54 protein-coding genes, 1 pseudogene and 1 riboswitch (2 of these 56 only partly in view) are annotated in these 56,325 nt (G+C 65.1%); of the genes and pseudogenes, 26 read left to right on the top strand and 29 right to left on the bottom strand.

Going from position 1 to position 56,325, the window contains the following annotated elements:
- Positions 1–590, top strand: partial view of a uracil phosphoribosyltransferase gene (gene upp, locus ACOOGG_RS11860; protein WP_420435307.1) — the 3' portion only. 34 nt of this gene lie to the left of the window's left edge; only the last 590 of its 624 coding nucleotides appear in the window; its start codon lies off the left edge, out of view; its stop codon occupies positions 588–590.
- A 22-nt stretch (positions 591–612) separates the two neighbouring features.
- Here upp and ACOOGG_RS11855 read toward each other — a convergent pair whose 3' ends face one another.
- The 3 genes from ACOOGG_RS11855 to ACOOGG_RS11845 form a co-directional block, all read right to left on the bottom strand.
- On the bottom strand, positions 613–1,032 hold the full coding sequence (locus tag ACOOGG_RS11855; RefSeq protein WP_420435306.1) for a hypothetical protein: 420 nt from the start codon (positions 1,030–1,032) through the stop codon (positions 613–615).
- Positions 1,033–1,159: 127 nt separating this feature from the next.
- Positions 1,160–2,827, bottom strand: a complete 1,668-nt coding sequence (locus tag ACOOGG_RS11850) for an N-acyl-D-amino-acid deacylase family protein (RefSeq protein WP_420435305.1) — start codon at positions 2,825–2,827, stop codon at positions 1,160–1,162.
- Complete coding sequence (locus ACOOGG_RS11845; protein ID WP_420435304.1) at positions 2,824–3,846, bottom strand: NAD(+)/NADH kinase; 1,023 nt, start codon at positions 3,844–3,846, stop codon at positions 2,824–2,826. Before ACOOGG_RS11845 ends, ACOOGG_RS11850 begins: the two co-directional genes overlap by 4 nt.
- A gap of 144 nt (positions 3,847–3,990) precedes the next feature.
- Here ACOOGG_RS11845 and ACOOGG_RS11840 point away from each other — a divergent pair, with 144 nt between their 5' ends.
- The 14 genes from ACOOGG_RS11840 to thiD all read left to right on the top strand — a co-directional run bounded on the left by ACOOGG_RS11840 (position 3,991) and on the right by thiD (position 20,408).
- The gene (locus ACOOGG_RS11840; protein ID WP_420435303.1) at positions 3,991–4,536 is read left to right on the top strand and encodes a LysM peptidoglycan-binding domain-containing protein; all 546 of its coding nucleotides are present in this window, start codon (positions 3,991–3,993) and stop codon (positions 4,534–4,536) included.
- Between the two features lie 282 nt (positions 4,537–4,818).
- Positions 4,819–5,766: a hypothetical protein gene (locus tag ACOOGG_RS11835; RefSeq protein ID WP_420435302.1), complete on the top strand. Its 948-nt coding sequence runs from the start codon at positions 4,819–4,821 to the stop codon at positions 5,764–5,766.
- Between the two features lie 116 nt (positions 5,767–5,882).
- Complete coding sequence (locus tag ACOOGG_RS11830; protein ID WP_420435301.1) at positions 5,883–6,512, top strand: peroxiredoxin; 630 nt, start codon at positions 5,883–5,885, stop codon at positions 6,510–6,512.
- Between the two features lie 55 nt (positions 6,513–6,567).
- Complete coding sequence (locus ACOOGG_RS11825) at positions 6,568–7,398, top strand: ABC transporter ATP-binding protein (RefSeq protein WP_420435300.1); 831 nt, start codon at positions 6,568–6,570, stop codon at positions 7,396–7,398.
- Positions 7,399–7,454: 56 nt separating this feature from the next.
- The gene (locus ACOOGG_RS11820) at positions 7,455–10,049 is read left to right on the top strand and encodes an ABC transporter permease (RefSeq protein ID WP_420435299.1); all 2,595 of its coding nucleotides are present in this window, start codon (positions 7,455–7,457) and stop codon (positions 10,047–10,049) included.
- A 33-nt stretch (positions 10,050–10,082) separates the two neighbouring features.
- A complete protein-coding gene (locus tag ACOOGG_RS11815; RefSeq protein ID WP_420435298.1) occupies positions 10,083–12,803 on the top strand; it encodes an ABC transporter permease in 2,721 nt (906 codons plus the stop codon).
- An 88-nt stretch (positions 12,804–12,891) separates the two neighbouring features.
- Positions 12,892–14,415 (top strand): glucose-6-phosphate isomerase, encoded by a 1,524-nt coding sequence (gene pgi, locus ACOOGG_RS11810; RefSeq protein WP_420435297.1) that lies wholly within the window; start codon positions 12,892–12,894, stop codon positions 14,413–14,415.
- Positions 14,416–14,473: 58 nt separating this feature from the next.
- Positions 14,474–14,584, top strand: a riboswitch (TPP riboswitch).
- Positions 14,575–16,329, top strand: a complete 1,755-nt coding sequence (gene thiC / locus ACOOGG_RS11805; RefSeq protein WP_420435296.1) for a phosphomethylpyrimidine synthase ThiC — start codon at positions 14,575–14,577, stop codon at positions 16,327–16,329. Its footprint overlaps the riboswitch before it by 10 nt.
- 2 nt (positions 16,330–16,331) lie before the next feature.
- The gene (thiE, locus tag ACOOGG_RS11800; RefSeq protein WP_420437597.1) at positions 16,332–16,928 is read left to right on the top strand and encodes a thiamine phosphate synthase; all 597 of its coding nucleotides are present in this window, start codon (positions 16,332–16,334) and stop codon (positions 16,926–16,928) included.
- A complete protein-coding gene (gene thiO / locus ACOOGG_RS11795; protein WP_420435295.1) occupies positions 16,921–18,057 on the top strand; it encodes a glycine oxidase ThiO in 1,137 nt (378 codons plus the stop codon). Before thiE ends, thiO begins: the two co-directional genes overlap by 8 nt.
- A complete protein-coding gene (thiS, locus tag ACOOGG_RS11790; protein WP_420435294.1) occupies positions 18,054–18,242 on the top strand; it encodes a sulfur carrier protein ThiS in 189 nt (62 codons plus the stop codon). The genes thiO and thiS overlap by 4 nt, the downstream gene beginning before the upstream one ends.
- A complete protein-coding gene (locus tag ACOOGG_RS11785) occupies positions 18,243–19,013 on the top strand; it encodes a thiazole synthase (RefSeq protein ID WP_420435293.1) in 771 nt (256 codons plus the stop codon).
- A gap of 31 nt (positions 19,014–19,044) precedes the next feature.
- Entirely contained in the window at positions 19,045–19,638 is a 594-nt protein-coding gene (locus ACOOGG_RS11780; RefSeq protein WP_420435292.1) for a thiamine phosphate synthase, read from the top strand.
- Complete coding sequence (gene thiD / locus ACOOGG_RS11775; RefSeq protein WP_420437595.1) at positions 19,638–20,408, top strand: bifunctional hydroxymethylpyrimidine kinase/phosphomethylpyrimidine kinase; 771 nt, start codon at positions 19,638–19,640, stop codon at positions 20,406–20,408. Before ACOOGG_RS11780 ends, thiD begins: the two co-directional genes overlap by 1 nt.
- On the opposite strand, the gene ACOOGG_RS11770 is transcribed toward thiD, so the two are convergent.
- From ACOOGG_RS11770 to ACOOGG_RS11755, 4 genes are all read right to left on the bottom strand, one after another.
- Positions 20,393–21,064, bottom strand: a complete 672-nt coding sequence (locus ACOOGG_RS11770; RefSeq protein ID WP_420435291.1) for an O-methyltransferase — start codon at positions 21,062–21,064, stop codon at positions 20,393–20,395. The genes thiD and ACOOGG_RS11770 overlap by 16 nt on opposite strands.
- A gap of 2 nt (positions 21,065–21,066) precedes the next feature.
- Positions 21,067–21,465, bottom strand: coding sequence for a pyridoxamine 5'-phosphate oxidase family protein (locus ACOOGG_RS11765; RefSeq protein ID WP_420435290.1), 399 nt, complete (start codon positions 21,463–21,465; stop codon positions 21,067–21,069).
- A 4-nt stretch (positions 21,466–21,469) separates the two neighbouring features.
- Positions 21,470–23,500 (bottom strand): HelD family protein, encoded by a 2,031-nt coding sequence (locus tag ACOOGG_RS11760; RefSeq protein WP_420437593.1) that lies wholly within the window; start codon positions 23,498–23,500, stop codon positions 21,470–21,472.
- A 163-nt stretch (positions 23,501–23,663) separates the two neighbouring features.
- Positions 23,664–23,924 (bottom strand): hypothetical protein, encoded by a 261-nt coding sequence (locus tag ACOOGG_RS11755; RefSeq protein ID WP_420435289.1) that lies wholly within the window; start codon positions 23,922–23,924, stop codon positions 23,664–23,666.
- A gap of 45 nt (positions 23,925–23,969) precedes the next feature.
- Between ACOOGG_RS11755 and hemE the strand changes: the two genes are divergently transcribed.
- From hemE to lnt, 3 genes are read left to right on the top strand one after another with little or no spacing between them, the layout of a single operon-like run.
- Complete coding sequence (gene hemE / locus ACOOGG_RS11750) at positions 23,970–25,022, top strand: uroporphyrinogen decarboxylase (RefSeq protein ID WP_420435288.1); 1,053 nt, start codon at positions 23,970–23,972, stop codon at positions 25,020–25,022.
- A gap of 10 nt (positions 25,023–25,032) precedes the next feature.
- Entirely contained in the window at positions 25,033–26,367 is a 1,335-nt protein-coding gene (hemG, locus tag ACOOGG_RS11745; protein ID WP_420435287.1) for a protoporphyrinogen oxidase, read from the top strand.
- Positions 26,364–27,851, top strand: a complete 1,488-nt coding sequence (gene lnt / locus ACOOGG_RS11740; RefSeq protein ID WP_420435286.1) for an apolipoprotein N-acyltransferase — start codon at positions 26,364–26,366, stop codon at positions 27,849–27,851. Before hemG ends, lnt begins: the two co-directional genes overlap by 4 nt.
- Here the strand turns inward: lnt and dtd are convergent, their stop codons facing one another.
- Positions 27,852–28,289 (bottom strand): D-aminoacyl-tRNA deacylase, encoded by a 438-nt coding sequence (gene dtd, locus ACOOGG_RS11735; protein ID WP_420435285.1) that lies wholly within the window; start codon positions 28,287–28,289, stop codon positions 27,852–27,854. It abuts the gene before it with no gap.
- Positions 28,290–28,364: 75 nt separating this feature from the next.
- Here dtd and ACOOGG_RS11730 point away from each other — a divergent pair, with 75 nt between their 5' ends.
- The 5 genes from ACOOGG_RS11730 (at position 28,365) to ACOOGG_RS11710 (ending at position 33,391) form a co-directional block, all read left to right on the top strand.
- Positions 28,365–29,630, top strand: a complete 1,266-nt coding sequence (locus ACOOGG_RS11730) for a glycosyltransferase family 4 protein (protein ID WP_420435284.1) — start codon at positions 28,365–28,367, stop codon at positions 29,628–29,630.
- Positions 29,631–29,663: 33 nt separating this feature from the next.
- Positions 29,664–30,416, top strand: a complete 753-nt coding sequence (locus tag ACOOGG_RS11725) for a class I SAM-dependent methyltransferase (protein ID WP_420435283.1) — start codon at positions 29,664–29,666, stop codon at positions 30,414–30,416.
- Entirely contained in the window at positions 30,403–31,482 is a 1,080-nt protein-coding gene (locus tag ACOOGG_RS11720) for a prenyltransferase (protein ID WP_420435282.1), read from the top strand. Before ACOOGG_RS11725 ends, ACOOGG_RS11720 begins: the two co-directional genes overlap by 14 nt.
- Positions 31,483–31,714: 232 nt before the next feature.
- Entirely contained in the window at positions 31,715–32,884 is a 1,170-nt protein-coding gene (locus tag ACOOGG_RS11715) for an ATP-binding protein (RefSeq protein WP_420435281.1), read from the top strand.
- Positions 32,885–32,953: 69 nt separating this feature from the next.
- Complete coding sequence (locus tag ACOOGG_RS11710; RefSeq protein ID WP_420435280.1) at positions 32,954–33,391, top strand: very short patch repair endonuclease; 438 nt, start codon at positions 32,954–32,956, stop codon at positions 33,389–33,391.
- On the opposite strand, the gene ACOOGG_RS11705 is transcribed toward ACOOGG_RS11710, so the two are convergent.
- Genes ACOOGG_RS11705 through ACOOGG_RS11685 form a run of 5 tightly spaced genes read right to left on the bottom strand, consistent with a single transcriptional unit; the run spans position 33,388 to position 36,212 of the window.
- Positions 33,388–34,587: a DUF1214 domain-containing protein gene (locus ACOOGG_RS11705; protein ID WP_420435279.1), complete on the bottom strand. Its 1,200-nt coding sequence runs from the start codon at positions 34,585–34,587 to the stop codon at positions 33,388–33,390. The genes ACOOGG_RS11710 and ACOOGG_RS11705 overlap by 4 nt on opposite strands.
- Positions 34,588–34,600: 13 nt before the next feature.
- Positions 34,601–34,864: a hypothetical protein gene (locus ACOOGG_RS11700; protein ID WP_420435278.1), complete on the bottom strand. Its 264-nt coding sequence runs from the start codon at positions 34,862–34,864 to the stop codon at positions 34,601–34,603.
- Positions 34,865–34,869: 5 nt separating this feature from the next.
- Positions 34,870–35,067: a hypothetical protein gene (locus ACOOGG_RS11695; RefSeq protein ID WP_420435277.1), complete on the bottom strand. Its 198-nt coding sequence runs from the start codon at positions 35,065–35,067 to the stop codon at positions 34,870–34,872.
- A gap of 46 nt (positions 35,068–35,113) precedes the next feature.
- Positions 35,114–35,743 (bottom strand): class I SAM-dependent methyltransferase, encoded by a 630-nt coding sequence (locus tag ACOOGG_RS11690; RefSeq protein ID WP_420435276.1) that lies wholly within the window; start codon positions 35,741–35,743, stop codon positions 35,114–35,116.
- A complete protein-coding gene (locus ACOOGG_RS11685) occupies positions 35,715–36,212 on the bottom strand; it encodes a GtrA family protein (protein ID WP_420435275.1) in 498 nt (165 codons plus the stop codon). Before ACOOGG_RS11685 ends, ACOOGG_RS11690 begins: the two co-directional genes overlap by 29 nt.
- 107 nt (positions 36,213–36,319) lie before the next feature.
- On the opposite strand from ACOOGG_RS11685, the gene ACOOGG_RS11680 reads away from it, so the two are divergent.
- Positions 36,320–37,165 (top strand): acyl-CoA thioesterase, encoded by an 846-nt coding sequence (locus ACOOGG_RS11680; RefSeq protein WP_420435274.1) that lies wholly within the window; start codon positions 36,320–36,322, stop codon positions 37,163–37,165.
- Positions 37,162–38,475 (top strand): PQQ-dependent sugar dehydrogenase, encoded by a 1,314-nt coding sequence (locus ACOOGG_RS11675; protein WP_420435273.1) that lies wholly within the window; start codon positions 37,162–37,164, stop codon positions 38,473–38,475. The genes ACOOGG_RS11680 and ACOOGG_RS11675 overlap by 4 nt, the downstream gene beginning before the upstream one ends.
- A 3-nt stretch (positions 38,476–38,478) precedes the next feature.
- Here the strand turns inward: ACOOGG_RS11675 and ACOOGG_RS11670 are convergent, their stop codons facing one another.
- Positions 38,479–39,408, bottom strand: coding sequence for a cache domain-containing protein (locus tag ACOOGG_RS11670; RefSeq protein ID WP_420435272.1), 930 nt, complete (start codon positions 39,406–39,408; stop codon positions 38,479–38,481).
- A gap of 6 nt (positions 39,409–39,414) precedes the next feature.
- Between ACOOGG_RS11670 and ACOOGG_RS11665 the strand changes: the two genes are divergently transcribed.
- Positions 39,415–41,085 (top strand): thiamine pyrophosphate-binding protein, encoded by a 1,671-nt coding sequence (locus ACOOGG_RS11665; protein ID WP_420435271.1) that lies wholly within the window; start codon positions 39,415–39,417, stop codon positions 41,083–41,085.
- A 15-nt stretch (positions 41,086–41,100) separates the two neighbouring features.
- Here ACOOGG_RS11665 and ACOOGG_RS11660 read toward each other — a convergent pair whose 3' ends face one another.
- The 15 genes and pseudogenes from ACOOGG_RS11660 to ACOOGG_RS11590 all read right to left on the bottom strand — a co-directional run.
- Positions 41,101–42,669: an NADH-quinone oxidoreductase subunit N gene (locus tag ACOOGG_RS11660; RefSeq protein ID WP_420435270.1), complete on the bottom strand. Its 1,569-nt coding sequence runs from the start codon at positions 42,667–42,669 to the stop codon at positions 41,101–41,103.
- Positions 42,669–44,258, bottom strand: a complete 1,590-nt coding sequence (locus ACOOGG_RS11655; RefSeq protein ID WP_420435269.1) for an NADH-quinone oxidoreductase subunit M — start codon at positions 44,256–44,258, stop codon at positions 42,669–42,671. Before ACOOGG_RS11655 ends, ACOOGG_RS11660 begins: the two co-directional genes overlap by 1 nt.
- Entirely contained in the window at positions 44,258–46,180 is a 1,923-nt protein-coding gene (gene nuoL / locus ACOOGG_RS11650; protein WP_420435268.1) for an NADH-quinone oxidoreductase subunit L, read from the bottom strand. Before nuoL ends, ACOOGG_RS11655 begins: the two co-directional genes overlap by 1 nt.
- A gap of 7 nt (positions 46,181–46,187) precedes the next feature.
- Entirely contained in the window at positions 46,188–46,490 is a 303-nt protein-coding gene (nuoK, locus tag ACOOGG_RS11645; protein ID WP_420435267.1) for an NADH-quinone oxidoreductase subunit NuoK, read from the bottom strand.
- Complete coding sequence (locus tag ACOOGG_RS11640; protein WP_420435266.1) at positions 46,490–47,041, bottom strand: NADH-quinone oxidoreductase subunit J; 552 nt, start codon at positions 47,039–47,041, stop codon at positions 46,490–46,492. The genes nuoK and ACOOGG_RS11640 overlap by 1 nt, the downstream gene beginning before the upstream one ends.
- Positions 47,041–47,736 (bottom strand): NADH-quinone oxidoreductase subunit NuoI, encoded by a 696-nt coding sequence (nuoI, locus tag ACOOGG_RS11635; RefSeq protein ID WP_420435265.1) that lies wholly within the window; start codon positions 47,734–47,736, stop codon positions 47,041–47,043. Before nuoI ends, ACOOGG_RS11640 begins: the two co-directional genes overlap by 1 nt.
- Positions 47,736–48,953 (bottom strand): NADH-quinone oxidoreductase subunit NuoH, encoded by a 1,218-nt coding sequence (gene nuoH / locus ACOOGG_RS11630; RefSeq protein WP_420435264.1) that lies wholly within the window; start codon positions 48,951–48,953, stop codon positions 47,736–47,738. The genes nuoI and nuoH overlap by 1 nt, the downstream gene beginning before the upstream one ends.
- Before the next feature lie 34 nt (positions 48,954–48,987).
- Positions 48,988–51,531, bottom strand: coding sequence for a molybdopterin-dependent oxidoreductase (locus ACOOGG_RS11625; RefSeq protein ID WP_420435263.1), 2,544 nt, complete (start codon positions 51,529–51,531; stop codon positions 48,988–48,990).
- Entirely contained in the window at positions 51,531–52,865 is a 1,335-nt protein-coding gene (gene nuoF / locus ACOOGG_RS11620; RefSeq protein WP_420435262.1) for an NADH-quinone oxidoreductase subunit NuoF, read from the bottom strand. Before nuoF ends, ACOOGG_RS11625 begins: the two co-directional genes overlap by 1 nt.
- Complete coding sequence (gene nuoE, locus ACOOGG_RS11615; protein ID WP_420435261.1) at positions 52,862–53,482, bottom strand: NADH-quinone oxidoreductase subunit NuoE; 621 nt, start codon at positions 53,480–53,482, stop codon at positions 52,862–52,864. Before nuoE ends, nuoF begins: the two co-directional genes overlap by 4 nt.
- Positions 53,483–53,484: 2 nt before the next feature.
- Positions 53,485–54,774: an NADH-quinone oxidoreductase subunit D gene (locus ACOOGG_RS11610; protein WP_420435260.1), complete on the bottom strand. Its 1,290-nt coding sequence runs from the start codon at positions 54,772–54,774 to the stop codon at positions 53,485–53,487.
- The gene (locus ACOOGG_RS11605; RefSeq protein ID WP_420435259.1) at positions 54,771–55,205 is read right to left on the bottom strand and encodes an NADH-quinone oxidoreductase subunit C; all 435 of its coding nucleotides are present in this window, start codon (positions 55,203–55,205) and stop codon (positions 54,771–54,773) included. The genes ACOOGG_RS11610 and ACOOGG_RS11605 overlap by 4 nt, the downstream gene beginning before the upstream one ends.
- 56 nt (positions 55,206–55,261) lie before the next feature.
- A pseudogene (locus tag ACOOGG_RS11600) lies at positions 55,262–55,798 on the bottom strand (NADH-quinone oxidoreductase subunit B); the annotation flags it as partial.
- The gene (locus tag ACOOGG_RS11595; protein ID WP_420435258.1) at positions 55,795–56,262 is read right to left on the bottom strand and encodes an NADH-quinone oxidoreductase subunit A; all 468 of its coding nucleotides are present in this window, start codon (positions 56,260–56,262) and stop codon (positions 55,795–55,797) included. The gene ACOOGG_RS11595 and the pseudogene ACOOGG_RS11600, both read right to left, overlap by 4 nt.
- A 20-nt stretch (positions 56,263–56,282) precedes the next feature.
- Positions 56,283–56,325 carry the 3' portion of a hypothetical protein gene (locus ACOOGG_RS11590; protein WP_420435257.1) on the bottom strand. It continues 1,100 nt past the right edge of the window, so 43 of the gene's 1,143 nt are visible here — the last part of the coding sequence; its start codon lies beyond the right edge, outside the window; it ends in the stop codon at positions 56,283–56,285.

Genomic DNA, 56,325 nt, shown 5'->3' with positions numbered 1-56,325 from the left:
AGGCCCGCCTGACCGAGTTGCGCCGAGCCGACACCCCTTCTCCGGACTTCCGGCGGGCACTTAATAGCCTGAGCCTGATGCTGGTCTACGAAGCCTTGCGAGACCTTCCCCCTACATCTGTGGGAGTCGATACACCGCTGGCGCCGACCTCCGGGGTGCGCATCGACAATCCCCCGCTGCTTGTGCCGGTACTGCGGGCCGGACTGGGGATGCTGGACGCGGCCCGCAAGCTGTTGCCGGAGGCCGCGGTGGGATTTCTAGGGGCGCGCCGCAACGAAGAGACGTTTCAGCCCGAGCCCTATCTCAATACCGTGCCCGACGATCTCGGAGGTCAGTCGGTGCTGGTATTGGAGCCGATGCTGGCCACCGGCGGATCACTGGCCTATGTCTGCGGGCGGATTGCCGCAGCCGGGGCCGGGCAGATCACCGCAGTGTGCGTGCTGGCCGCCCCCGAAGGCGTGGCGGCGCTCGATGCCGCTGCCCCCGGCGTGCGCCTGTTCACCGCTGCGGTCGACGAAGGCCTCAACGAGCGGGCCTACATCGTGCCTGGACTAGGCGATGCGGGCGATCGCCAGTTCGGACAGCTCTGAAGACTTAGCCACTCGCTAGTGATCAGCCCGGTCCGCCCAGATCGGTGTCGTAGGCGCTGTACACCAGGTCGACGGCGTGATGGTTGAGCTGGTCCACCTTGTGGACTATGGCGGCCATTGATTGTTGCAAGCCGGGGTCGGGTTGTTGCGTGTGGAGCCGCTGGATCTGCTGTTGCACCGAGGCCTGGAGTTGAACCTGCTCGGAGCGGATCTTGTTCACCTGGGGCACCAGGCGAGGGGCCAACTCGATGCAGTCGTCGTACAGTCCGAGGTCGCAATCCGAGCAGAATCCAGTCAATGCTCGGCTGAGTTGTCCGAGCTTGTCCTCGAGTCGGTGCACCCAGTCATCGGGATTCTCGGTGGGCATTCCCTCCGACAGCAGCTCTTGCAGGCCAGCTCCTGCCTTGCTCAACTCTTTACGCCAGTCTGTCTGTTCCCCCATGGCGATCTCCTCGTCATAATGTGGGAACGACCACACTGTCGCTCTTGCCTTCGGCCTCAGCTTAGACCCGCCCCATCGAGGCGCGCCAGAGGCCTTTGGCGAATATTGAGTAAACGGCCAGAAACGCCTAGCGGGCCGAGGGGCGCAGGATGTCGCCAGGGTGGGCGTCTACGCCACCCTGATCCATTTCACCGTCGCGGCGAATGGGGGTGCCGTTCACCAGGACATGGGTTATGCCCACGGAGGCGTCGGCGGTGAGCCGCTCGGCGTTGGCCGGGAAGTCTCGGATCCGGCGCAGCGGTCCCGGCGCCACGGTGTCGGGGTCGAACACCACCACGTCGGCATAGGCCCCCTCCCGGAGGTATCCCCGGTCGACCAGGTTGAATAGATCGGCCTGTACGGCGGAGAGCTTGCGCACCGCCTTTTCCATGGGCATGAGCTCGCGATCTCGGACCCAGTTGCCCAAGAAATCGGTGGCCTGGGGCGCGTCGCAAAGCTGCCCCACGTGGGCGCCAGCGTCGGACAGTCCCAGCGTGCAGCCATCTTGCTGCAACAGCATGGCCACTCCCTCGGAGTCGTCGTTGGCGATGATGCAGCTGATCCGAGTGTTTAGGTCGTCGGCCACCGCGGTGTCGAGCAGCACGTCGAGGGGTCGCACCCCCTGCTCGTCAGCCACATCGGTCAGCCGCCGCCCGATCAGCTCCGGCCGAGCAGACGACTCGGCGATCTGGAACGTCTCCCACCGGGGCCGCATGGCCTTTTGGTGCTCGAATGCCACCGCCGTGCGGTTGCGCCAGTCTTCGTCGTCGTAGGCCTTAAGCCTGGCGTCGGAGTCCTCGCTCATCAGTGCGGCGAACTCGGGGTTCACATTGAGAGTGAACGGATCGGTCATTACCATTTGGAAGGTGAGCGGGCGGGGGGTGACCTGGGGCCACACCTGGATGCCCTCTTCCCATGCCTCTCGGTTGCGGGCCGCGCTCTTCACATGGTTGCCGTTGGGGAAGGTCAACAGTGCGCCGTAGGTGAACGGCACGCCCACCTGAGGCTGCAAGGTGTAGAGGTCGTCGATGCCCACCTGCTCGCCCGGAGCTACCGACACCACGCCTCGGCGCTTTTGTCCAAGCACCCCGATGAGCGACTCAAACTCATCCCGAGTGGCGAATCGGCTGGGAATGGGCAGGCCATCGGCTCCCCTGTGGGTCATGGCAAAGCTGGTGGCCAGCCCGGCCGCGCCGGCGTCAATGGCCTCGGCCACCACTTCCACCATGCGGGCCACCTCTTCGTCGGTGGCGGCCCGCTCGTATGCCTCATCGCCGATCACAAACAGCCGCAGGGCAGTGTGGCCGATGTAGGCCCCGAAATTGAGGGCGATGCCCCGGCGGGAGATGGAGTCGAGATACTGGGGGAACGTTTCGAAGTCCCAAGGGATGCCCTCGGCCAGACTGTCCACATTCATGTCCTCGACGTTCTCCAGCGTGCGAGCGATGAGGTCTTGGTGGCTGGGCCGAGTGGGCGCGATGGAAAAGCCGCAGTTGCCGGCGATGACCGAGGTCACCCCGTGGTAGCACGAGGGTGTCAGCGCCGGGTCCCAGAACACCTGGGCGTCATAGTGGGTGTGTATGTCGATGAACCCAGGGGCCACCACCTGGCCGCTGGCGTCCAACTCCACCTTGCCCGTCAGCCCCGAACCGATCTCGCTAACACGGTCCCCGGTAATGGCGACATCAGCCTCCCGTCCTGGCTCACCCGAGCCGTCCACCACGATTCCCCCACGGATGACAACGTCTGCACTCATGGGCCTAATTCTCCCACGCCAATCTCAAACTTGCCTGTTCGTGCTCCGGAATGCACCACTGAGCCCACATCTATGACCTGAGGGCCACCGCGCACCACCCGCAGCAAGGCAGTCTGGCCGGAGTGCAGGCGACGGCTGCGCTCGCCGTCGAAGGCCAGCAGGCACGGACCGGCCACCTCAACTGGGACATCGAGCTCCAGATATTCGCTTCGGGCCAATCCGACGGTGGCAAACCACCCCGGTGCCAGGGCTGCCCTCACCAACCGGGGCGGGTTCCGGCTCGGGGGTGTGAACTCCAATGCCACCCCACGCTCCTCGCCAGGGGCACAGGGCAGCACCGTCCCGGCCAGACCGCTGAACCCAATGGCAGACGGTTCGGCCCGGGTGAGCACGCCAATCATCATCGTCTCGGGGTCGAACAACTCCAGGGAGCCAACATAAGGATCGTCCACCGCAATTGCGTCGATCAGTGCAATGTCGGCGTCGCCTTCACCGTCAACGCCGCGTACTTCAACGGCTACAACTTTGGCCTGTTGTGAGTGAGAGAAGAGATCTACCGCGCCAGTGGCGATCAATCCGGCGGCGACACCGGCGACGGTGGGCTCTACGTGGAAGGGAAAGGCGTTGTTGGTGCCGGTGGACAGGGGAATCAGTGGTACATCGGGCCACCCCAACGCCAGGGCCCGATTAGTGCCATCTCCGCCCAGGCTGACCACAACACCGCATCCCGCGTCTCGCATCGCCCAGGCTGCGTCCACCGAATCGCGCTCGGTGTGATGCAGCGGCAGATCCAGCATGTCCACCTTTATCGACAGCTGGAGGTTCTCAGTAGCCCGCCGAGTGATGGAAAACGGGTCGCGGGTCAAAACCAAATGCTCGGCCCCCGCTTCGGCTGCTCCGTGGATGAGACGGCGCAGGATGCTGATCTTGTCCTCAATAGTAGATGAGCCCGCGCTGGTGAGCAGGCGGCGCACATCACTGCCCGAGCGTGGGTTTACCAGAATGCCGACCGCTGACACTTCTCCATGTTGCCAGCATCGGTTCACCGCGTGGTTAGTCGCAGTTACAAGCCCTCACCTGCGACCCACGAAGGAGTGCCTTTTAGGTTTTTGGGGTTGGTTTGCGTAATGTTGACTGGCACTGGCAGTTGAGGAGGTGTCGCCATGCGCCAGACACGGATGTTATGGGTAGTACTGCTGCTGGCTGTGGTGGGGGCAGCCTGCGGCGGTGGAGGGGGGACTTCCACCGAGGACCGCCCTTTGGGATTGGACTCCGACGAGGTAGCCGTCCCCACCATCGAGGCCCTGACCCCCAGGCCGCCCCCGACCCCCACACCTACCTCCACACCGGAGGCGTTCATCTACGTAGTCAAGGGGGGCGACACCCTGGGCAGCATCGCCTCCGAGTTCGGCACCAGCCTCAATGCGATCATCGCCGTCAACGATCTGGAGAATCCCAACATCTTGAGCATCGGCCAGCAGATTGAGATCCCTCAGGACGTACCGGTCGTGCTCAACAGCGACGGCACCGTGCGGCCTGGTGATCGCACCCACATCGTGGCGGCGGGCGAAACCCTTCTGGGGATTGCCAATCAGTACGGCCAGACCCTGGAGGACGTGAAAGCGGCCAACGACATCATCGTTGCCGATTTGCTCCAGATCGGCCAAGAGCTGATCATCCCCGCAGACGAGGAAGAACCCGCCCCCTAATCCTGGTTCGGGCAACACAGCCCGACGGGCCAGAGTCACATCTCGGATATCCACAATTCCGGCTGACCGCGCTCCTAGTGTGGGCAACATGGCCGTTCTGGCACGTACCCGGCTACTCGCGCCAAAGGCGCGTCGGAAGGCCACCATGTGGTGTCCTCGCTGCGACGTCACTTGGTGGGGGACGGCTCGAGACACCTGCTGGGCGTGCCGTCAGCACACGGCCACAACACCGGCTCCGACCGCCCATGTACGCGTACTGGCTACCAGCGCGGTCGGCGAGCAGTGAGCGCCGGGCTTGCGATTCCGGCACTGATCATCCTGGGTTGCGGTCTGCTTGCGGCCGTGGTCGCCTTCGCCACCCGCAAGAAGCGAGCAGTGTGGGACATCTTCCCTGGCCCGATTCCCGAGGAGAATGAGGAGGACAACAGCAACGGGCCTAATCGGCTAGACAGCGAGGCGAAGCCCCCGATCGCCAAGGATGATCTCAATGACAGCGACCGTGCGGACGACAGCAAGCCGAGGCTTGAGCTGGTCAAAGATCCCGCGGACAACCCCCCCCCTGTGGCGGACATCTCTGGGCCCTCCCACGAAAGCCTGGCTATATGGCATCGGCTATATGAGCTGACGGTGTCGGCCTGGATCGAAAACCACCAGAGGGCGCTCGGCGCCATCAACGCCTCGGGCCTCCAGATCGACTTGGGCAGCCGTGACGAGCTAATGGCCGGGCACGAAGAATTAGCGCCCAAGATGCGAGAGGCCATCGCCAGCCACCCCTCGCCAGTGATGCGGGCTGAGCTGAGCGCCATGCACGTGGCCGGAGAGGCGACCGTCTTTGCGGTCTTCAAGAGCGACTACGAGACCGCCCGCCGCCAGCACCTCGTTTACGTGCAGTACCGGGACGAGTGGATTGAACGGCTACGGCAGTTCTCTGAGGATCCAATGGGCAATCTGCGCTCGGTCTTGACCACCACCGAATTCGAGTTGGAGGAGATCCGGGCCACATTGGAAACCGCTCTGACAGAAACCGAGGATCCTTCCGAAGACGAGGCCGACTTCGAGGCCCCGCTGGTGGTCAAAGAAGACTCGGCATCGGTTTTCGACCTCGAAGACCAGCCCAAAGAAGCCCTTCAAGTCGCCGTCGGCACCCCCGAAGACACCACTGTTGACCTAGACGGCGGCCGCATCCGCCGCCTCTTTCGCCGCAAGAGCTCCCCTGAAAACGAAGCGTAGAGACAGGCAGCCAAACGGGGGAGGCAATAATCCAGACCAATTAAGTCAGGTATTGCTCCAGCCAGGTAGGCTGAGAAAAATTCTCCGGCCAATCGCAGAACAAAAAGGAGCCGAAAATGGCTATTCGACTGGGCGACGTCGCCCCCGATTTCACCGCCGAGACCACTGAGGGAAACATCTCCTTCCACGACTGGAAGGGCGACTCCTGGGCGGTTCTGTTCTCCCACCCCAAGGACTTCACCCCGGTGTGCACCACCGAGTTGGGCTACACGGCCCGGCTGGCCGAGCAGTTCGCGGCCCGCAACGTGAAGGTCATCGGCCTATCGTGCGACTCAGTGGAAGATCACGTTGCCTGGTCGCAGGATATCGAGGACACCCAGGGCATCCGCCCGAACTTTCCGATGATCGGCGACCCCGACCGCACCGTGGCCGACCTCTACGACATGATCCACCCCAATGCCAGCGACACCATGACGGTGCGCTCGGTCTTCGTGATCGCCCCCGACAACACGGTCAAACTCACCATCACCTACCCGGCCAGCACTGGTCGGAACTTCGACGAGGTTCTGCGGGTGATCGACTCGCTCCAGCTAACCGCGGCCAAGAAGGTAGCCACCCCGGTGAACTGGCGGAACGGCGATGACGTCATCATCGTGCCCGCCCTTTCTGACGAAGAGGCCGCCGAGCTCTTCCCCAATGGTTGGGACGAGCAAAAGCCCTACCTTCGTGTAGTCTCCCAGCCATAATCTCCGCTGTTTCCGCCAAGGTAGAACAGGCTTACGCCAAAGGGGTGCAATTTCCATGAGCGACGCGTCCACGCTGACCACCGACATCATGGCCGCCGCCCGAGCAGTGGGGGCGGTGAAGATCTACGGGGAGGGGGAGACCGAAGTCAGAGCCCTCGACGGCGTGGACATCACCTTCGAACAAGGCAAGTTCACTGCCATCATGGGTCCGTCGGGTTCGGGCAAGTCCACGCTCATGCACTGCATGGCCGCCCTTGACAACCTCACCGAGGGCCAAGCCTTCATCGGCGGCACCGACCTGAGCACCCTCTCCGACAAAGAGCTCACTATGTTGCGCCGCGATCGGGTGGGGTTCATCTTCCAGGCGTTCAACCTGGTGCCCACGCTGAACGCCATCGAGAACATCACCCTGCCGATGGACCTGGCCAAACGCCAACCCGACCAGGAGTGGGTGGACAGCGTGATATCCACCGTGGGGCTGAGCGACCGACTGACGCATCGGCCCAATGAGCTGTCGGGGGGCCAGCAGCAGCGGGTGGCGGTTTCGAGAGCCCTGGCCAGCCAGCCGGAGATCATCTTTGCCGACGAGCCCACCGGAAACCTCGACTCCCGGTCTGGCAACGACGTTCTCAAGTTCATGCGTGATGCAGTTGACGACTTGGGCCAGACCATCGTGATGGTCACCCACGACGCCAAAGCGGCATCCTTTGCCGACCGGACGGTGTTCTTGGCCGACGGCCTTCTCCAGGGCGAGATGCACAACCCCACCGCCGATCAGATCCTCGACTACATGAAGATCCTGCAAGTGGGCCAGTTCGTCAAGGGCATACCAGAGGGGGCCACCGTGGAGGAAGTGCTCCAATACATGAAAGACTTGGACGACTGAACTTGGACGCAGCCAGGCCACCCTCGCTTCGGCACTCATGATCCGGTAGTCGGCCGTTGACACTCCTGCGTTACAGCCTCCGAAGCATCGCTGGCGTCAAGATCCGGTTCGCCCTCACCACGCTGGCGGTGGTCGTCGGCGTTGCCCTCACCGTCGGTGTGCTGATCTCCACCGACGGGCTTCGCGCCTCACTCAACGACCTGTCGGGCAAGATCTACGAGAAGTACGACTTCACCGTTCGGTCGGCATCTGAAGTGGGTGATCGCAACGAGGGCGTACCCCTGCTCCCCGTCTCGCTGAGCGGTGAGCTCGCCGCGATCGACGGGGTGCAAGCGGTCACGGGGTTGGCCCAAGAATTCAACGTCGTTGCCATCGACGGCAACGGCAACGCTGTGGACCCCGGCCGCGGCCGCCAGATCGGGTTCGGCTGGCCGGAAGTAGAGTCGCTGAGCACAATCCACGTCTACGACGACGGCATAAGCCGCCGGCCGGTGGGACCCGACCAATTCGCAATCGACCATTTCACCGGTCGGGACAACGACTTCACCATCGGCCAGCGCTACCAGGTGGCCACTCCCAGTGGCACCGAAGAGTTCGAGCTGGTCGGCTACTTGTACTTCATCGATCCCGAAACACGGGTCGCCCTTCAGACCGTCGCCTGGGACATGCCCAGGGCCCGGGAGCTCATGCATGGCGGCGGCGGCTACGACCTCATCCATGGACAACTTGCACCTGGGGCGTCATACGAAGAGGTGGCCGCGGCCATTGCAGCCCATGTGGGACCCGACATCGAAGTGGTCTCCCAGCAGGACAACATCGACGAGAGCAACCAGGAGTTCGCCCGCAACATCGACTTGACCAGGAACCTGTTACTGGCCTTCGCCGTCATCGTGTTGATCATCGCGTCGTTCATCACCTACAACACGTTCACCCTGGTCACGGGACAGCGCATCAGGGAGTTGGGGCTGCTGCGGGTTCTGGGTGCCGGACAGCGCCAAGTGGCCCAAGTCGTGGCGGTCGAAGCCTTCATCGTCGGCATTGTGGCCACCATCGCGGGCTTCGGCCTGGGCATTCTGGTAGCTCTTGGCATTCGGAGCGCGCTAGAGAGCTCTGGTGCCCGCCTTCCCGAGTCGGGTGTGATCATCGGCGGGTGGACCGTAGTTGCCGCCTTGGTCATCGGCATCGGCGTGACCATGGTCACCGCAATCTGGCCGGCCATGCGGGCCCGGCGGGTGACGCCCATGGTGGCGCTGGCCGACGACTCCGAGATCGATCCCTTCAACCGACGCCGCTCTCTGCTGACCGGGTCGGCCGCCGGCGGAGCGGGACTGCTGCTGATGCTCATCGGCCTGTTTTTGGGCCTCTCCACCTCCCATCTCGTCCTTCCCCTCGGCTTGGGGGCGCTGCTGATGCTGCTCGGCATCAACATCCTTGCGCCCGCTCTGGCCCGTTCGATGTCTCTGTTCTTGGGATGGCCCGCCGACCGGCTGTTCAACATCAATGGGCGACTGGCCCGGCTCAACGCGGCCCGCAATCCCCGCCGCACCGCCACCACCGCCTCAGCGCTCATGATCGGGCTGGCCATGGTGGCGCTGGTCACCGTGCTGGGGACATCTTTCAAGCAAACCCTGAACAGCCAGCTCGAAGACTCGGTGCAGGCCGATTGGCTGGTCTGCACCAGCGATTGCAGCAACGACCAGGGGTCGTTCAGTGCACAGATTGGCGCGTTCAGCCCTGAGGTCATCCAGATCGTCACTGAATTACCCGAATTGGAGTCGGTGATGGCCTTCCAATTCCGGCCCGACGGCGTGAGCACCACCGACGGCGAACAGCACCGGATCACCGCCACCGATCTCAACTCGTTCACCCCCCATATCGACCCGGGCATCGGTGACGGCGACCTAGAGGCAGCCGGCCCCGGTGATGTGCTCGTACACAAGGACTTGGCTGGCGATCTAGACGTCGGAGTCGGAGACAATCTGTCTCTAGAGTTCCCCGGAGACCAGGTGTCGAATTTCAGGGTCGTCGCGCTCCACACCGACGATTCTGTGGTCAGCACCTTGGTGATCGACTCCGCCGACTGGATCCGCTTCGAGCTCAGCAATCAAGTCAATCTGGTGACGGCAATCACCGCTTCGGGCTACACGTCGGAGCAGGCCCGAACCACTATGGAATCCCACATCACCGGCTTTCCCCAGATCAACGTGAAGGACCAGGCCGAATACCGGGAGACCAGGGCCGCTGAGGTCAACAACTTCCTAGTCATCATCAACGTGTTCTTGGTTATCGCGCTGCTAATCGCGGTGGTGGGCATCTCCAACACCATGGCCCTGTCTATATTCGAGCGAACCCGGGAAGTGGGTCTGCTGCGAGCCATAGGCATGGCCAAGCGGCAGATCTGGGGAGCAATCTTGTTGGAGAGCATCATCGTGGCCGTCTTCGGCGGGCTGCTCGGCATTGCCACCGGCGTGGTTGCCGGCTCTATCGCGGCGGGCGCCTTCCCCGGCGACTTCATCTCCACCCCGACCGTGCCATGGGGGACGCTGGTGATCTACGTAGTGGTGTCGGGTTTGGCTGGAATGCTGGCCGCCTTCTTCCCCGCCCGACGGGCCAACCGCCTCAATGTGCTTAAGGCCATCGCGCACCAGTAACACTCGCTCTAGACCCTAGAAAAGACCTGCATCATGTCTCTCATCCGCTACGCCCTGAAGAGCATCGCCGGTAATCGCGTCCGGTTCTTCATGACCACGCTTGCCGTGGTGGTAGGCGTTGGCTTCACCGTGGGCGTGCTGGTTACCACCTCGGGGCTCCGCTCCACCTTTAGCGACCTATCCGAGGACATCTACGAGGGAGTTGACCTGTCGGTGCGCCCCGAGCTGGCTTTCGGCGATCGGGGCGAGAGTGGGGCGATGGTCGACGCGAGGCTTCTCGATGAAGTGCGCTCGGTCGAGGGAGTGGCGGCTGCTGTTGGAACGGTTTTCGAATTCAACGTGATCCCCATCACCGCCGAGGGCGAGGCGGTAGAACTCTTCGGGGCACCCCAGATCGGTACCGGCTGGTCTTCAGACCAATCCCTAGGGGCCCTCGAAGTCTGGCCCGATGGCATTAGCCGACCGCCATCGGGGCCTGACGAGTTCGCCATGGACGCCGATACCGCCGAAGAGCACGGCTTCGAGATCGGCAAGCGCTACCGGGTCTCCACCCCGGCGGGCACCGAGTCTTTCGCCCTAGTCGGCCTCTTCCGCTACGGCTCCAGCGAAGACGCCACCGCCGGGGCGCAGATGATGGCCTGGGACGTCGAGACTGCTCGGCAGCTCCTCCACAACGGAGAGGGCTTCGACAGCATCGACATCCGGCTGGAACCCAATACCTCGCCAGAGGCAGCTTCGGCCGCAGTCGCCGCAGTGATCGACGACGGCCTGGAGGTCGTGGCCAACGAGCAGCTAGTGGAAGAACAAGCCGACGTATTCAACGAGTTCATCGGGTTCTTCGAATACTTCTTGCTGGGATTCGCAGTGGTGATTCTGGTGGTGTCGGCATTCATCATCTACAACACGTTCACCATCCTCGTGGGCCAGCGCATTCGGGAACTGGGGCTGCTCAGGGCAGTGGGGGCAAGCGGTCGCCAAGTCACCGCCATTGTGGTGGGAGAGGCAATGGCGGTCGGTGTGGTGGCCAGCGCCGCCGGACTCGGATTGGGTGTGCTCATCTCTCTTGGCATCCGCGCGTTGCTCGACAGCTTCGGCGCCGGCCTGGCCGATGCGCCCATCGTGGTCGGGGGCAACTCGATCTTGGCGGCGATCTTGGTGGGGGTGGGGGTAACTGGCGTGTCGGCCGTCTGGCCCGCTCTTCGAGCCCGCCGGGTGACCCCCATGGCTGCGCTCACCGGCAACATGCCACGTCGCACCGCCGAGGCGCGCCGCTCGACCGGGATCGAGAAACTGCTCACCGCGCTCAGCGTGATCCTCATTGCCTTCGGAATCGTCTCAGAGTCGGCATTTCTCATCATCGTCACTGCGCTGATCAGCGCGGTGCTGGCCTTTATCGGAGGACGCAACCTCCCCCAACCGGTGGGGCAAGCCCGAGTGCTGATTCTGGGGCTGGCCATGCTGGTTGTGGCCGTGGTGGGGGATTTTCCAACCAGGCCGCTCCTGGCTCTGCTGGGAATGAGCGCCTTGCTGGTGTTTGTGGGAATGAACCTGGTCAGCCCCACATTTGCTGTTCCAGTAGCCAGAGCCCTGGGATGGCTACCGGCCAAGTTCTCCGAGGTGAGCGGACGGCTGGCCCGTCAAAATGCCGAGCGGAGCCCCCGGCGCACTGCCAATACTGCCTCGGCTCTCATGATCAGCCTGGCCTTGGTGTCCATGGTGTCGGTGCTGGGCCAGTCGTTCAAACAGACCTTGGAAGACACTCTGGACCGCTCGGTCAAATCCGACTGGCTTATCTGCCCAGGCACCTGCGGTGACCCCACTGCTACCTTCAGCCCTCAGGCAGCCCAGAGCATCAGCGGGTACGACGAGGTGTCCTCGGTACTGTCTGCACGATTCCAGTTCGACGCTATCCGGTCCCCAATCGACGGCGATGTCGACGACGTCGGAGCCGTCGACCTAGACCTCGTTCCCTTGCACTTCGACCTCGATGTGGTGGAGGGCAGTTTTGCCGGCGCCGGACCCGGCGATGTAGCACTCCACACCTCCCAGGCCGAGGACTTGTTTGCAGAGGTTGGCGACTCGTTGGTGTTGGAGTTCTCCGACGGCCAGTCTGCGACCCTTGAGGTAGCTGCCATCTTCGCTGACGACGCCATATTCGGATCTTGGCTGATCGATACCGCCGACTGGGACCGCTACCTCTTCGCCCAAGAGGACTCCATCATCTCCGCCCTCACCGCCCCGGGCTACACCGCAGACCAGGCTCGGGAGGCGCTCGAACAGGTCACGTTGGCTTATCCGCAGCTCAATGTGCGGGACCAGGTCGAGTTTCAGGAAACCCAGGAAAGCCAGATCGACACCTTCTTAGCTGTGGTCAACGCATTCTTGGCCATCTCGCTTTTGGTCGCTCTCATGGGGGTGGCCAACACTTTGGCCCTTTCGGTGTTCGAGCGGACCAGGGAGCTGGGCCTCCTACGGGCAGTGGGAATGACCCGGCGACAGGCCCGGCGCATGATCCGCTGGGAAGGGGGCATAGTGGCCGTATTCGGGGGGCTCATGGGCATCACGATCGGAGTTCTGCTCGGCTGGGCCACAGTCGAGATCATTCCCGACAGCTTCGTCTCGTCATTCTCCATCCCGTGGGGAACGCTCTGGGTCTACTTGGTGATCGTGGCCGTTGCCGGCCTAGTGGCCGCTTCGATTCCAGCCCGTCGGGCCAGCCGTCTCAACGTCTTGGACGCCATCGCCTACGAATAGCCGGACTAGTGGTGTGTCGGTCGCAATCCACGGCGCTAGACCTGCGACACACCACTAGGCCAGCCGGCGCCCCGGTTACGCTGCGGGCATGCAAGACACCGGCGAGTGGCAGGCGCTGATCGCCCACCGAGAGGAACTCGATGGGGTTCACCTGCGAGGCCTGTTCGCCGCAGACCCCAGCCGGGGCGAGAGGCTGACCGCTGAGGCCGACGGGCTGCTGCTGGACTACTCCAAGAACCGCCTCACCGATGAGACGGTGGCGCTGTTGGCCGCTTTGGCCGATGCGGCCGGGCTGCGGGGTTGGATCGAAGCGATGCTCGATGGCGAGCCGGTGAACAGCACCGAGAACCGCCCCGCCTGGCACGCCGCCCTGCGACGGCCCGACCCGGTGCCCGAAGTCCGAGAGGAGCTCGACCACATGGCCGCCTTTGCCGCCCAAGCCCGCGGCGGACGGTGGCAGTCGGTGGTGAACATCGGCATCGGCGGATCGGATCTGGGTCCGGCCATGGCTGCGGCGGCCCTGGATTCTTATGCCCACACCGATCTTGACGTGCGCTTCTTGTCCAACGTGGACGGCGCCCACTTCCGTTCCGTCACCAAAGACCTGGACCCGGCCCGGACGCTGTTCATCGTGGTGTCCAAGACATTCACCACTGTCGAGACGCTGACCAATGCCCGTACTGCTCGGGCCTGGGTCGCCGACGCAGTGGGCCCCGAACGGGCCGGCAGTCACTTTGCCGCGGTCACGGCCAACCCCGAGAAGGCCCAGGACTTCGGCGTCGACGCCGACTCCATCTTCGCCATGTGGGACTGGGTGGGCGGCCGCTACTCGCTGGGCTCCGCGGTGGGGCTCAGCCTGATGATCGCCGTCGGACCCGACGCCTTTGCCGAAATGCTGGCCGGGATGCACCACGTCGATGAGCACTTCCGCACTGCCCCCTGGGCCGAGAACCTGCCCGCACTACTCGGGCTCATCGGCATCTGGAACCGCAACTTCTGGGGGTGGCCCACCTACGCGGTGCTCCCCTACGCCCAAGAACTGTCCCTGTTCCCCGCCTACGTCCAACAACTCGACATGGAGAGCAGCGGCAAGTCAGTGCGAGCCGACGGCACCCCGGCGGGCACCGCCACCGGACCGGTGGTATGGGGCCAGCCGGGTACCAACGGCCAGCATGCCTTCCACCAGCTGCTGCACCAGGGCGCCGACATCGTGCCGGTGGACTTCATCGGCTTCTGCCGCCTCAACCACAACCGTCTCGGCCACCACGACCTGCTCATGGCCAACCTGTTCGCCCAAGCCGAGGCGCTGGCCTTCGGTGCGCCCAGAACCGACGACCCCCACCGGAGTTTCGAAGGCAACCGGCCCAGCACCGTCATCCTCGTCGACCAGCTCACTCCCCGCTCACTGGGTCAACTGGTGGCCCTCTACGAGCATAAGGTGTTCACCCAGGCCGCCATCTGGGGCATCAACCCCTTCGACCAGTGGGGAGTCGAGCTAGGCAAAACCCTCGCCACCGCCATCGCCGCCGAACTCACCGGCACCGCCACCCCCGACCCATCCCGCGACTCCTCCACCCAATCCCTCATCAACCGCTATGTAGTGAATCGGTAGGTCCGGTCCAACAATTAACCGCTACGTCACGCTTGGGCGGGCTGTGGCAAGATAGGGACGACAACCACGCGGGAGCTCGAGGATCGTCGGGCTGAGAGGGTGTCCGCTGGCGCCGACCGCTGAACCTGATCCGGATAACGCCGGCGAAGGGAGATGATGATGAGCCAGAGCACCAACGGCGACGCGCATTCCCCAGTGGAATCCCCGCCAAGCAAAAAGCCCCCTCGGGAAAAGGTGTACGTCAACGGGGCCCGGCCCGATGTGCGAGTGCCGTTCAACCAGGTGAACCTCACCGAACCCGAGCCTCCGTTTCTGCTGTACGACACCAGCGGCCCCGGCTCCAACCCCAGCGTGGGACTGCCACCGCTGCGGCTGGCGTGGATCACCGAGCGGGATGACACCACCCAGATCACGGGCCGAATGGCCGATCCCCGCGACGATGGCCGCCGGGCTGTGCGCACCGGCCAAGCCTCCGACCCATTCCTAGGCGAGCCCCTTCCGGTACGTCGGGCCAAAGACCGGGCAGTGACCCAGATGGCCTATGCCCGCCGAGGCGAGATCACCCCGGAGATGGAGTTCATCGCCACCCGCGAGCGGCTCGACTCCGAATTGGTGCGCTCTGAGGTGGCCCGGGGCCGGGCCATCATCCCGGCCAACGTGAACCACCCCGAATCCGAGCCCATGATCATCGGCCGCAAGTTCTTGACCAAGGTCAACGCCAACATCGGCAACTCAGCGGTCACCTCGTCGATAGCCGAGGAAGTGGAGAAGATGACCTGGGCCACCAAATGGGGTGCCGACACGGTGATGGACCTGTCCACCGGTTCCGACATCCACACCACCCGGGAGTGGATCATCCGCAACTCGCCGGTGCCCATCGGCACCGTGCCCATTTACCAGGCCCTGGAGAAGACCAACGGGCAGCCGGAAGAACTCACCTGGGAGATGTACCGCGACACGGTGATCGAACAGGCCGAACAAGGGGTGGACTACATGACCGTCCACGCCGGGGTTCTTCTGCGCTACGTGCCGCTGACCGCCCATCGCACTACCGGGATCGTCAGCCGAGGTGGCTCGATTCTGGCCGCCTGGTGCCTGGCTCACCATCAGGAGAACTTCCTCTATACCCACTTCGAGGAGCTGTGCGAGATCTTCGCGGCCTACGACGTGGCCTTCTCGCTGGGCGACGGGCTGCGGCCGGGATCGATCGCCGATGCCAACGACACCGCCCAGATGGCCGAGTTGGAGACCCTGGGCGAGCTCACCGGAAGGGCCTGGGCCCACGATGTGCAGGTGATGATCGAGGGGCCGGGCCACGTGCCGCTGGACAAGATAAAAGAGAACGTGACCCTGGAGCGGGAGTGGTGCCGAGACGCACCCTTCTACACGCTAGGCCCGCTCACCACCGACATTGCGCCGGGCTACGACCACATCACCTCGGCCATCGGGGCAGCCAACATCGGCTGGTACGGCACCGCCATGCTCTGCTACGTGACCCCCAAGGAGCACCTGGGTTTGCCCAACCGGGCCGACGTGAAAGACGGGGTGATGGCCTACAAGATCGCCGCCCATGCCGCTGATGTGGCCAAAGGGCACCCGGGGGCTCAGGCATGGGACGACGCTTTGTCGAAGGCCCGGTTTGAATTCCGCTGGGCTGACCAGTTCAACCTGTCGCTCGACCCCGAAACGGCGTTGAAGTACCACGACGAGACCCTGCCTGCCGAACCGGCTAAAACGGCCCACTTCTGCTCGATGTGCGGCCCCAAGTTCTGCTCCATGAAGATCACCCAGGACGTGCGGGACTATGCCGCCCGCCAGGGAGTGGACGAATCGGTGGCCATCGAGTTGGGGCTGAAATCCAAGTCGGTCGAGTTCCGGGACAAGGGCGCCGAGATCTACTCGGCCGGGTCTTGAGATTGGTCGTGCCCCGGCTGCACGTCATCGCCGATCGCTCCTGGTTGGCCGATGCCGCATTGCGGGGCGGAGCGCCCGCGGTGCAGGCGCGGATCAAGGGGGTCGACGACAGCGCAATTCTGGCTGAGTGCGAGCACATGGTGGCTGCGGCCCAAGCCGCCAACGCCACGGTGATCGTGAACGACCGAGCCGACATCGCCTTGGCCGCCGGAGCCGACGGGGTCCACGGCGGCGCCGAAGACCTGCCAGTGGCGGTGCTGCGTCGCTTGGTCGGCCCCGACCTGCTGGTGGGGGGCACCGCCCGAGATCCCGACACCGCCCGTCGCCACCAAGCCGATGGCGCCTCCTACGTAGGAGTGGGCCCGGTGTACCCCTCCGCCTCCAAAGCCGGACTGCCCGATCCTCTCGGACCGGCCGGGGTGGAGAGAGTTGCCGCTGCAGTTGACATTCCGGTGATCGCCATCTCCGGCGTCACCTCGGCCCGAGTGCCGGAGCTTCTGGACGCCGGAGCGCATGGCGTGGCGGTGATCGGCGCTGTTGCCCACGCCGCCGACCCAGCCGCTGCCACCGCCGAGCTCGTGGAGGCCCTCGGTGCCTGACGTTCCCGAGTCGCCGGATGTCATCGTTGTGGGTGGCGGCATCATCGGGCTATCGGCCGCCTGGCAGCTTCATCGAGACGGCGCCGAAGTAGTGGTGCTCGACCCCGCACCCGGTACCGGGGCGAGCCACGCGGCGGCCGGGATGCTGGCCCCCATCCACGAGGCCTACTGGGGGGAGAGCTACATCCTGAGCCTGAACCTGGCCGCCAGCCATGCATGGCCGGCGTTCGCCGAGGCCTTGGGGGCCGATGCGGTGGACTACCGCCGAAATGGGATGCTGATGGCCGCCTACGACGCCGACGACAAGGCGCTGCTCGACAATCTGGGTGACCTGCACGAGCAGGAGGGCCTGCCGGTAGAGCGACTCCGCAGCCGGGAATGTCGTACCCGGGAGCCACTGCTCGCCCCCAGTGTGCGGGGCGGGGTGTACTCCCCGCTCGACCATCAGGTGAACCCCCGCCGAGTGGTCGCCGAGCTGCTTGACCGCGTGCCCGCCATCCCGGTTTCAGCCACCGAGGTGACCCGCAACCGGGTGATGGTCGACGACGGTCGAGAGCTGGCCTGTCAGCAGGTGGTGGTGGCTGCTGGAGCGTGGACCGGCCGGCTGCTGGGGCTGCCCATACGGCCCATCAAGGGCCAGATCCTCCGGTTGAGCGGCCCGGAGGGGATGCTACGGCTGCCGGTGCGGGGAGTGGTGAGAGGGTCGAGCGTGTATGCGGTGCCCCGCAGCGACGGCGAGATCGTGGTGGGGGCCACCCAAGAGGAGCAGGGCTTCGACACCCGGGTGACCGCGGGGGGCGTCTACGAGCTGCTTCGGGACGTGCTGGCCCTATTGCCGGGGCTGAGCGAGATCGACCTGGTGGAGACGTGGGCCGGCCTGCGCCCCGGCGCGCCCGACAATGCCCCCATTATCGGCCGAGGCGACGACGGTATCGTGTATGCCACTGGCCACTACCGCAATGGCATCCTGACTGCGCCGATCACCGCGGCCGCGGTGGCCGCCCTAGTGCAAGGCCAAGAGCCGCCGGTCAACCTGTCTCCGTTCAGCCCCAAACGGTTCGCCGCGGCATCTCACCAAAGCGACTCCATCGGCGGGGCATCCGGGCTGCTTAGCGAAGTGCCAGGATGATTGTCATCGTCAACGGCGAGGCCCGGGAAGTGGCCCCGGACTGCAAAGTGGGCAGCCTGGCTCCCGACCAGCGGGGAGTGGCTGTGGCGGTTAACCGGGAGATCGTGCCCCGTAGCCGGTGGGGAGAAGCCTCCTTGGCCGAAGGCGACCGAGTTGAAATCCTTGAGGCGGCCAAAGGGGGATAGGTGGGCGACGCGTGGACTGTTGCTGAGCGGAGCTTCACCAGCCGGCTGATCACCGGCACCGGAGGGGCGCCCAATCTGGCCGTGCTGGAGCGCGCCTTGGCCGCGTCGGAGTGCGAGTTGGTCACGGTGGCGCTGCGCCGGGTGTCGCCCGAAGCCACCGGGTCGGTTCTGGACACAATCGACCGCCTCGGCCTGGATGTGCTGCCCAACACTGCCGGATGCCACACCGCAGCCGACGCGGTGCTCACCGCCAAGCTGGCCCGAGAGGCATTCGAGACCGATTGGGTGAAGCTGGAGGTGATCGCCGATGACATCACCTTGCTGCCCGAAGGCATCGAGCTGGTGGAGGCGGCGGAAACGCTGGTGGACGACGGCTTTGCCGTTATGGCCTACACCAACGACGACCCGGTGCTGGCCCGCCGCCTAGAAGACTTGGGATGTGCATCGGTCATGCCGCTGGGAGCGCCTATTGGGTCGGGGTTGGGCATCCGCAACGCTCACAACATCGAAATGATTGTGGAGCAGTCGTCGGTGCCGGTGGTGCTGGACGCGGGCATCGGCACTGCCTCCGACGCCGCACTGGCCATGGAGTTGGGCTGCGATGCGGTGATGGTGGCCTCGGCCATCACCCGAGCCCGAGATCCCGAGCAGATGGCCACCGCCATACGGCTGGCTGTTGAGGGCGGGCGACATGCCCGGCTCGCCGGGCGGATTCCCAAGCGATTCGGTGCCGAAGCCTCGACCTCCGGCCAGGGCCGTGCCGAGTTCTGACCCGCATCGCCGCGGTCGGAGGGAAGACCGAGTGCGCCCAGTTCGCACACCTCGGCCAATTTCTGATCACCGCCGGCCATTCAGCCCCAAGCGGGCGCTGGCGTCTGAGTTGCTCGTGCTCACCGATGTGGTGGTCAGCGCCCCGGCGGTGATCTTTCGGGCCAAGGACCGGCCTCCGCAGATTCGGCGCGAGCTGGCCAAACTCATGAGAGAACACACCGATTGCCTCATCCTGGCGTCGATGATCGACCCGGTAGCCGACGGAGTGCACCTGGCCGGGTTCGACCGGTTTCCCAAGTCATACCGCGGCATCGTCGGACGGTCGTGCCACGGGTTGGACGAGGTGCGCCAAGCCGAGCTTGACGGGGTGGACTACGTAACCATCTCCCCCATTTTCGAGACCGGGTCGAAGCCGGGCTATGGGCCACCACTGGGGCTGGCCGGATTGGGGCGGATCGCCCGACAGGCCCACGTGCCGGTGTACGCCTTGGGGGGGATCGATCGGGGCCGAGTGGCCGCCTGCCGGGACGCCGGGGCGGCGGGCGTGGCGGTGCAAGGGGCGGTGGCCCGCAGCCCCGACCCCACCGAGACGATCGCCGCCTTGTTGGAGGAGTGGCACTCGTGATGAATCCTCCGGTGGCGCTGAGCGTGGCCGGTTCGGACGCGTCAGGGGGTGCCGGAATCGCCGCCGACCTGACCACGTTTTCCGCCCTAGGGGTTCATGGAACGGCCGCGATCACTGCGGTAACCGCTCAAAACACCATGGGAGTGCAGGGAGTTCACCCCGTCCCCGCCGATTTCGTAGCCCAGCAGCTCGATTCCGTGCTCGACGACCTCAAAGTGGCTGCGGTTAAGACCGGGATGCTGGCCAACCGGGACATCATCGCCGTGGTGGGCGATTACGCGGCGGCCGGCCGGCTACCTAACCTGGTGGTCGACCCGGTGATGGTGTCGTCCACCGGCGCCCGGTTGCTCGATACCGGGGCTGAAGTCCTATACCTGGAGCTCTTGGAACATGCCACCGTTGCCACTCCCAACGCTCGGGAGGCTGCCGTGCTCCAGGAGGTGATCGAGCTCAATGAGCCCAAAGCTCTCGGCACGCTTTGTCCCGGTTGGCTCGTGGTGACCGGTGAGTCCACCGCCAAAGACCGGGTGCATCATGAGGGGACGTGGACCGAGATGGCCGGCGAGGTAGTAGACACCGCCAACGACCACGGCACCGGCTGCACGTTTTCTGCCGCCGTGGCTGCGGAATTGGCCGCCGGGACCGAACCAATGGAAGCCATCGTGGTCGCCAAGAGTTTCGCGCACCGCCGCATTGTTCAGTCAGCTGATTGGGAACTGGGCACTGGCCGAGGTCCGGTGGCCCACCTGTCGAGTCAGGAACCCGAATGAGCTATGAGCGTGAGACCGTCTGCTATGGGGAGCATGACTTGGTCGGTGCGAGGGTCGGCGACCACCGAGGCGTTGAAGGATCGTATACGGGCGGTGTCGGGATTCTCGTCGAGGTCTGCCTCGGGATCGGCCACCCGACCACCCCACAGCACGTTGTCCACCAGGATGATTCCTCGGGGGCTTAACCGGCGAAGCATTTCCTCGTAGTAGATGGGATAGGAGCCTTTGTCGGCGTCGATGAAGGCCAGATCGATGGGCGGATCATCGGGCAGGGCGGCGAGGGTCTCAGCCGCGGGCGCAATCACCACATCGATCTGGTCGGCCACCCCAGCCCGCTCCCAATAGGGACGGCCCACGCTCACCCACTCATCGCTGACGTCACAACACAACAGCCGCCCACCCGGGGCCAGCCCTCGGGCAATGGACAGCGCCGAGAAGCCGGTGAAGGTGCCCACCTCCACCGCGAACCGCACGTCGAGCAGGCGAGTGAGCAGGGTCATGAACGCGGCCTGCTCGGGGGCAACCTGCATGCGCGAGATGCCGCCCAACTCAGCGGTGACATCGATCAGCTCTTGGGCAATGGGGTCGATGCCCGCGCCATGAGCCACCAGATACTCCTGCACGTTGGCGCTGAGGCCGATGCCTTTGGGGGTCATGGCTAAGCCCGTCCCATTACTGAGTCCACCACTATGAGGATGGCCCGTCGATCAGCACCCCGGTCTTTGGCCGGCCTGTATCGCTCGCCGTAGCGGGCCACAGCCACGGCGCACTCCTTGGGATCGGCGGTGACGGTGGCATGGCCCTCCAAGGTTACCCACCGGCCTCCATCCACCTGACACAGCGCGGCCCGCCCTCCCTGCGCTGCCTCCAGCAGACGCACCTTTTTTGCCCCCGACCAGGTGATGATGCGGGCGGTGGAGGTAGCGGAATCCCAGGTGAACCCCACTGGGGTCACATGGGGGGTGCCATCGGAGCGGAGCACGGTGAGCGATGCCAGATGGCGATCGCGGAGAAAACCGGTCATCTCCGCGCTCAGATTAAGGGGATCGAGGGCCATCGGCTCATGCCTCCTGGGCGAGCAGGGGTTCGGGCAGCGGTCGGGAGTGTACAACCACCAAGCGCTGAGTGGCCCGGGTCAGGGCCACGTACAGGGCCCGCATCCCCTTGGGGAGCCTCTGACAGATGTCGGCGGGCTCCACCACAATGGCGGTGTCCACTTCGAGGCCCTTGACCAGTTCGACCGGGACGATGGTTACCTGAGATTCCAAGCCCCGCTCATAAACCAGACCGTGATCGACTTCGGCCGCGATAAGCGCCTCGGAAATGGCATCGGCCTGTGCTGTGTGGCAGATCACTGCGAGATTCCCGTTGGCCAGCGTGCTCAACTCGGACTTCACTTGATGGGCAACCGCCGCCACCAGGCTGTTTGGGCCGTCCTTGCGGCCCTGGCCGTTGCCAGCCGCGGCTTGATCGCCAAAGGCGGGCACGAACCGGGGAGGCCATCCCTCGGTGCGGATCGACCGGGGCGGGATCAGGCCGGGAATCGCGGCGTCAAGCACCCGGGCGGCCACCTCCATGATGGGCTCGGGCAGGCGATAGCCAATGGTCAACTCGGCGAAGCAGGATTCTTTGTCACCGGGAAGGTGCTCAACCACGCTGTCCCAGGAGTCGTGCCCCCAGGCCGAGGTTGCTTGGGCAATGTCGCCCACCACGGTCATCGACCCGTTCAACGAGCGACGGCTGATCATCCTGAGCTGCATGGGTGATAGGTCTTGAGCCTCGTCCACCACGATGTGTCCGTAGGTGCGGACCGAGTCGGATTGCCTATGGCCGGGGCGGGGCCCCAGGAGGGACAGAGCCTCATCCAGCAGGGAGGCATCATCAGCCGTCCACACCACTTCGGATGCGTGGGCGGCCCGTGGCCGGTAGAGGAGTTTGATCTCGTCGGGGGTCAGCACCGTGCCCGCCGCAGAGCGAAGCAGGGCCATTGAACCGAACAGGTCGTGGAGGAAGTGGGCCGGGGTGAGCACCGGCCACATCCACTCCAGAGCCTCGCGCAGCTCGATGCTGCCGTGAAGCTGCTCCCGCACGGTTTCGACATCGGGACCAGGGGCATCGGTACGAGCACCGCTGTCGGCCAGGCGCTGGTACACCTGCTCTTCAACGTAGCGGCGGGCCCGGTTGTGGGTGCGGAACCGCTTCCGGGCCTGGTCGACTATTTGGGCGCTCTGGTCCACGGTAAGCCGGAGCCGCCGAAGTCCCAAGCCCATGGTCAGATTGGTGCGCAACGGCCGCTGGCGATCTCGGCGGGCCCGGCGCATTACCGAGATCATGCGCAGGTCGCCCTTGATGCGTGACACCCGGGCGGCGTCGAGTCCCTTGACCCGGATGCCGGGCAGCAAGTCGGCCAGCGTCGACACCTCCACGCCCGCTTCGCCCAGCGACGGCAGCACTTGTTCGATATATGTGAGGAACAGCCGGTTGGGCCCAAGCACCAGCATTCCCTGGCCCTCGAGAGGGAATCGATGGGTGTAGAGCAGATAAGCGGCTCGGTGGAGGGCAGCCACGGTTTTGCCCGTGCCGGGGCCGCCCTGCACCACCAGCACGCCGGGCAGTGGGGACCGGATGATGGCGTCCTGCTCTATCTGGATGGTTGCAGCCGCGTCGGCCAGCCGACCGGTTCGTCCGGCCTCCAGCCCGGCTCGCAACGCGGCCTCTCCCACCAGGGGCAGACGGCCGCGGCCGTTGCGGTCACCGAAGTGCTCGTCCTCAACTCCCAACAGCTCTCGGCCTCGGGTGACGAAGTGGCGACGTCGGGACAGGCCCATGGGTTCACCGCCGGTGGCCCGGTAGAAAGCTTCAGCGGCTGGGGCTCGCCAGTCGATGGTGACCGGCTCCTGATCGTCGTCCCACACCGCCACTCGGCCCACATAGAGCTGATCGCCGCCCTGTTCCTCCACCCAGTCGAGTCGGCCGAACACCAACGAGGCGTCACCGATGTCAAGTGCGCCGAGGCGGGCGCTGATGGAGTCCCAAATGATCTCACGCTCATAGCGGGCCTGGTGAGTGCCGCCGGCGCCCACCTCCACCATGTCTTTCAACGACAGGGCTCTTTCCCGGGCCGATTCGAGGGCTTGGTGGGCCTGATCGATATATGTCTGCTCCGCGGTGTGATCGGGATGAATCGGAGACTCCTCAGACTCAGTTCAAAATCAGCGAACATTCAATTCTAGTACGCGAAGAGGGGTTGGGAAACTAGGACGTAATGGGCTCGCCGATCTCTTTGAGGGCGTCACCGATGGCAGCTCGCAAGCGGCGGGCGAGATGAGGGGGCAGGTGGGCCACCAGTCCGTAACCGGCCTGGCCCACCTCCTCGACGGTTAGCACCACCCGGGGGGTGGCGTCTTCGTAGTCGTCGGCGATGGCTACCGCCCATGACACAGGCGAGAACTCGTCGTCGTCTCCGGGAGGGAGGTCGGCTGGGTCGAAGGGGTAATCGTCGATAGACCGGCGCACCCCAGCGATGGTATCTGGAGCTTTGGTGATCGGTACCGTTTAGACGTGGCCAACGGTGTTGCCATCGCCAACGACGCTTTTTTGCGAGCGTGTCGCGGCCTGCCCGTCGAGCGGGTTCCGGTGTGGTTCATGCGCCAGGCAGGGCGGTCGCTGCCCGAGTACAGGGCCATACGGGGGGAGGGCTCGATGCTGGAGTCCCTCGCCCGCCCCGAGGTGGCCACCGAGATCACCCTTCAGCCGGTGCGTCGCTACGGGGTTGACGCGGCCATATTGTATTCCGACATCGTGGTGCCCACCCACGCAATCGGTTTCGGGGTCGATATCGTGCCAGGTGTGGGGCCGGTGGTGGAGCAGCCGTTCCGGGAGGCCCGAGACCTCGATCGACTGCGCCCTCTTGACCCCGAGGTTGATACCCCCTATGTGCTGGAGACGGTGCGCAACCTAGTGGCGGAGTTGGACGTGCCGTTGATCGCCTTCGCGGGAGCGCCGTTCACCGTGGCCTCATATCTAGTGGAGGGAGGACCGTCTCGCTCCCATGCCCTCACCAAGCGGTTGATGCATAGCGACCCCGACCTATGGGCTGCGCTGTTGGACCGCTTGGCCGACCTAGCCATCACCTCCATTTGCTCGCAGCTCGACGCCGGGGCCTCTGCCTTTCAGTTGTTTGATTCGTGGGCGGGGGCGCTGGCCCCCGCCGAATATCGGCGATTCGTGCTGCCGGCCAGCCAACGGGTATTCGCTGAGCTGGGCAATAGGAAGGGCAGGGTCCCGGGCATCCATTTCGGTGTGGGCACCGGCGAGTTGCTGGAGCTCTTGGCCAAGGCCGGGGCCGACGTCGTGGGGGTGGACTGGCGGGTCCACCTGGACGACGCCCGCGAGCGGCTGGGGCCCGATGTGGCCGTGCAGGGCAACTTGGACCCTGCCGCAGTGCTGGCTCCGTGGCCGGTGGTGGCCGAGCGGACCACTGACGTCCTGGATCGCAACGCCGGCCAACCGGGGCACGTGTTCAACCTGGGCCACGGCGTGCTGCCCGAGACAGACCCCGAAGTGCTGGAGCAGGTGGTGGAGTTGGTACACGGATACAAGGCGTCCCCGTGAAGGCATCTCCATGAGAATTGCCGTCGTCGGCGCGGGCATCACCGGTTTGGCCGCGGGCTATGAAGCTGTCAAGGCCGGGGCCGAGGTAGCGGTGTACGAATCGGCCAGCCGGTCCGGAGGGCGGATTCTCACCTCGGAGTTGGCCGGTCAGCCGGTAGATGAAGGGCCCGATGCCTTTTTGGCCCGGGTGCCGTGGGCGGTGGAGCTATGCCAGGAGCTGGGATTGGACGGCCGCATGGTGTCGCCCGCCCAGCGAGCCGCGTTCGTTTACTCCAGGGACGCTCTGCGGGCGATTCCCCAGCCCAACGTGCTGGGGGTGCCGCTGGACTTTGACGCTTTGGCCGCTTCGGGGATCGTGTCCGCCGACGGCGCCGATCGGGCTCGTCAGGAGCCCGACTTGGCTGGATCGCCGTTGGTTGGCGACCAGTCGGTGGGCGAGCTAGTGCGGCGGCGGCTGGGCGACGAGGTGGCCGACCGGCTAGTAGACCCGCTGATCGGGGGCATCAACGCCTCATCAATCGACGATCTGAGCTTGCGGGCAGCCGTGCCTCAGCTGGCCGAAGCCGCCTCACGTGGCCGAAGCCTGGTGCAGGAGCTGCGTCGGCTGGCCGCGTCTTCAATCGCCGATCCCAATGCCCCAGTGTTTTATACCCTGGCTGACGGCTTGGGGCGGCTGACCGATGAGCTCAGCGACCGATTGGGGCACCGGCTGAGGCTCTCTTCGCCAGTAGATGACTTGGGCGAGCTCGATGCCGACCAGGTGATCGTGACCCTCCCCGCAGCAGCAGCCGGTGCTTTGGTGGCCCCGGTGTCGGCGACCGCCGCTGGTCTGCTGCGCAGCATCGACTACGCCTCGGTAGTGCTGCTGTCATTGGCCTTCGACAAGGCCGATGTCGATCACCCCATGGATGGCTCGGGCTATCTAGTGCCCGCGGTGGAGGACCGAATCATCACTGCTTGCTCTTGGGCGTCGAACAAGTGGGCCCACATAGGAGCAGACGAGATGGTGATATTGCGGGTATCGGCGGGCCGATATCGCGACAATCGGGCGCTGCTAATGGGCGACGATGCCTTATTGAGCGCAGTGCGAGCCGACATGGCGGCGACGATGGGCTTGGACGCCCAGCCCCACACCGTGCGCATCAGCCGCTGGGAGAAATCTCTGCCCCAGTTCCGGCCTGGCCATCTGGAGTTGGTGGCCGAAATCGAGCAAGCGCTGGCCCATGACGCCCCCTGGTTGCAAGTGACCGGGTCATGGGCTCGGGGCTTGGGGATTCCGGCCTGTATCCACCAAGGCCGACAAGCAGCCCGGACCAGCATGACCGAGGGCGCAATCGCCCGATGAGCAGCCCACGACTCGCCGTATGGGCCGGCAAGAGCGGGTGGACCGCGGCGGGCTCCTTGGCGGCTGGTGGGCTGGTGGCGCTGTCGATGCCTCCATGGGGTTGGTGGCCGCTGGCCCTGGTCGGCCTGCTGGCTTTCGAGCGTCTCATCGCCGACCAGCCGATCGGGGCACGAGCGTGGCGGGGGTTCGGCTTCGGGGCAGGCTGGCTGTTCCCAGCCACCTTCTGGATGGTCGACTTCACGCTGCCCGGCTATCTGGCCGTCTGCGTGGTGTTCTCCGTGCTGTACGGCCTGGCCGGGGCGGCCTGTCCGCCAGGGCTCAGCCGGTGGGTGGCGCTGCCCGGCCTGTTCGTGCTGGCCGGGGCCATCCGGTGGCGCTGGCCCTTCGGCGGAGTGCCGCTGGCCACCTTGCCCATGAGCCAGGTCGACACGCCGTGGACAACCACCGTGCGGGTGTTGGGGCCGTTGCTTCTTGTAGGGGTGACCGTGGTCATCGCCGTGGTCCTGGCCGCGGCACTGGAGCGCCGCTGGAAGGCTGCATTGGCTCTGGCGGTGGTCGTGTTGGGATTCTGCGGCTGGGCCGCATTGGCCCCTAGGGGCTCAGCTATCGGCACCATCGACGTGGCCGTGGTGCAGGGAGGCGGACCACAGCGAACCCGAGCAGTCAACACCGAGCCGGGCGTGGTATTCGAGCGGCACCTTGAAGCCAGCCAGTTGGTCCAGTCGCCGGTGGACCTGGTGGTGTGGCCCGAAGACGTGGTGGACGTACACGGCTTGTTTGCCAATAGCGAAGAGCGGCTGCGACTGGCCGAACTGGCCCAAGAACTCAACGCCACACTGGTAGCCGGGGTGGTCGAAGACGTGTCCGCCACCGAGGCGGCCAACTTCGCCGCGGTGTTCGCCCCCGACGGCACCATGCTGGGCCGCTACGACAAGGTGCGGCTGGTGCCGTTCGGCGAGTACGTGCCCCTGCGGTCGCTAATCGAGCCGCTGGCCCCCGACTACCTGCCAGCCCGAGACATGCGCCGGGGAGACACCCCTGCGGCGCTGGACACTCCGGCGGGCCGCCTCGGGGTATCCATAAGCTGGGAGATCTTCTTCGAGGACCGGGCCCGAGACGCCATCGGCAACGGCGGTGAGGTGCTGTTGAACCCCACAAACGGGGCCAGCTATTGGCTCACCATCGTGCAAACCCAGCAGATTGCCAGTTCCCGACTGCGAGCCCTGGAAACCGGCCGATGGGTAGCCCAGGCCGCCCCCACCGGGTTCAGCGCCTTCATCGACCCCGACGGCAACGTTTACCAACGCACTGCCGTCTCCGAACGCAAAGTCATCCACGCCGAAATCGAACTCCGCGGCGGCCAAACTCTCGCCACCCGCGCCGGTCCCTGGCCCATGCTCGCCCTAGCTCTGGCTGCCCTCCTAGCCGCCTGGCTGGGCCACCAGCGCAGCACTACCCCACTAGCCCGCAGCAAAGCCCGCTGACTAAACCTCCACCATCAGCGTCACGGGGCCGTCGTTGGTTAGCTCCACGGCCATCATCGCGCCAAAGGAGCCGGTGGCTACGGTGGCACCTAGGGTGCGGAGCTCGGCGACTAGGTCGTCGATCAGGGCGGCGGCTTGGTCGGGGGCAGCGGCGGCCAAGAACGACGGGCGACGGCCGCGGCTGATGTCGCCGTAGAGGGTGAACTGGCTCACCACCAGCAGCTCGCCGCTGGTGTCGGCTACCGACAGGTTCATGTGCCCGTTCTCGTCGGTGAAGATGCGCAGGTTCCACAGCTTGGAGGCCATCTTCTTCACCGTGTCGGCATCGTCGTCGTGAGTCGCGCCGATGAGACAGCACAAGCCGGGGCCGATCTCCCCGATGACCTCGCCATCTACCCGAACCCGGGCCTCCGCTGCCCTTTGAACCAGTGCTCGCACGGAGCCAAGATAACCCCTATTCGAAGGGGCTGAGCATTTGCCAAACCCGCTGAATTCCGAAAGCCTTGTGGGGTTATGGTCTCAGCGGATCGCCCGCTCAAAATCGCCCTTTTGTCGTACCGGGGCAAGCCCCATTGCGGCGGGCAGGGGGTTTACGTCCACCACCTGAGCCGGGCGCTGACCGACCTCGGCCACCACGTAGAAGTGCTGAGCGGGCAGCCCTATCCGGTATTGGACGACCGGGTGCCGCTACACCAGCTCCCCAGCCTCGACATCTTCAACGACGCCCATCCCGGACGCATGCCCGGATTCTGGGAGATAAAGACGTGGGCTGATGCCGCCGAGGTGGGCTCGTTCATGACCGGCGCCTTCTCAGAGCCGCTGGCCTTTTCCGTCCGGGCCTGGCAGATGTTGCGCTCCCGAATGGGGGATTTCGACCTGGTTCACGACAACCAGTCGCTGGGCTACGGGCTGCTGGCCATCGAGCGCGATGGGCTGCCGGTATTGGGCACCATCCATCACCCCATCACCGTCGACCGCCAACTGGAGCTCGAACATGCCCGCAGCCCGGTGGAGCGGCTGGGCAAGCGGCGGTGGTATTCCTTCACCCGGATGCAGTCCCGGGTGGCCCGACGCCTCCAGCGCATCATCACCGTGTCGGAGTCGTCGCGCGATGACATCGCCCGAGACCAAAAGGTGCCCCGCCGCCTCATGCACGTGGTCCCGGTGGGCGTGGACCCCGAGCAGTTCCGTCCGCTGCCCGGCGTGAACCGCAAGCCTGAACAGATCATCACCACCGCCAGCGCCGATGTGCCCATGAAGGGACTGCGCTACCTGCTCGAAGCGGTGGCCAAGCTACGCACCGAGCGGGACGTGCGCCTGATCGTCATCGGCAAGCCCCGTGAGGGGGGCACCTCAGCGGAGACCATCGACAGCTTGGGTCTGAGCCAGGTGGTGGAGTTCATCTCCGGGGTGCCCGACGAGCGCATCGTGGAGTTGTACGCCACCAGTTCGGTGGCGGTGGTGCCATCGCTGTACGAGGGGTTTTCGCTGCCCGCCATCGAGGCCATGTGCAGCGGCACACCGCTGGTGGCCACCACCGGCGGGGCGCTGCCCGAGGTAGCCGGCCCCGACGGCCAGACCTGCGTGTCGGTGCCTCCCGGCGACAGCGAGGCGCTGGCCGCCGCGGTGAGCCGGGTGCTGGACGATCCGGCCATGGCGGCTCGAATCGGTGCAGCCGGGCGGGAGCGGGTGATCAGCCGGTGGAGCTGGCGCCACACTGCGGAGCAAACGGTGGAGCACTATCGGGCTCTGCTGGACGAGTGGCAGACCGACCAATAGGCGCAACTACCAACCCCGGTTTCTGAATCAGCCATGTTGACTGTTGACTACGACCGCTTGGGGTTGCAGCCGGGGGAACGGCTACTCGACCTGGGATGCGGGTTCGGCCGCCACGCCTATGAGGCCGCCCGGCGAGGGGCCCAAGTGGTGGCCTGCGACCTGGCATCAGCCGAGCTGGAGGAGGTGCGGGCAACGTTTGCGGCCATGACCGAGTCTGGCGAGCATTATCACGGGACGTGCCAGGCCGCTCAAGGCGACGCCACCCGCTTGCCGTTCTCCGATCAGTCGTTCGACCGGGTCATCGCCTCGGAAGTGCTCGAACACGTGGACTCTGACGATGCGGCGCTGGCCGAACTGGCCCGGATTCTGCGCCCCGGAGGAGTGCTGGCTGTGACCGTGCCCACCTGGTTTCCCGAGAAGGTGTGCTGGGCGCTATCAGACGAATACCACGCCCCCAAGGCAGTGGGCGGCCACGTAAGGATCTACCGGCGCAACGAACTCCGGCGTCGGCTGCGTCGCGCCGGCCTGACCCCATACGCGGGTCATCATGCCCACGCGCTGCACAGCCCCTATTGGTGGTTGCGGTGTGCGGTCGGCCCGAACCGGGACGACCACCGGCTGGTTGCGGCTTATCGTCGGCTATTGGAATGGGATATTGTTCGCCAACCGAAAATCACCCGAATAGCCGAACGGGTCCTGAGTCCAGTGCTGGGCAAAAGCCTGGTCCTTTACAGCCGGAAGCCAGGATCACACAGTCCAAGGGAGACCGAGCTTGTCGTCGCCTGAATCCCACAACCACAGCGAGACCGAGCTTGCCGGGCCTTCCCCAGCCTGCATCTTGTCGGAGACCGATTTAAGGCAAACCGCCGACAGCATCGCCGCCTGGCAACTGCCCAACGGCATGATCCCCTGGTTCCCCGGCGGCCACGCCGACCCGTGGAACCACGTGGAAGCGGCCATGGCCCTTTCGGTAATGGGTCGCCGAGCCGAAGCCGAGCGGGCCTACCAGTGGCTGGCGGACTACCAGAGGCCCGACGGCGCCTGGCACCAGTACTACGTGGCCGACGGCGTGGAGCAAGACAAGCTGGACGCCAACTGCGTGGCCTATGTGGCCGCCGGAGTTTGGCACCACTACCTGTGTACCGGCGACCGGGGCTTTTTGGAGTCGATGTGGCCAGTGGCGCAGCGGGCGGTGGACTTCGTGCTCGACTTGCAACTCCCCCGAGGGGAGATTCGCTGGGCCCGCCACGCCGATGGCACCCCGTGGTCGTTCGCGCTGCTCACCGGGTCGTCCAGCATCTGCCACAGCCTGCGGGCGGCTATCGCAGCTGGTGAAGAACTCGGCAATGAACGGCCCGACTGGGAGCTGAGCGCCGCCCGACTGGCCGACGTGATTCGCACCCAGCCCGATGCCTTCGCCCCCAAGCACCGCTGGGCCATGGACTGGTACTACCCGGTGCTTTCTGGCGTGGTCACTGGCCAAGAGGGCCGAGCCCTGCTCGCCTCCCGTTTCGACCGGTTCGTGATGGACGGACTCGGGGTGCGCTGCGTGTCCGACAAGCCCTGGGTGACCGCCGCAGAAACCTGCGAGTGCATCATCGCCCACCTAGGCGTAGGCCGACGGGACATTGCCAGCGAGATGTTCGAGTGGGTGCAAGACCTGCGAGCCGACGACGGCTCCTACTTCACCGGGATGGCCCACCCCGAGCGAACCCACTTCCCCGCCGACGAGCGCACCACCTACACCGCCGCCGCCGTCATCTTGGCCGCCGACGCCCTCTCCGGCACCTCCCCCGCCTCCACCCTATTCTCCAACCACCACGCCCTCCCCGAACTCATAACCATCGGCTAGGGCCCAGGTGGCCGACCTTCAGGTCTGAATTAGATTCTCGGGGATCCCTTATGCGGAAGCTGCCGTCGGGGTCCGCCGTAAAATTGTCGCTGGAACGCTCAGCGATGATCCCCAGGCGGTTCTGGTGCATCTCGCCGTGGGTGCTTTGGATGAGGCATCTGTCACAATAGAAGTGAGCGTTCTGCAAAATAGAAAAATAACCTCTTCAAAACAGAATTCCACGCTAACCTGCATGACGGTGCTGGAACGGAGGATCGCAAACGGCCGACACGGCTCGCTGCTGGAGCGCCGCCTCGCCGCCTACCCGGCGGTTGCGCTGGTGGGGCCTCGCCAGTGCGGCAAGACCACACTCGCTCGGTCGCTCGGAGCCCGCTACTACGACATGGAGCTCGAATCCGACCGCCTAAGGCTGGATCTCGAGTGGGCGGAGATGGCCGAAGGTGGAGATCTCGTAGTCATCGACGAGGCCCAAGCAGCCCCGGAGATCTTCCCTCGCCTGCGCAGCACCATCGACGCAGACCGTCGCCAACATGGGCGCTTCTTGCTTTTGGGATCGATCTCGCCGTCACTCATGAAGAACGTCTCGGAGTCGCTCGCCGGCCGTCTAAGCGTGGTGGAGCTGACGCCGATGTCGTGGCTGGAGCTGCCCAGCGAATGCCGCGAGCGGTTGTGGCACTACGGCGGCTTTCCCGACGGAGGAGTGCTCGACGGCAGGGGCTTTCCCGACTGGCAGCACGATTATCTGAGCCTGCTCGCCCAGCGCGATCTACCGTCCTGGGGACTGCCAGCCACTTCGCGGACTACCCAGCATCTCTTCGAGCTATTGGCCACATCACATGGCCAGCAGTGGAACGCCAGCGAGACTGGCCGCGCCCTGGGCCTCTCCTACCACACGGTGAACGCCTATATGGATTACCTGGAAGGATCGTTCTTGCTCAGGCGCCTACCGGCCTACCACGCCAATGCGCGCAAGCGACTCACCAAGCGGCCGAAGGTGTACTGGCGCGACAGCGGCCTGCTGCACAACCTGTGGGGAGTCGGCGACGCCTCAGAAGTGGCAGGGCATCCGATGGTGGGCGCGAGCTGGGAAGGACATGTAATCGACCAAGTGCTGACAGCCTTGCAACAATCCGGGACGCGCTACAGCGCTTCGCACCTGCGCACCGCTGACGGTCGCGAGATCGATCTGATCTTGAACGTCAGGCAAGAACTCTGGGCCATCGAGATCAAGCTCACCACCAATCCCAGCCGATCTGACATGGCCCGCTTGAACGAGACGGCCGATCTGATCGGAGCCCACCGGCGGTTCCTGGTGACCCGAAGCCCAGAGACGGCCAGCACCAGCGATCAGACCGCCTGCAACATTGCCCACATGATCGCTCAGGCAAGCGAACCGCAGTGAGCCACCAAACCATGCCCCCATCAGTTGCAGGGACCAACGCGACGAAGTTCCCATCGCTACTATCGGCCCATGAGCGGGCTGCCGGAGGGGTCTTGGGCTTCGTCGGAGGCGACGCGGAGGTCGATGCAGGGGAACCGCAGCCGGGATACCAAACCGGAACTAGCGGTGCGGTCGGCGGTGCATCGGCGGGGGTTGCGCTATCGGGTGGCGGCTCGGCCTTTGCCGGAGCTGCGCCGCACGGCTGATCTGGTGTTTCGCAAGGCCAAGATTGCGGTGTTCGTGGACGGGTGCTATTGGCACGGCTGCCCTGATCACCACACCCAGCCCTCCACCAACCCCGAGTACTGGTCGACCAAGATCACCGGCAACATCGCCCGCGACAAAGACACTGACACCCAGCTCCAAGAGGCCGGCTGGATCGCCCTGCGTTTCTGGGAACACGAGGAGCCGGAAAGCGTCGCCGACGCGGTTGAGCAGTCGGTACGAGCCGCCTTGGGACGGCACTAGCAGCGGAAGCGGTGGGCTCGGGATTGGCGGCGGGTGGTGATTTGGGCGGCTCGCTGGGCAGGGGTGAGGCGGGTGATGAAATCGGGGAGGTGGTGGCCGAGCTGGGAGATGGGAACCACCTGGGCCTCTGGGGCGGGCATCGTCGAGCTGAGCACCCAGCGGAAGGTTATTAGGGCTTCAGGGCGGCCTTCGGTGTCGAGCCAGTTCCGCACGCCGGGATCTTGGTGGGCCACCACTATGCGGAACCGGCCGTCGGGATCCACCGCGATCTGGGCGTTGTTTAGGCTCACCGTGCGGTTGGCGAAATCCAACGACTCGAACCAGGCGTAGCAATAGAGCATGAATGACCAGTACTGGGCCTCGGGCACATCGCAAGTAACGATCATGGCCTCGTCGGGGGCCAGCTCATAAGAGCAGCCGCCGTAGCCGATGGCATCGGCCCCGCCGGGCACCGAGTGGGGGCCGTAGAACACATTGGTCGGCGCGGCCCGGCGGCTCCGCTCCATCCACCGGTTCCAGAACACCAAGGCGTCCTCGGCCCAGGCCATGGCCCGATCCAGAGCTTCGGCCATCGAGGCCGGTTCGAGCGGCCCAGGCTGTTCCCGCTCGCTGCCCAACCGCTCAATGCAAAACCGGCCGGGCTCGTCAACCCCCCAGTCCACGTTGTACTCCCGCACCGAGATGTGATCGGTGTGGTCGTCGATGGGCAGCCAGTTGCCGTCGTGGGCGGTGGCGCTGGCCACAAAGCTGAAACCGCCGTCGGTATCGACGGCAAAGTCGTCGCTGGAACGCTCGGCGGTTATCCCCAGGCGGTTCTGGTGCATCTCGCCGTGGGCGCTTTGGATCACGAACATAGCCCCTGGCGGCAACCACCCGGTCACACGGTAGGAGTGCTCGGCGCTCACCTGGGCCCTCCAGTAGGTGTTGTCCACATTGGGGCCACCCCAGCGCATCACGTCGTCGTTGTGGCGATACATCACCGGAAAGTCCCGGTCGCAGAACTCCACCTGCTCAATCCACCCCTGCATCAGCAGCCGGCCCAGATGCCGATAACCCTCAGCCCGATCCGCCGCCCCCGCCGGAAAGTCATCGCCAACCAGCCGGTCCCCCGCCGCTCTCAGCCGGTCGCAAAACTCCCGCCACGCCTCACCCGATGCCAATTTCTGCTCGTTGTCCACACCAGTGAAGCTAGTCATCAATGCCGCCCCCCTACTCGCCAAGGCGTTTTCCGATCAGCTCGGTAACCAGCAGAACCCCTTGGACTTCAAACACCGTGAAGAAAATGTGCGCCTGTCCCAAATCTTCCCAGCGGCGGTTGGGAGGCCGACCAGGCTGTTGTTTACCGGGCAACTCGGACGCCGGATATTCAATCAGCTCTGCCAGTCGTTCTAGGAGCGCCAGCCTGTCTCCGTTGTCCCTGTCCTCTGCCCACCGCTCAAAAGCGCTGTCGAGCGACCTGAACTTCCAGGTCACTGGGGCTAATCAGATGAATTGAGCCTGGCTATTCGCTGTTTGATGTCGTCAAGCGTCGTCAAGTCGTCCACGGGGAGCCCTTGGGCAATGATCTCGTACATCTCAGCGTCGGCCAGCTCGGATTTGCGATCTATCACGCCATAGTCGTAGACGGGGGAGCCCGGATCAGGCAGGGTCATTGCCTCGTTGGCTTTTGGCTCCACCTTTCGAGGATACCTTGATGGCGATCGATTACGACAGGGGTTGAGATCAAATGCCGGGGGCTTGGCGAGTGAGGACTCGTAGGGAGCCGGTGACGGCGGTTTCGGTGAAGGCGTTGGATTCCACGGCCCGGCAGTAGATCTCATAGGGAGGGCGGCCGCCGTCGGCGGGGTTGGGGAACACGTCGTGGATAGCCAGGCGGCCGCCTATGGCCACATGGGGCACCCAGTTCTCGTAGTCGGCGTGGGCCGGCTCGGTGCCGTGGCCCCCATCGATGAACAAAAAGGCCAGCGGGGTGGACCAGTTTTGGGCGATGGGCACCGAGTCGCCCACCACCGCCACCACGCTGTGCTCCAGACCGGCCTGGCAGATGGTGCGGCGGAAGTGGGGCAGGGTGTCAATCAGGCCGACCTCGGGGTCTACTAGGTCGGGCTCGTGCCACTCCCAGCCGGGCTGGTTTTCCTCTGATCCCCGGTGGTGGTCGAGGGCGAACAGCAGACGGCCCTGGGCCTGGGCGGCGTCGCCCAGATACACCGACGACTTGCCGCAGTAGCTTCCTACCTCGAGCAGCGGGCCATCTACTTCAAGGTTGCAGGCCGCCTGATGAAGGGCCAACCCCTCGTCTGGAGGCATGAACCCCCGGGCAGACTCAGCGAATGCCTGCCGACTTGGTTCCATCGTTGGCCATCTCCTGGTTTGGCTCGGACGGTTCGCCGTCCTCCGGCGGAGGACCGAACAGGTACTGATCACACACCGCGTACTTCACCAACCACACCGTGCCGAAGGCCCCCACCGAGGCCGCTGAGATGAACCAGCCGTTATTGGTCACGGCGTCGACCAAGCCCACGGTGAGCGACGACAGGGCCAGCCCAGCAAGGGAGACCATCCAGAAAGGCAGAACCTCCCGGCCCCACCGGCTGGGGCCGTAGCGGTCCCACACCCACGAGCGGTTCAGGTGGTATACGGGGATGTTGGCGATCAGAAACGCCAACAGGTTGGACACCAGTCCCGACCAACCGAACAAGTCGTAGCACACCCGCAGAATGGTCTGCCCCAACACCACCCCCACCGCCGAAGTCCCGCAGTAGCGCAGCAAGCGCACCCGGTTGTCGGCGACGTGAGCGCGAACCAAGACCAAGAGAGACATGGGGAGCAATAAGCGTAGCCCAGCGCCTGAGGGAACCGTCATAGCCGAGCCGGACCCTCGGCTGGGCAGCAGGAAACGGTTGGGGCAAAAGGTAGGATCGTTCGGTCATGCAGGCTGAGGTTGACGATCTGATCGAGCTGCTGGATCTGGAGCCCATCGAAAAGGACATCTTCCGCGGGGTCAGCCCCCAAGAGGATCGCCAGCGGGTGTTCGGCGGCCAGGTGGCAGGCCAAGCGCTGGTGGCCGCCACCCGCACCGTGGAAGATCGCTCGGTCCACAGCCTCCAGGCCTACTTCATCCGCCCCGGCGACGTGGCTGCCCCTCTGGTGTATCTGGTGGAGCGGGTGCGGGACGGCCGCTCGTTCACCACGCGCCGGGTGACCGCCATTCAGCACGGCCAGCCCATCTTCACCATGTCGGCCTCCTTCCACAAGCCAGAAGATGGGTTGGAGCACCAAACCGACCTGCCCGCGGGCATCCCCGACCCCGAAGATCTGGTGCCGCATGTTTGGCCCGGTTTTGCGGTGGATGACCAGGGTCGGATGATTCGCCCCATCGAGTTGCGCTATGTGACCGGCTCGCCTGCGGAGCGGGGGAAGAGCCGAGGGCCTCGCTTGCAGGTATGGCTGCGGGCCACCGGCACGCTGCCCGCCGATCCAGTGCTGCACACCTGCATGTTCACCTACGCCAGCGACATGACCGTGCTGGACACCGCCACCAAGGCCCTGCCCGTGCAAGGCAATGAGATCGACATTCAAGCCGCCAGCCTGGACCACGCCATGTGGTTCCACCGCCCGCTGCGCATGGACGACTGGATCTTCTTGGACCAGGTGTCCAACTCGGCCTCCAATGCCCGTGGCTTGGCGTGGGGTACGGCGTGGAACCGCACCGGCGAATTGGTTGCCTCGGTGGTGCAGGAGGGCTTGATCCGGCCGCTGCGCAAAAGGCAATGAGACTGGCTTGGCGGGCGGTGGCGGTGTTGGCCGCGATCTTTTTGCTGGCCAGCGCTTGCGGGGGCAACGACGACGACAGCCGGCGGCGCGAGATGAGGGCACCGACCAGCACGGCCACGGCGGCGGCCCAATCCCCTGCCGCCGAGCCCACTGCGGAAGAGCCCGCCGTCGCCGCGCCTGTGCCCACCGAGGCTCCAGCACCAGTTGAGAGCGCCGAGCCCACGCCCGCTGTCACACCGCCTGAGCCGACGCTGGTGCTGGCCCCGGTGGCGACGCTGCCCGACCCCATTGCGCTGGTTGCCCGACCGGGCACCGGCAGCAGTATTGGGGACTTGTATGTGGCCACCAGAGGCGGGCAGGTGTGGCTGCTGGGCGCCGACGGCGACGAGCCACCGGAGATGGTGCTGGATATCGGCGACCTGACCACCACCAATTGCGAAACCGGGCTTCTGGGCATCGCCTTTGACCCCGGCGGGTCAAGCCTGTATGTCCACTACACCGACCTGAGGGGCGACAACCAGATCGCGGAGTACCCGATGAGTGGCCACCGTGTGCAAGGCGACCAGGGCCGGACAGTCTTGAGCGTGAGCCAGCCGGCCTGCAATCACAACGGCGGCCATCTCGCCTTCGGCCCTGACGGCAACCTGTGGATCGGATTGGGCGACGGCGGTGGGGCCAACGACATGTTCAACCACGGCCAGAATCTGGACTCCCTGCTGGCCACCTTGCTCCGCATCGATCCCGAGGCTGACGACGGAGCTGGTTACGCCATACCCGCCGACAACCCGTTCGCCGACAGAGGGGCCAAGCCCGAGATCTGGGCCTATGGGGCCCGCAACCCGTGGCGGTTCTCGTTCGACCGGGCCACCGGCGACCTGTGGATCGCCGACGTGGGCCAGAACGAATGGGAGGAGATCCACGTTCTGCGGGCCGCCGACAACTGGGCCCCGGGCGCCAACCTGGGCTGGCCGCTATTTGAGGGCGATGAGCGATTCTCCGGTTCTGCTGTCCCCGACGATCTAGCCTTCCCCTTCCATGCATACCACCACGACGACGGCTGCTCCATCACCGGCGGCCATGTGTACCGGGGCTCAGCCATCCCCCATTTGGAGGGCACTTACGTGTTCGGCGACTTCTGCGCGGGTCGACTCTGGGGCCTGACCATCCTTGCTGAAGAAGCGGCCACCCGGATGGAACTCGGCGTATCCGTCCCCGGAGGCACGCTGGTGTCATTCGGAGAAGACGCTGCCGGTGAGATCTACGTACTGAGCTTCGACGGCACGGTGTACCGCCTAGAGCTCGCCTCCTAGCAACTAGCCGGATTCATACCAGCCTGAGGCGATGAGGATTTCGTCTCGCTTGACAACCCAAGTGTGCTTGGTCTCCCGCTCGCCGCTTTGCGGGTTGCGAGAGAGATATTCCACCCACGTGCCGGTCTCTGTGGCCGCCACCATCCCATCAGCAGCCGCCAACCCCTCGGGAGTGTCGCCGAGAATCTCGTGGACGGTCTGGCCCACATAGTCGGGGGTCGTCGGATGGGCCAGCACCACGCCGTTGAGGTCGACCACGAACCCGTACCACTGGCCGTCCACACTGGAGGGGTCGGTGCTGTTGGGGGAATTGAAGTGGTCGATCAATGCGTCGCGCCCGTTGCTCTCATAGAACCACACTGCGTCTTCGACGAATGTGCGGGTGTACGACCCGGGCTCGGATTTAGTGGGCCGGGGAATGGGATAGGAGTCCTCGTACCAGCCTGAGGCGAAAACCAGGTCGTCTTGGCGAATGGCCCAGGTGTGCTTGGTGCCGCCGGTATCGGTTTGCGGATTGTAGAACACGTAGTCCACCCAGTGGCCCGACTCGGGCGAAGCCCTCAACAGGGGACCATAGGCGTGACCGGTGATGTCCACCCGCTCGCCTGAGTTGGTGCCCACCCGGGAGGGAATGGTGGCGTGGGCCACCAGGAATCCTGTGTTGGCGTCCATGATGAACACGTACCACTGGTCGTCGGCACCGGCCTCGTTGTTGTAGTAGTCAATGGTGGCCTGGCGGCCGGTGTCGTCGTACCGTTCCAAAGCCTGCTGCACATACCACTGGGTGTAGGCGTCCCGCTCGGTCTTGGGAGGAGGCGCTGCGGTGCCATCGTCATCGCTGCACGCTGCGGCTACCAGGCCAAGCGCCGCCAACAGCGCCACCGCAGCAATGACTGCCCGAAACCAGCGGTTCGTCTTTTGCTGAGCCATCATATTCACATGAGAATGAGCGGGGGCGAGGTCTTAGTCAAATCGCTGGTGGGCGAGGGCGTCGAGGTCGTTTTCGGCATCCCCGGCATCCAGATGTACGGAATTGTCGCCGCGCTGCGAGACCAGCCTGGCATAGAGATGGTCACCACCCGCCACGAGCAGGCCTGCACCTACATGGCCTACGGATACGCCCGGGCGTCGGGCAAGCCCGGAGTGGCCCTGGTGGTTCCCGGTGTGGGCATCTACAACGCGGCGGCGGGATTGGCCACCGCCTATGCCCGCTCGTGCCCCGTGCTGCTGATTGCCGGGCAGATTCCCCGCGGCCAGATGGGCAAGAACCTGGGCGGCGTCCACGAGATCGAAAACCAGATCGACATCGTGAGGCCGGTCACCAAATGGCAGCAGCAGGCCCTCACACCGCAAGCGATGCCAGGGGCCGTTTCGGAGGCTTTCCGGCAGATGCGCACCGGTCGCCCCCGCCCGGTCTACATAGAAGTCCCTCCTGATGCCGGGGTGGAACGAGGCGACGTGGAGTTGATGGGCCCCGCCCCGGTGTCGCGGACGATGCCTAGCTCTGAGCAGCTTGAAAAGGCGGCCTCGGCCATCGTGCAATCCCGTCTGCCTCTGATCGTTGCGGGGGGCGGGGTGGCCCTGGCGGGCGCTGAGAAGGCGCTATTGGAACTGGTCGAGGCCTCTAACATCCCGGTGGTGACATCGGGGGGCGGCAAAGGGGCCATCCCCGACAGCCATCCGCTGTGCTATGGCTCGTGCGTCAGCCCCGGCGGTGAGCGCCACGAGATGAATCAACTGTTAGACGTGATGAAATCGGCTGATGTGGTCATTGGGATCGGAACCCGCTTTTCTCTGGGCAATCCCGCCGGGGAGGCGTCCACGCTGGTGAACATCAACATCGACGACTTCGACCTCAACCGGATTCAAGCCAACACCATTGCCTTGCACGGCGACGCCAAAGCGACCATCGACGCCCTTGTGCCGCTGCTCGTTGATGCCGGGTGCCGGAACCGCCCGTCGCCTGCCAATGCCGTGGCCGCGGCCCGCCGCCTGATTGCCTACTACGACATCAGGGACAAAGAACCGCAGTACCCCATCTTGGAGGCGCTGCAACGGGGCACCCCCGATGACGCCTTCACCGTGTGGGATGTGACCCAGTTCGGCTTCTACTCCCGCACCCACTGGCAGGTGAACCACCCGAACACCTATATCGACTCGGGCTACTCGTTCAATCTGGGATATGCCTTTCCGGCCGCGCTGGGGGCGAAGCTGGCCCGGCCGGATCGCCCAGTCGTGTGCGTGGTGGGCGACGGCAGCTTCATGTTCAACTCATCTGAGCTTTCAACTGCCGTGAAGTACGGAATCAACGTGACCACCGTGGTGTTCAGGGATGACGCCTACGGCAACGTGGCCCGCGACCTCGACGACTTCTTTGACGGCGCCTACGGCACCGACTTGGCCAACCCGGATTTCGTGAAGTTCGCCGAGTCGTTCGGCGCGATAGGTATGAGAGCCAACGACCCCCTAGACCTCGAAACGCTGATCCCCACCGCACTCGAACAGAAAGCACCCGTCATCATCGACGTCCCCATCGGCCACATTCCCCTGACCCGCCCCAAGCAGATCGAGCACGTGCCCAAGCTGCCGTGGACCCACCCCCAGGACTGATTGATCCCGCCTCTACTAGTGGGCGACAAAGCTGATGGAGAGCCAGGCGTCGTCGGCCAGGTTTAGGAGGGGTTCGGGGTAGATGCCGAAGGCGAGGGTGAACAGCACCACGATGGTGATGGCCAGAGCGGGGCCTCTTGGGATGTGCAGGCGGGGTGCGTCGGGGTCGGGGGCGTCGAGGAACATGGCCACCACAATCCGCAAGTACAAGAAGGCGGCTACCACCGCGGCCAACATGGCGATGACCGCCAGCCAGAAGGAGCGGGCGTCTACCGCGGCGGTGATCACCTCGAACTTGGCCCAGAATCCGGCGGTGAACGGAATGCCGGCCTGCGACAGCAACAGCACGGTGAAGGCTGCGGCCAAAAGCGGGCGGCGGGAGGCCAGGCCTCTGAGGTTGTCGAGGGCGGTGCCTTCGTCACCGGGGCCGCTTACTACGGTGACCACCGCGAAGCTGCCGATGGCCATGGCCGCGTAGGCGGCCAAATAGAACAGCACGCTGGACACGCCGGCATCGGTGGCGGCCTGCACGCCGACGAGGATGAACCCGGCGTGGCTGATCGAAGAGTAGGCCAGGATGCGCTTCACGTCTGTCTGGACAATGGCCATCAGCGATCCAACCGCCAGGGTGGCGATGGCCAGGCCGAACACCACCGGCTGCCAATCATCGGCAAATCCCCCGAACCCGGCGAAGAACACCCGCAGCAGGGCGGCGAACCCTGCGGCCTTCACTCCGGCGGCCATGTACGACACCACTGGCGAGGGCGCTCCCTGATACACGTCGGGAGTCCAGGCGTGGAACGGCACCGCGGCCACTTTGAAGCCGAATCCCACCAGTAGCATGGCCATACCGGCCAAAAGCAGGCTGTTGTCGGCAAGGGCAACTACTGCGTCCTCAGGCACGCTTTGCATACCCGCATCCTGCGACAAAGAACCGTCGGGTGCGTACGCAAACCATCCTTGCTTCAACCGAATGTCGGCCAGGTTGAGCGACCCGGTGGCCCCATACACCAGGGCGATGCCGTAGAGCAGGAAGGCTGAGGCGAACGCCCCCAGCACGAAATATTTGATGCCCGCTTCCTGCGACTCAGCTCGGCGCAGATGCATAGCCACCAGCACGTACACCGCCAGCGACAGGATCTCCAGGCCCAAGAACAACACGATGAGGTTGTTGGCCGAAGCCATGGTGATGCCGCCGGTGGCCGACAGCATCAACAGCACATAGAACGCCGGACCGTCGAGGCTCTCCCGTTGCAAGAACCCGTCGGCCACCAGTGCAGTCAGCACCACTGTGCAGGCCAGCAGCACGATGATGAACACCGAGAACCCGTCCACCCCAATGGAGCCGGCTACCACCGAATGGGGCCCCCACTCCCAGGCCCGCATCCACACCGGAATGGCGGTGGCCAGCACGGCTAGGCCGGCGGCCACCGTCCACGCTGCCGGGAACCACTTGGGCAGCCATCGACCGGCCACCGACACGATGGTCAACAGCACCACCGCTGCCCCCGCCATCACCAGATGGGGAATCAGCGGCAGCCACTGGATGTCGGGGATGTCGGCCTGGGCGAAGATCGAGAGCATCAGTGGCCCTCCTCCTCGTCGCCGTAGTCATCGGTGAGGGTGCGGAGCTCTTCGAAGCTGCCCTTGGGCCGATCATCCACGGTGGGCGACTCGAAGCCCTCGACTTCTTCCATGTGCTCGATCAAAGCGTTGACGGCGGGCTCCATCCGCTCGATCACCGGTTTGGGGTACACCCCTAAGAACACGATGAGCCCCACCAGAGGCACCATGACCAGCTTCTCTTGCCAGTTGAGGTCGGGCATCGACCGGTTGGCGTCGTCGGGGGTGCCGTGGAACACCCGCTGGTAGGCCCACAGGAGATAGAGCGCAGCCAGGATGACCCCGGCGGCGGCCGCCACCGCCCACCAGCGGTGGGCCACAAACGCCCCGGTCAGGATCAAGAACTCGCCCACGAAGCCGTTGAGGCCGGGAAGGCCCACCGACGACAGCATCACCACGGTGAACACCGCGGCCAGCACCGGAGCGGCCTTTTGGAGCCCGATCATCTCGGAGATCTGGCGGGTGTGGCGGCGCTCGTAGATGAACCCCACCAATAGGAACAGCGCCCCTGTGGACAGGCCGTGGTTGACCATCTGGAGCAACCCGCCCTCGATGCCCTCGGTGTTGATGGAGAAGATACCCAGAACGATGAAGCCCAGGTGGGCCACCGAGGAGTAGGCCACCAAGCGCTTGAGGTCGCGCTGCATGGTGGCCACCACCGCGCCGTACAAAATGCCGATCACCCCCAGGGTGAACAGCAGCGGGGCGAAGTAGCGGGACGCCTCGGGAAACAGGTAGAGCCCGAAGCGGACCAGCCCGTAGGTGCCCAGCTTGAGCATGACCCCGGCCAAAATCACCGACCCGGCGGTGGGCGCCTCGGTGTGGGCGTCGGGCAGCCAGGTGTGGACTGGGAAGATGGGCACCTTGACCGCAAAGGCCAGGGCGAACGACAGGAATATCCAACGGGCAGTGATGGTGGGCAGCTCGCCCGCGCTGTTGGCCAGCTCGAGGAGGTTGAAGGTGACTTCGCCGGTCTCGCTGTAATCCTTCGCCAAGAGCGCCAAGGTCAGCATCCCCACCAGCATGAGGGCCGAGCCCAACATGGTGAACAAGAAGAACTTGGTGGCCGCATACTTGCGGTTCTCGTGGCCCCACGAGCCGATGAGGAAGTACATGGGGATCAGCACGACCTCGAAGAACAAGAAGAACAGCACCAGATCGAGCGACAGGAACACCCCCAAGCAGCCGGTTTCCAGCACCAACAGCCAGATGTAATAGGCCTTGGCATCGTGGGGCGGATCGCAGGCCACGATGGCCAGGGGAAACAGCACCCCGGTGAGCACCACCAAGAACAGCGAGATGCCGTCTACCCCGACGTGCCAGGAGATACCCGCTGAGCCGATCCACTCGGTGAGCTGGGTGAACTGGAAGTCGCCGTCGTTCTTGTCGAAGGCGGCCATCAGCCACAAGGTGAGTGCCCCGGTGGCCGCCGAGGTGGCCACCGCGACCGGCTTGAGCACCGTCGAGCGGGAGGGGGCTATGAGCGCGATGGCCACCGCGCCCACCAGGGGCAAGAAGATGATGACCGGCAATACGGTGGATCCGCCCATCACACGCCTGACCTCGTGATGAACCACACCAGAAGCGCCACCGCGCCGATGGCGATGCCCAGGGCATAGCTGCGGACCAGGCCGGTTTGCGACGACCTCAGCTTGGTGCCGGTGCGGCGGACCAGAGTGCCGGTGGCGTTGACCGCTCCGTCCACCACCTGCTCATCGAACTGGGTAGTGCGTTCGAAGGCCCGGCGACCGGGGCCGCCCATGAAGTTGGTCACGATCTCGTCGACGCGCCAGGCCCGGGCCAAGAACGGGTGCTCGATGCGGGCCGGGTCAATCCGGCGGCGGATATACACCGCGGCCCCGGCCGACACCCCGCCCAGGCTGCCGATGATTGCCACAATGGCCAGCACCCACTGGGTGCTTCCGCCGAAGGAGAGATGGCCCTCGTTGCCGAACAGGGACGGTTTCAGCCAGTTGCCCAAGAAGTGGACATCGGAGGTGAACGGCAGATTGAGCACCCCGGCCGCCATGGCCAAACCAGCTAGCAGAACTAGGGGAACGGTCATGGTCCACGGCGACTCGTGGGGGTGGCGGCGGGGTCTTTCCTCGGTGCTTTCGGCCTCGGTGTCGGCCCAGCGGGGCGGGCCGAAAAACGTCATGAGCACCAGTCGGGTCATGTAGAAGGCGGTGAGGATGGCGGTGATCAGCAATAACAGCCACAGCACCTTGTTCTCGCCGTAGGCGTAGGCCAGGATCTCGTCCTTCGACCAGAAACCGGAGAACGGCGGCACCCCGGCGATGGCCAGCCAGCCGGCCACGAAGGTCATCGAGGTAATGGGCAGCAGCCGGGCCAATCCGCCGTAGCGGCGAATGTCCTGGTCGCCGTCCATGCCGTGTATCACCGACCCGGACCCCAAGAACAAGAGCGCCTTGAAGAAGGCGTGGGTGACCATGTGGAAGATGGCGGCGACATAGGCGCCTGAGCCCACGGCCACGAACATGAACCCGAGCTGGCTGACGGTGGAGTAGGCCAGCACCTTTTTGATGTCGTTTTGGGCCACGGCGATGGTGGCGGCCATCAGGGCGGTGCCCAAGCCCACCCACATGATGAGGTCGGGCACCCAGCCGTGGGCCTCGGCGATGATCGGGTTCATCCGGGTGAGCAAATACACCCCGGCGGTGACCATGGTGGCGGCATGTATGAGGGCCGAAACCGGGGTGGGACCGGCCATGGCGTCGGGCAGCCAGATGTGCAGCGGGAACTGGGCCGACTTGCCGGCCGCGCCCACCAGCAGCAGCACCACGATGGCCGAGGCGGTGCTGGCCGCCACCCCGTTTTGCTCGAGGTCGAAGAAGATCTCCCCATACTGGAGCGACCCGAAGGTGAGAAACGCCAGGAACATGGCCACCAAGAAGCCCCAGTCGCCCACTCGGTTGGTGACGAAGGCCTTCTTGCCGGCCGAGGCGTTGGCCTCGTCACCGAACCAGAACGAGATCAGCAGGTACGAGCAGGCCCCCACTCCCTCCCAACCTAGGAAGGTGAGCAGCAGGTTGTCGCCCAGCACCAGCATGAGCATGGAGAAGGCGAACAGGTTGAGGTAGATGAAGAACTTGGAGAAGCCCTCGTCGCCGTGCATGTAACCGATGGAGTAGAGGTGGATGAGGGCCCCCACCCCAGTCACGAACAGGGCCATGGTGATCGACAGCGGGTCGGCCAGAAAACCGATGTCCACCGCCAGCTTGCCGGCGGGCACCCACTCGAACAGGGTCACTACGATTTCGCGCTCGTCGCCGTCATGGCCCAACAGCCCGATGAACACCAGCACGGTGGCGATGAACGATCCGCCCATCATGGTGGTGGCCAGCCAGCCGGCCCGGGGCTCGCCCAGGCGGCGGCCCAGTGCCATGAGGATCAGCGCTCCGGCTAGGGGGAAGGCGGGGATCAGCCAGACGAGGTCGACAAGGGTGCTCATGGCGGCGCTATCCCCTCAACGCCGATAGGTCGTCGGCGGTGGCCTGAGGGCGGCGGCGGTTGATGGCCACCACGATGGCCAGCCCCACCACCACCTCGGCGGCGGCCACCACCAGCACGAAGAATACCGACACCTGCCCGCCGATGTCGTTCAGCTCTCGCCCAAAGGTGATGAAGGTGAGGTTGACCGCGTTGAGCATCAGCTCCACGCACATAAACATGATCAGCGGATTGCGCCGCACCAAAAGGCCCACCGCACCGATGGTGAACAGGGCGGCGGCCAGTATTAGATACCAGGAGGCGGTGACCATCAGTCGTCCCCCGCGGGTTCTTGGGCTTCGTCGCTACGGGCCATGCGGCGGGACATGACCACCGCACCCACCACCGAGATGGTGAGCAGAGCGGCCGTGGCTTCAAAGGCGTACACGTAGTCGGTGAACAACACGTCGGCGATCTGGCGCAGGTTGGAGTATTGGTCGGTGACTCCTGCCGTAAGGATCCCCTCGGCCGGGTAGCCGATGTCGCCGGACAATAAGAAAACCACCGCCAAACCGAAGGTGCCCAAGCCAACGATGGCGGCCAGGGTCCGTTGACCGGTGATGGGCTCTACCGACAAGTCTTCGAGCCGGTCGACGCCCAACAGCATGATCACGAACAAGAACAGCACCACGATGGCCCCGGCGTAGACGATGATCTGCACCGCGGCCAAAAAGTGGGCTTCCAGGTTGAGGAACAAAACGGCCATGCCGAACAGGGTTCCCACCAGGCTCAACGCAGCGTGGACCGGGTTGCGGGCCAGCACCACCCCCAGCGCCCCGGCCAACACGATGGCCGCGCACACGATGAAGACGGCGGTCTCCATCAGTGGTGGCCCCCGTGGTCGTCATGGGGGTGGTCGTGGTCGTCGTGATGGTGCTGACTGTGGTCGTCGTCTAAATCGGCTTCGACTGAATCGTCCTCCGACTGGCCCCGCTCAGGAGAGCGGATGCCGTAGCCCAGCTCGCCCGACCAGGCCACCTGGCCCTCGTAGTCGGCCCGTCCCGAAGGCGACGTGGCCCGAACCCAGGCCGAGGTGTGCTCGTCGTCGCCAGGCTTCCAGTCCTCCCACGGGAGCTTCTGGGGCCGGCCGTCGTCTCCCACCACCAGCTCGTCTTTGGTGTAGATGGCGTCGGAGCGGTTGGTGAACGAGAATTCGAACAGCTTCGACTCAGTGATGGCCTCGGTGGGGCAGGCCTCCACACACAGATCGCAGTGGATGCACCGCAGATAGTTGATCTCGTACACGTAGCCGAAGCGCTCGCCGGGCGACACCGGATCGTCGGGCGGGTTGTCGGCGCCGCGCACATAGATGCAGCGGGCCGGGCACACCCCGGCGCACAGCTCGCATCCGATGCACTTCTCCATGCCGTCCTCGTAGCGGTTGAGCACGTGGCGGCCGTGGAAGCGCTCGGGCTTGGGGCGCTTCTCGTCCGGGTACTGGGTGGTGACCACCCGGCCCGTCTCGGTGCCCTTGAGCAGTTTGCGCAGGGTGACGGCGAATCCTTGGAGGTATCCCATCAGGCAAAACCTCCGTGAGGATCGAGCTCGCGGCGTTGGCGAGCAGACCGCAGGGCCAGGGCCAGCAGTCCGGCCAAAGCGGCCAAAATGGCCAGCATCACGACCACCGCGGCGGCCCGATTCCAGCCCCGGTCGCCGGCCACGTCGTAGGAGGCCAGCAACAATATCCAGCCCAGCGAAAGGGGGATGAGCAGCTTCCAGCCCAAGTCCATGAGCTGGTCGTAGCGGAAACGGGGCAAGGTGGCCCGCAGCCACACGAAGGCGAACAGGAACAGCATCAGCTTGATGAGGAACCACGACAAGCCCGACAACCAGCCCACCGTGGTGAAGTCGGGGCCGTTGGGACCGCCCAGAAACAGCGTCACGATGATGGCCGACATGGTGATGGTGTTCATGAATTCGGCCAAGAAGAACAGGGCGAACCGTAAGGAGCTGTACTCGGTGTGGAAGCCGCCGACCAGCTCTTGTTCGGCCTCCACCAAATCGAACGGTGGCCGGTTCAGCTCGGCGGTGGCCGCGATCAGAAAGATGACCATGGGTACCACCCAGGTAACCCAGAGGTTCCAGTTCCACACCGACTGCTCGGCCACGATCCGGTTGGTGGACAAGCTGCCCGACTTCAACAGCACTGCGGCCAGCGACAGGCCCAGGGCAGCCTCATACGACACCATCTGGGCCGAAGCCCGAACCGAGGCCAACAGGGGGTACTTGGAGCCCGACGACCAGCCGGCCAGCATGACCCCGTAGACGGCCACCGACGACATGGCTAGCACCAGCAGGATCCCCACCGGAGGATCGGACACTTGCAAGAAGGTCTCGTGACCGAACAGCGTGACCCGGCCGTCGCCGCCGTTGAAGTCGCCTCCCACGGGCACCACGGCGAACACCAAGAAAGCGGGCACCAGCGACAGGTAGGGGGCCAGCTTGAACACAAGCCGGTCGGACTTCTCGGGGACGAGGTCTTCTTTGAAGAACAGCTTGATGCCGTCGGCCAGCGTCTGGAAGATGCCGAACGGCCCAGCCAGGTTGGGGCCGATGCGGTTCTGCATGTCGCTGATTACCTTGCGCTCGAACCAGATCATCAACATGACAGCCATCAGCAGCAGGGCGAAGGCGACCCCCACCTTGAGCAGGGTGATGAGAACCTCGGCCAGACCCACCCCGCCGATATACAGCGGGTCGAGGCCGAACAAGGACGGGCCGAGGACCGCGGTCATCGGTTCGAAATCCCTGAGAGCCGCGGGAGCATGGTCATCGGGTTTGGATCCTCAGGTCGGTGACCACGGCATCGGGATCCAACAGATCCCGCACATCCAAGTCGGGGTAGTTATAGCCGAAGGCCGCGGTGCCTCGGGGCACTCCAGGGTCGGCCACCACCGGCACGTCCATCTCTCCCATGTTGGAAATCACCTTCACGTCGGCGCCTGTCTCCACGCCGACCCGCGAGAAGTCGTAGGGATTGACCGATAGAGCGGCCGTGGGGGCCAAGCCGGCCAGCGAGGACGCGTTTTGGACCAGCGTGCCCCGGTCGTACATCCGCCGGGCTGACACCAACCGGAGGCTGTAGGAATCGACCGGCGGCAACGAGGTTGGGGCTTCGGGCAAAGAGAAGGCAACCGAGCTGTCGCCGGCCACCACACCGTCGGCCTCGGCGTCGATTGCAGCCAGAGAGAGGTCGCGGTGGGATGGGGCCACCCGGGCGATCTCCTCCCACACTTCCTCGGGGGTACCGAAACCGAAGTCGGCACCAAGCAGCCGGGCCAGCTCGGTGGCGATGGCCCAGTCGGCCCGGGCGGTTCCGGGTGGCGTGACGATCTGGCGCTGGGAGGTGATCCGGCCCTCAAGGTTGGTATGGGTGCCCCGGCGCTCGGCGAACCCGGCGGCGGGAAACACGACGTGGGCTATAGCGGAGGACGGGTTCACGAATAGGTCGGAGGCGACGATTGTGCCTGCGTTCTTGAGGGCTTCGTCGGCCAGCTCTCGGCTTGGGAAATCGCCCAGAGGATCAGCGCCCAGCAAGATCAGCACGTCGATTCGGCCATCGGCGGCGGCTTGCAGGATGCCGCGGGCGTCGGCCCCGGGCGCTGAGGGAACCGAGCCCCACGATTCGGCCAGGGCCGGTCCGCCGTCGGCCAGGGTGGTTCGTCCCGGCAGCAGCCCGGGTGCCAAGCCCATGTCGAGCGCACCGAGCGCATTGCCTCGGTGCAGTGCAGGCAAAAAGGCCATGCCCGGCCGCCCGCCGGCGCTCAACAGATTTGCGAACCCCATCAGCTCAGCAATGGCGTCGACGGTGAAACCAGCCGACTCGGCCAGCGAGGGGCGGCCCAAGATCACGGTGATCGGCTTGTCGGCCCGGTTGGCGATGGCCGCGGCGGCTGCCGCGACGTCGGCTGCGGGGACGCCTCCGATGTCCCCGTCGGGCCCGGACTCAATGTCGCCGCCCACCAAAGCGGCGGCCACGGCCGCGGCCTCACCGGGACGATGGTGCAACCGGAATGCGGCCAATCGACTCAGCCCAGAGGCCCGGGGGGTGAGCTCGATGAGCTGCACGCCGTCGTTGAGCACCGCGTGGCGGAGCCGCAGATAGAGGGTGCCCTGCTCTTCTTTGGGGTCAGGGGCCAAAAGGATGACCGTGCCGCCCGGTGTGCAGGCTCGGTTGACGGTGGCCCGGGGCAGTCCGAGCACCACATGAGCGGGCAGACCGTCGTCGAGCTGGGCGTCGACGTGGTCGGTGCCGATGACCCCTTTGGCCAGCCGGGCCCAGGCGTACTGGTCTTCGTTGGTGAGGCGGGCGCCGCCCAGCACCGCTACTGATTGGGGGCCCTTGCCGTCGACCGCCGCCTTGATGGCCTCAGCGGCCAGAGTGAGGGCTTGGTGCCAGGAAGCTTCCACTAGCTCGCTGCCTTGGGGGTCGGGTCGGCCCAGTGGTGTGCCCCGCACCAGCGGGGTGCGCAGCCGCAGCTCACTGGCCATGCCCTCAAAAGAGAAGCGGTCTTTGTCGGTCAGCCATCCCCAGTTGACCGCGTCGCTGTCCACCCCCTGATAGCGCAGTACCTGATCGCGGGAGGCCTGCACCACCACCCGGTCGCCCATTGGGTTGGGGAACGTGGACTCCACTTCGGTGAGGTCCCACGGGCGGGCCTTGAACCGATAGGGCACCGCGGTGAGGGCGCCAACCGGGCAGATCTGCACCGTGTTGCCGCTGAAGTACGAGGCGAAGGGCAAATCGGGAAAGGTATTGACCTGGGTTTGATCGCCCCGGCCTTGGAAGGTGATGAGCGGGTCGCCGGCCACCTCATCCGCGAACCGGGTGCAGCGATCGCACAGGATGCAGCGCTCCCGGTCCAGGTACACCACATCGTTCACCGGAATGGGCTTCTCGAAGTGGCGCTTCTCTTCGACGAAGCGGCTCTCGCCGGGGCCGTAGGCCATGGTCTGGTCTTGGAGGGGACATTCGCCGCCTTTGTCGCACACCGGGCAATCGAGCGGGTGGTTCAGCAGTAGGAATTCCAGCACCCCGTCTTGGGCTTTGCGGGTCTGCTCGGTGGTGGTGTCCACCACCATTCCCTCGCTCACCGCCACCATGCAGGAGGGTTGCAGGGCAGGGCCGCGCCCGGTGTCGATGTCCACGATGCACATGCGGCACATGCCCACCGAGTTCATCCGGGGGTGGTAGCAGAAGTGGGGGATGTAAACCCCGGCCCGCTCGGCGGCGGCGATGACCCACTCTCCGGGAGCGGCCTCCACCGGCTGGCCGTTGACGGTTATGTTCACCACAGCTTCCTGATCGCTCATCATGCGACTCCCGAAGTTGTGTTGACCGATACCGCGGTGGCGGGCAAATATGCTTCGAACTCGCTGCGGAACCGCTCTAAGGCTGAGGCGATGGGCGACACGGCCGACGGCCCCAGCGGGCAGATGGTGGTTTGGCGGGGGGGCCAGTTGATGCCGGGGCTGATGTTGTCGCACACGTCCATGAGCAGGTCCAGATCTTGGGGGCGGCCTTGGCCGGCCAAGATGCGACTGAGGATCTTCTCCAACCAGGAGGTTCCCTCTCGGCACGGCGTGCACTTGCCGCACGACTCCCGGGCGAAGAACCGCACCACGTTGTGGCAGGCCTTGACCACGTCGGTGGTGTCGTCCATGACCACGATGGCCCCTGAGCCGAGCATGGAGCCGGCCTGGTCCACGGTGGTCTTCTCCAGCGGCAGATCGAGGTGCTCCTCGAAGAACCACGGGGCCGACGCCCCGCCAGGGATGAACGTCTTGAGGGTGCGGCCGGGAAGCATGCCGCCCGCGTAGCGGGGGTCGAAGATGATGTCGCGGAAGGTGGTGGTCCCGAAGGGCACCTCGAACACGCCGGGGGTGGCCACGTGACCCGACACCGCAAACACCCGGGTGCCGGTGGAGTTGTCGGCCCCCATGGCGGCAAAGGCGTCCCCGCCATTGGACACGATCCACGGGAGGTTGGCCAGGGTCTCCACGTTGTTGACGATGGTGGGTTTGCCGTACAGGCCGATGGACGCCGGGAAGTAAGGCGGCTTGAGCCGGGGCATCCCCCGGTTGCCCTCCAGGCTCTCGATGAGGGCGGTCTCCTCCCCCACTATGTAGGCACCGGCCCCCCAGTGCAGGGTGATGTCCACCGAGAAGTCCTTGGCGCCGAGCACGTTGGCGCCCACGTAGCCCGCCTCGTAGGCCTCGTTGAGGGCGGCGGCCAGCCGTTCTTGGGCGTGGGCCATCTCGCCTCGCACATACAAGAAGCATTGGGAGAGGCCCAGGGCGTAGCAGGCGATCAGACAGCCCTCGATGAGCTGATGGGGATCGCGCTCCATGAGGAGGCGGTCTTTGTAAGTGCCGGGTTCGGACTCGTCGCCGTTCACCACCAGATAGCGGGGCCACACCCCCGGCGGGCAAAAGCCCCACTTGACCCCGGCCGGGAACCCGGCGCCGCCCCGGCCCAGCAAGCTGGCGGTGCGCACCTCGCCGTGGATATCGGCTGGGGCCATCTCCATCGCCCGGCGCAGACCGGCATAGCCCCCGGTGCGCTCGTATCCAGCCAGAGTGTGGCCGTCTTCGACGTCAAAGCGGGAGGTGATGATCCGCAGGTCTTGGGCGGCGGCGTCGGTCATGAGCCGTCTCCGTTGCTCGAGGGGTTGCGGGCCATCCAGGCCGGTTCGCCTTGGCCGTCGGGGGGCGACACCCCGGCCCGACGGTCCTCACTGACCTGCTGGCGGACCTTGGCCAGCTTGCCGTGGGGGGCGACTCTGGTGGTTCCGTCGCGCAGCTCCGACACCAGTCGATCGAAGTCTTCGGTGGTGACCTGGTTGCGATAGCGGTAGTTGACCTGGAGACAGGGCGCCTCGGTGCAAGCGGCGATGCACTCCACGGCTTCGAGGGTGATCTTGCCGTCGTCGGTGGTCCCCCCGGGCCTGACCCCCAAGGTGGTCTCGGCGTGATGAATTAACTCCGACGAGCCCAGCAGGTGGCAGGAGATGCCGTTGCAGATGTTGACCATGTAATCGCCCACCGGTTCCCGCTTGAGCATCTCGTAGAAGCTGCACGTGCCCATCACTTCAGCGGGGGTTATACCCACCAACTCGGCGATGTGGGCCATGGCGTCCTCGGTGACGTAGCCGTCTTGTTCTTGGGCCAAGTGCAAAAGCGGGATCAACGCGGAACGGGGCACCGGATACCGGCCGATGATCTCTTGGGCGACCGCGAGGTTGGCGGGGTTGAGGCGGGCCATGGCTAGCGGTCCACCTCCCCCATGATGGGATCGACCGACGAGATGATGGCCACCGCATCGGCCACCATGCCCCCCTGCATCAAGTGGGGCAGGGTTTGCAGGTTGACGAAGCTGGGGCCCCGGATATGCATGCGATAGGGCACCGCGGAGCCGTCCGACACCATGTAGCAGCCCAGCTCCCCACGGGGGGACTCGACCGCGGCGTACGCCTCGCCAGCGGGCACTTTGAAGCCCTCGGTGAAGATCTTGAAATGGTGGATGAGGGCCTCCATCGACTCGTCGATGCGGGCCCGAGGCGGCGGGGTGACCTTCTTGTCCTGCACCCGGTAGTCGCCCGCAGGCATCTGGTCGAGGATCTGGGCCAGGATGCGGATGGACTCTCTGATTTCGTTCAACCGGATGGCGTAGCGGTCGAAGCAGTCGCCGTAGGTGCCCACCACCACGTCGAAGTCCAGTTGGTCGTAGGCCAAATAGGGCATGTCGCGGCGCAGGTCCCAGGCGTAGCCGGTGGAGCGCAATATGGGGCCGGTCACCCCCAGGGCCAAGCACTCGGCGGTGTTGATCACCCCCACTCCTTGGAGCCGCTCCCGGTAGATGGGCTGGCCGGTCAACAAGGTGTCGAACTCGTTGAGCCGGGCGGGCAGCTTGTCGATCAAAGTGAGCACCTCGTCGCGCCAGCCGTCGGGCAAATCCGCGGCCACTCCCCCCGGACGGATGTAGTTGTGATTCATCCGCAGGCCGGTGATCGTCTCCAGCAGGCGAAGGGCCTCCTCTCGCTCCCGCCAGCCGTAGATCATCATCGACACCGCGCCGATGTCCATGCCGTTGGTGGCCTGGAACAGCAGATGGGAGCTGATGCGGTTCAGCTCGCACATCAGCATCCTGATCCAGGTGGCCCGAGGGGGAAGCTCCAGGCCCAGCAGCGCCTCGGTGGCCATGGAGAAGGCCAGCTCGCTAAACAGCGGAGCGGCGTAGTCCATGCGGGTGACGTTGGTGGGGCCCTGGAGGTAGGTGAGGGTTTCGGCTGTCTTCTCCATGCCGGTGTGGAGGTAACCGATGACCGGCTTGGACCGCATCACGGTCTCCCCCTCCATCTCCAGCATGAGGCGCAGCACACCGTGGGTGCTGGGGTGCTGGGGCCCCATGTTCATGACCATGCTGGTGTCGCTGGTGCCGGCTTCAGCTTCGAGTCGCTCGCCGTCGTCCTCGCCGATGCGGAGCACCGCGCTGTCTTCTCGGCGGCGAACGGCCTCGTCGCTAGAGGTTTCCACCATGGTCTCCGGCGCGCTCATCGGGTGGCCTTGAACTGGACGGGGATGCGCCCCACCGCGAAGTCCTTTCGCAGCGGATGTCCTTCCCAGTCTGGGGGCATGAGGATGCGGGTGGGGTCGGGATGGCCCTCGAAGACGATGCCGAACATGTCGGCCACCTCTCGCTCCAAAGCCTCGGTGCCCGGATACAGGTCGAACAAGGTGGGCACGGTGGGGTCGTCGGCGGGCACCTGCACTCGCAGCCTGATGCGGCCCGCAGCGGCGTGGGAGATGAGGGTGACCACCAGCTCGAAGCGCTCGGGGGTTGCCTCAGCAGGCAGGTCGCTGCGGCCGGGGTGCTCCAGGTAGTCCACCGCGGTCACATCCAAGACCGACACATAGCCCTCATCGCGCAATCCGGTAACCGTCTCGACGAGCTGGTCGCGGGGCACATGCAGCACCGAGTCGCTCATGTACGGATTACCACGCCCGTTGAACTTTGGCCGTCTTGCTGGCTCACGGTGAGGCCGGCCCCGGCCCCAGTCTCGTCTCGGCGGCGGGTTATCTCTCCGCTGGTGATCTTGTCGTGGAGGGTCAAAATGGCGTGCATAAGGGTTTCCGGGCCGGGTGGGCAGCCGGGGGCGTAAACGTCTACCGGCACGATCTGGTCCACGCCTTGCACGATGGCGTAGTTGTTGAACATTCCGCCGCTGGAGGCGCACACCCCCATGGAAATCACCCACTTGGGCTCCATCATCTGGTCGTAGATGCGGCGCAGGATAGGGGCCATCTTCTGGGAGACCCGGCCGGCCACGATCATCAGGTCGGCTTGGCGGGGGGAGGCCCGGAACACCTCCATGCCGTAGCGGGCCAAGTCGTAGTGGGCGCCGCCGGTGGCCATCATCTCGATGGCGCAGCAGGCCAAGCCGAAGGTGGCCGGCCAGCAGCTGCGGGCCCGCGACCATTTGACCAGCTCTTCGAGTTTGCTGGTCACAAAGTTGTGGTCGACTCCTTCGAGTCCCTGGTCGAGGATGGCCTCAGGGTCGCCAAGCAGTGGAAGTTTCATGCCGCTTCCTCCGGAGCGCCTCGTCCGTCCAGGCCTACCCGGCGGATGGTGGTGTCGCTAGTGCGGCGAGCCGATACCTGGGGGTCGCGCCGCCACATCGGACGAGACGGCCCCCAGTCAAGAGCGCCGTTGCCGATGAGGTAGACGAATGACTCGAACACGGCCAAAGCGAAGATTCCCATAGCCACCAAGCCGAAGAGGCCCAGCCCCCGGTAGGACACTGCCCAGGGGTACAAGAAGATGATCTCGATGTCGAAGACGATGAAGATCATGGCGATGAGAAAGAACCGGACCCCGAACCGCTCCGGTGCGTCGGTGCTCTCTTCCACCCCACACTCGTAGGGGGCCAGCTTGGCCTTGGTCTGGCGCCGGGGGGCCAGCAGTCGGGAAGCGCCGAAACTCAGAGCCGCGAACAGCACGGCCAAGACTCCGAGGGCGAAGATCGGCAGGTATTGGCCGGTCATCGCGGTCTACCCCGATGCGATCATGGTGCCGCGCCTTCGCCCTCCAGGCGACGGCGGACCTCC

The organism is Candidatus Poriferisocius sp. (assembly GCF_965214065.1).
Classification (GTDB): domain Bacteria; phylum Actinomycetota; class Acidimicrobiia; order Acidimicrobiales; family Bin134; genus Poriferisocius.
The sequence above is the reverse complement of the archived record's forward strand: the minus strand, read 5'-3'. Positions and strand labels throughout refer to the sequence as shown.

Bases quoted from the DNA above. Each gene is read 5' to 3' on its own strand.
- ACOOGG_RS11855 (WP_420435306.1), bottom strand. From the start codon at position 1,032: ATGGGGGAACAGACAGACTGGCGTAAAGAGTTGAGCAAGGCAGGAGCT.
- ACOOGG_RS11850 (WP_420435305.1), bottom strand. From the start codon at position 2,827: ATGAGTGCAGACGTTGTCATCCGTGGGGGAATCGTGGTGGACGGCTCG.
- ACOOGG_RS11840 (WP_420435303.1), top strand. From the start codon at position 3,991: ATGCGCCAGACACGGATGTTATGGGTAGTACTGCTGCTGGCTGTGGTG.
- ACOOGG_RS11830 (WP_420435301.1), top strand. From the start codon at position 5,883: ATGGCTATTCGACTGGGCGACGTCGCCCCCGATTTCACCGCCGAGACC.
- ACOOGG_RS11825 (WP_420435300.1), top strand. From the start codon at position 6,568: ATGAGCGACGCGTCCACGCTGACCACCGACATCATGGCCGCCGCCCGA.
- ACOOGG_RS11815 (WP_420435298.1), top strand. From the start codon at position 10,083: ATGTCTCTCATCCGCTACGCCCTGAAGAGCATCGCCGGTAATCGCGTC.
- pgi (WP_420435297.1), top strand. From the start codon at position 12,892: ATGCAAGACACCGGCGAGTGGCAGGCGCTGATCGCCCACCGAGAGGAA.
- thiC (WP_420435296.1), top strand. From the start codon at position 14,575: ATGAGCCAGAGCACCAACGGCGACGCGCATTCCCCAGTGGAATCCCCG.
- thiS (WP_420435294.1), top strand. From the start codon at position 18,054: ATGATTGTCATCGTCAACGGCGAGGCCCGGGAAGTGGCCCCGGACTGC.
- thiD (WP_420437595.1), top strand. From the start codon at position 19,638: ATGAATCCTCCGGTGGCGCTGAGCGTGGCCGGTTCGGACGCGTCAGGG.
- ACOOGG_RS11770 (WP_420435291.1), bottom strand. From the start codon at position 21,064: ATGACCCCCAAAGGCATCGGCCTCAGCGCCAACGTGCAGGAGTATCTG.
- ACOOGG_RS11765 (WP_420435290.1), bottom strand. From the start codon at position 21,465: ATGGCCCTCGATCCCCTTAATCTGAGCGCGGAGATGACCGGTTTTCTC.
- ACOOGG_RS11760 (WP_420437593.1), bottom strand. From the start codon at position 23,500: ATGGTGGAGGTGGGCGCCGGCGGCACTCACCAGGCCCGCTATGAGCGT.
- hemG (WP_420435287.1), top strand. From the start codon at position 25,033: ATGAGAATTGCCGTCGTCGGCGCGGGCATCACCGGTTTGGCCGCGGGC.
- lnt (WP_420435286.1), top strand. From the start codon at position 26,364: ATGAGCAGCCCACGACTCGCCGTATGGGCCGGCAAGAGCGGGTGGACC.
- ACOOGG_RS11730 (WP_420435284.1), top strand. From the start codon at position 28,365: ATGGTCTCAGCGGATCGCCCGCTCAAAATCGCCCTTTTGTCGTACCGG.
- ACOOGG_RS11725 (WP_420435283.1), top strand. From the start codon at position 29,664: ATGTTGACTGTTGACTACGACCGCTTGGGGTTGCAGCCGGGGGAACGG.
- ACOOGG_RS11715 (WP_420435281.1), top strand. From the start codon at position 31,715: ATGACGGTGCTGGAACGGAGGATCGCAAACGGCCGACACGGCTCGCTG.
- ACOOGG_RS11710 (WP_420435280.1), top strand. From the start codon at position 32,954: ATGAGCGGGCTGCCGGAGGGGTCTTGGGCTTCGTCGGAGGCGACGCGG.
- ACOOGG_RS11705 (WP_420435279.1), bottom strand. From the start codon at position 34,587: ATGACTAGCTTCACTGGTGTGGACAACGAGCAGAAATTGGCATCGGGT.
- ACOOGG_RS11690 (WP_420435276.1), bottom strand. From the start codon at position 35,743: ATGGAACCAAGTCGGCAGGCATTCGCTGAGTCTGCCCGGGGGTTCATG.
- ACOOGG_RS11685 (WP_420435275.1), bottom strand. From the start codon at position 36,212: ATGTCTCTCTTGGTCTTGGTTCGCGCTCACGTCGCCGACAACCGGGTG.
- ACOOGG_RS11680 (WP_420435274.1), top strand. From the start codon at position 36,320: ATGCAGGCTGAGGTTGACGATCTGATCGAGCTGCTGGATCTGGAGCCC.
- ACOOGG_RS11675 (WP_420435273.1), top strand. From the start codon at position 37,162: ATGAGACTGGCTTGGCGGGCGGTGGCGGTGTTGGCCGCGATCTTTTTG.
- ACOOGG_RS11670 (WP_420435272.1), bottom strand. From the start codon at position 39,408: ATGATGGCTCAGCAAAAGACGAACCGCTGGTTTCGGGCAGTCATTGCT.
- ACOOGG_RS11665 (WP_420435271.1), top strand. From the start codon at position 39,415: ATGAGAATGAGCGGGGGCGAGGTCTTAGTCAAATCGCTGGTGGGCGAG.
- ACOOGG_RS11660 (WP_420435270.1), bottom strand. From the start codon at position 42,669: ATGCTCTCGATCTTCGCCCAGGCCGACATCCCCGACATCCAGTGGCTG.
- ACOOGG_RS11655 (WP_420435269.1), bottom strand. From the start codon at position 44,258: ATGGGCGGATCCACCGTATTGCCGGTCATCATCTTCTTGCCCCTGGTG.
- nuoL (WP_420435268.1), bottom strand. From the start codon at position 46,180: ATGAGCACCCTTGTCGACCTCGTCTGGCTGATCCCCGCCTTCCCCCTA.
- nuoK (WP_420435267.1), bottom strand. From the start codon at position 46,490: ATGGTCACCGCCTCCTGGTATCTAATACTGGCCGCCGCCCTGTTCACC.
- ACOOGG_RS11640 (WP_420435266.1), bottom strand. From the start codon at position 47,041: ATGGAGACCGCCGTCTTCATCGTGTGCGCGGCCATCGTGTTGGCCGGG.
- nuoI (WP_420435265.1), bottom strand. From the start codon at position 47,736: ATGGGATACCTCCAAGGATTCGCCGTCACCCTGCGCAAACTGCTCAAG.
- nuoH (WP_420435264.1), bottom strand. From the start codon at position 48,953: ATGACCGCGGTCCTCGGCCCGTCCTTGTTCGGCCTCGACCCGCTGTAT.
- ACOOGG_RS11625 (WP_420435263.1), bottom strand. From the start codon at position 51,531: ATGAGCGATCAGGAAGCTGTGGTGAACATAACCGTCAACGGCCAGCCG.
- nuoF (WP_420435262.1), bottom strand. From the start codon at position 52,865: ATGACCGACGCCGCCGCCCAAGACCTGCGGATCATCACCTCCCGCTTT.
- nuoE (WP_420435261.1), bottom strand. From the start codon at position 53,482: ATGGCCCGCCTCAACCCCGCCAACCTCGCGGTCGCCCAAGAGATCATC.
- ACOOGG_RS11610 (WP_420435260.1), bottom strand. From the start codon at position 54,774: ATGAGCGCGCCGGAGACCATGGTGGAAACCTCTAGCGACGAGGCCGTT.
- ACOOGG_RS11605 (WP_420435259.1), bottom strand. From the start codon at position 55,205: ATGAGCGACTCGGTGCTGCATGTGCCCCGCGACCAGCTCGTCGAGACG.
- ACOOGG_RS11595 (WP_420435258.1), bottom strand. From the start codon at position 56,262: ATGACCGGCCAATACCTGCCGATCTTCGCCCTCGGAGTCTTGGCCGTG.